Source organism: Nocardioides sp. GY 10127, assembly GCF_004919085.1.
Lineage (GTDB): Bacteria > Actinomycetota > Actinomycetes > Propionibacteriales > Nocardioidaceae > Nocardioides.
The window spans coordinates 399884-456995 of record NZ_STGL01000007.1 but is presented as its reverse complement, the minus strand read 5'-3'; the positions used below and the strand labels follow the sequence as shown (position 1 = coordinate 456995).

At 72.7% G+C, this 57112-nt stretch carries 52 protein-coding genes and 1 tRNA gene (2 of these 53 cut by a window edge); 12 read left to right on the top strand and 41 right to left on the bottom strand.

Annotation, left to right across the window (positions count from 1 at the left end):
- Window positions 1-610, bottom strand: the 5' portion of a protein-coding gene (locus tag E8D37_RS14515) for a hypothetical protein (RefSeq protein ID WP_136570462.1). 38 nt of this gene lie to the left of the window's left edge; the window shows 610 of its 648 coding nt (coding positions 1-610); it begins with the start codon at window positions 608-610; the stop codon falls past the left edge of the window.
- Window positions 611-855: 245 nt separating this feature from the next.
- On the opposite strand from E8D37_RS14515, the gene E8D37_RS14510 reads away from it, so the two are divergent.
- Window positions 856-2184 (top strand): polysaccharide biosynthesis protein, encoded by a 1329-nt coding sequence (locus E8D37_RS14510; RefSeq protein WP_136570461.1) that lies wholly within the window; start codon window positions 856-858, stop codon window positions 2182-2184.
- Between the two features lie 21 nt (window positions 2185-2205).
- Here the strand turns inward: E8D37_RS14510 and polA are convergent, their stop codons facing one another.
- On the bottom strand, window positions 2206-4908 hold the full coding sequence (polA, locus tag E8D37_RS14505) for a DNA polymerase I (protein ID WP_136570460.1): 2703 nt from the start codon (window positions 4906-4908) through the stop codon (window positions 2206-2208).
- Between the two features lie 51 nt (window positions 4909-4959).
- Between polA and E8D37_RS14500 the strand changes: the two genes are divergently transcribed.
- Window positions 4960-5433 (top strand): hotdog fold thioesterase, encoded by a 474-nt coding sequence (locus E8D37_RS14500; protein ID WP_136570459.1) that lies wholly within the window; start codon window positions 4960-4962, stop codon window positions 5431-5433.
- A 15-nt stretch (window positions 5434-5448) separates the two neighbouring features.
- Here the strand turns inward: E8D37_RS14500 and E8D37_RS14495 are convergent, their stop codons facing one another.
- A complete protein-coding gene (locus E8D37_RS14495) occupies window positions 5449-6021 on the bottom strand; it encodes a GNAT family N-acetyltransferase (RefSeq protein ID WP_136570458.1) in 573 nt (190 codons plus the stop codon).
- A gap of 84 nt (window positions 6022-6105) precedes the next feature.
- On the opposite strand from E8D37_RS14495, the gene E8D37_RS14490 reads away from it, so the two are divergent.
- Window positions 6106-6873 carry a DUF554 domain-containing protein gene (locus E8D37_RS14490; protein ID WP_240770447.1) on the top strand — a complete coding sequence of 256 codons (768 nt, stop codon included), beginning with the start codon at window positions 6106-6108 and terminating at the stop codon, window positions 6871-6873.
- A 132-nt stretch (window positions 6874-7005) separates the two neighbouring features.
- Complete coding sequence (locus E8D37_RS14485; protein ID WP_206055754.1) at window positions 7006-8364, top strand: ABC transporter substrate-binding protein; 1359 nt, start codon at window positions 7006-7008, stop codon at window positions 8362-8364.
- 565 nt (window positions 8365-8929) lie between these two features.
- Here the strand turns inward: E8D37_RS14485 and E8D37_RS14480 are convergent.
- The 5 genes from E8D37_RS14480 to E8D37_RS14460 all read right to left on the bottom strand — a co-directional run bounded on the left by E8D37_RS14480 (window position 8930) and on the right by E8D37_RS14460 (window position 14146).
- Window positions 8930-9691 carry an ABC transporter ATP-binding protein gene (locus tag E8D37_RS14480; RefSeq protein WP_136570457.1) on the bottom strand — a complete coding sequence of 254 codons (762 nt, stop codon included), beginning with the start codon at window positions 9689-9691 and terminating at the stop codon, window positions 8930-8932.
- Window positions 9688-10653: an ABC transporter ATP-binding protein gene (locus E8D37_RS14475; RefSeq protein ID WP_136570456.1), complete on the bottom strand. Its 966-nt coding sequence runs from the start codon at window positions 10651-10653 to the stop codon at window positions 9688-9690. Before E8D37_RS14475 ends, E8D37_RS14480 begins: the two co-directional genes overlap by 4 nt.
- Window positions 10646-11845 (bottom strand): branched-chain amino acid ABC transporter permease, encoded by a 1200-nt coding sequence (locus E8D37_RS14470; RefSeq protein WP_136570455.1) that lies wholly within the window; start codon window positions 11843-11845, stop codon window positions 10646-10648. Before E8D37_RS14470 ends, E8D37_RS14475 begins: the two co-directional genes overlap by 8 nt.
- 11 nt (window positions 11846-11856) lie before the next feature.
- Window positions 11857-13221, bottom strand: a complete 1365-nt coding sequence (locus E8D37_RS14465) for a branched-chain amino acid ABC transporter permease (RefSeq protein ID WP_206055753.1) — start codon at window positions 13219-13221, stop codon at window positions 11857-11859.
- Window positions 13222-13543: 322 nt separating this feature from the next.
- Complete coding sequence (locus tag E8D37_RS14460; RefSeq protein ID WP_206055752.1) at window positions 13544-14146, bottom strand: response regulator; 603 nt, start codon at window positions 14144-14146, stop codon at window positions 13544-13546.
- 89 nt (window positions 14147-14235) lie between these two features.
- On the opposite strand from E8D37_RS14460, the gene E8D37_RS14455 reads away from it, so the two are divergent.
- Window positions 14236-14311, top strand: a tRNA-Leu gene (locus E8D37_RS14455).
- 55 nt (window positions 14312-14366) lie between these two features.
- Here the strand turns inward: E8D37_RS14455 and pyk are convergent.
- The 7 genes from pyk to trpC all read right to left on the bottom strand — a co-directional run bounded on the left by pyk (window position 14367) and on the right by trpC (window position 26348).
- On the bottom strand, window positions 14367-15830 hold the full coding sequence (gene pyk, locus E8D37_RS14450) for a pyruvate kinase (RefSeq protein WP_136570453.1): 1464 nt from the start codon (window positions 15828-15830) through the stop codon (window positions 14367-14369).
- 237 nt (window positions 15831-16067) lie between these two features.
- Complete coding sequence (locus tag E8D37_RS14445) at window positions 16068-17534, bottom strand: glutamate synthase subunit beta (RefSeq protein ID WP_136570452.1); 1467 nt, start codon at window positions 17532-17534, stop codon at window positions 16068-16070.
- Window positions 17535-17600: 66 nt separating this feature from the next.
- Window positions 17601-22157, bottom strand: coding sequence for a glutamate synthase large subunit (gene gltB, locus E8D37_RS14440; RefSeq protein WP_240770446.1), 4557 nt, complete (start codon window positions 22155-22157; stop codon window positions 17601-17603).
- 274 nt (window positions 22158-22431) lie between these two features.
- A complete protein-coding gene (gene lgt / locus E8D37_RS14435) occupies window positions 22432-23415 on the bottom strand; it encodes a prolipoprotein diacylglyceryl transferase (protein WP_240770445.1) in 984 nt (327 codons plus the stop codon).
- Window positions 23416-23485: 70 nt separating this feature from the next.
- A complete protein-coding gene (gene trpA, locus E8D37_RS14430; RefSeq protein ID WP_136570450.1) occupies window positions 23486-24292 on the bottom strand; it encodes a tryptophan synthase subunit alpha in 807 nt (268 codons plus the stop codon).
- Window positions 24289-25569, bottom strand: coding sequence for a tryptophan synthase subunit beta (gene trpB, locus E8D37_RS14425; RefSeq protein ID WP_136570449.1), 1281 nt, complete (start codon window positions 25567-25569; stop codon window positions 24289-24291). The genes trpA and trpB overlap by 4 nt, the downstream gene beginning before the upstream one ends.
- Entirely contained in the window at window positions 25566-26348 is a 783-nt protein-coding gene (trpC, locus tag E8D37_RS14420) for an indole-3-glycerol phosphate synthase TrpC (protein ID WP_136570448.1), read from the bottom strand. Before trpC ends, trpB begins: the two co-directional genes overlap by 4 nt.
- A 252-nt stretch (window positions 26349-26600) precedes the next feature.
- Here trpC and E8D37_RS14415 point away from each other — a divergent pair, with 252 nt between their 5' ends.
- Entirely contained in the window at window positions 26601-26936 is a 336-nt protein-coding gene (locus E8D37_RS14415; protein ID WP_136570447.1) for a DUF4190 domain-containing protein, read from the top strand.
- 201 nt (window positions 26937-27137) lie between these two features.
- Here the strand turns inward: E8D37_RS14415 and E8D37_RS14410 are convergent, their stop codons facing one another.
- The 7 genes from E8D37_RS14410 to E8D37_RS14380 all read right to left on the bottom strand — a co-directional run bounded on the left by E8D37_RS14410 (window position 27138) and on the right by E8D37_RS14380 (window position 33829).
- Window positions 27138-27608 (bottom strand): DUF2752 domain-containing protein, encoded by a 471-nt coding sequence (locus E8D37_RS14410; protein WP_136570446.1) that lies wholly within the window; start codon window positions 27606-27608, stop codon window positions 27138-27140.
- Between the two features lie 19 nt (window positions 27609-27627).
- Window positions 27628-27819 carry an HGxxPAAW family protein gene (locus tag E8D37_RS14405; RefSeq protein WP_136570445.1) on the bottom strand — a complete coding sequence of 64 codons (192 nt, stop codon included), beginning with the start codon at window positions 27817-27819 and terminating at the stop codon, window positions 27628-27630.
- Between the two features lie 70 nt (window positions 27820-27889).
- Entirely contained in the window at window positions 27890-28606 is a 717-nt protein-coding gene (locus tag E8D37_RS14400; protein WP_136570444.1) for a Trp biosynthesis-associated membrane protein, read from the bottom strand.
- Window positions 28599-28958, bottom strand: coding sequence for a phosphoribosyl-AMP cyclohydrolase (hisI, locus tag E8D37_RS14395; protein WP_240770444.1), 360 nt, complete (start codon window positions 28956-28958; stop codon window positions 28599-28601). The genes E8D37_RS14400 and hisI overlap by 8 nt, the downstream gene beginning before the upstream one ends.
- An 8-nt stretch (window positions 28959-28966) precedes the next feature.
- Window positions 28967-30826, bottom strand: coding sequence for an ABC transporter ATP-binding protein (locus E8D37_RS14390; RefSeq protein ID WP_136570442.1), 1860 nt, complete (start codon window positions 30824-30826; stop codon window positions 28967-28969).
- Window positions 30823-32679 carry an ABC transporter ATP-binding protein gene (locus E8D37_RS14385; RefSeq protein ID WP_136570441.1) on the bottom strand — a complete coding sequence of 619 codons (1857 nt, stop codon included), beginning with the start codon at window positions 32677-32679 and terminating at the stop codon, window positions 30823-30825. The genes E8D37_RS14390 and E8D37_RS14385 overlap by 4 nt, the downstream gene beginning before the upstream one ends.
- A gap of 100 nt (window positions 32680-32779) precedes the next feature.
- Window positions 32780-33829 carry a hypothetical protein gene (locus E8D37_RS14380; RefSeq protein WP_136570440.1) on the bottom strand — a complete coding sequence of 350 codons (1050 nt, stop codon included), beginning with the start codon at window positions 33827-33829 and terminating at the stop codon, window positions 32780-32782.
- Window positions 33830-34066: 237 nt separating this feature from the next.
- Here E8D37_RS14380 and E8D37_RS14375 point away from each other — a divergent pair, with 237 nt between their 5' ends.
- From E8D37_RS14375 to E8D37_RS14360, 4 genes are read left to right on the top strand one after another with little or no spacing between them, the layout of a single operon-like run.
- Window positions 34067-35551 carry an HNH endonuclease signature motif containing protein gene (locus E8D37_RS14375; protein WP_136570439.1) on the top strand — a complete coding sequence of 495 codons (1485 nt, stop codon included), beginning with the start codon at window positions 34067-34069 and terminating at the stop codon, window positions 35549-35551.
- A gap of 35 nt (window positions 35552-35586) precedes the next feature.
- Window positions 35587-36240 (top strand): TIGR03085 family metal-binding protein, encoded by a 654-nt coding sequence (locus E8D37_RS14370; protein ID WP_136570438.1) that lies wholly within the window; start codon window positions 35587-35589, stop codon window positions 36238-36240.
- A complete protein-coding gene (locus E8D37_RS14365; protein ID WP_136570437.1) occupies window positions 36240-37127 on the top strand; it encodes an AAA family ATPase in 888 nt (295 codons plus the stop codon). The genes E8D37_RS14370 and E8D37_RS14365 overlap by 1 nt, the downstream gene beginning before the upstream one ends.
- A gap of 11 nt (window positions 37128-37138) precedes the next feature.
- Window positions 37139-38089, top strand: coding sequence for a hypothetical protein (locus E8D37_RS14360; RefSeq protein ID WP_136570436.1), 951 nt, complete (start codon window positions 37139-37141; stop codon window positions 38087-38089).
- Between the two features lie 13 nt (window positions 38090-38102).
- On the opposite strand, the gene hisF is transcribed toward E8D37_RS14360, so the two are convergent.
- The 7 genes from hisF to hisD form a co-directional block, all read right to left on the bottom strand.
- Window positions 38103-38864 (bottom strand): imidazole glycerol phosphate synthase subunit HisF, encoded by a 762-nt coding sequence (gene hisF, locus E8D37_RS14355; protein WP_136570435.1) that lies wholly within the window; start codon window positions 38862-38864, stop codon window positions 38103-38105.
- On the bottom strand, window positions 38861-39610 hold the full coding sequence (gene priA, locus E8D37_RS14350; protein ID WP_136570434.1) for a bifunctional 1-(5-phosphoribosyl)-5-((5-phosphoribosylamino)methylideneamino)imidazole-4-carboxamide isomerase/phosphoribosylanthranilate isomerase PriA: 750 nt from the start codon (window positions 39608-39610) through the stop codon (window positions 38861-38863). The genes hisF and priA overlap by 4 nt, the downstream gene beginning before the upstream one ends.
- A gap of 77 nt (window positions 39611-39687) precedes the next feature.
- Window positions 39688-40044, bottom strand: coding sequence for a hypothetical protein (locus E8D37_RS14345; protein ID WP_136570433.1), 357 nt, complete (start codon window positions 40042-40044; stop codon window positions 39688-39690).
- Between the two features lie 24 nt (window positions 40045-40068).
- Window positions 40069-40707 carry an imidazole glycerol phosphate synthase subunit HisH gene (hisH, locus tag E8D37_RS14340; RefSeq protein ID WP_136570432.1) on the bottom strand — a complete coding sequence of 213 codons (639 nt, stop codon included), beginning with the start codon at window positions 40705-40707 and terminating at the stop codon, window positions 40069-40071.
- A gap of 44 nt (window positions 40708-40751) precedes the next feature.
- Window positions 40752-41360 (bottom strand): imidazoleglycerol-phosphate dehydratase HisB, encoded by a 609-nt coding sequence (hisB, locus tag E8D37_RS14335; protein WP_136570431.1) that lies wholly within the window; start codon window positions 41358-41360, stop codon window positions 40752-40754.
- Complete coding sequence (locus E8D37_RS14330; RefSeq protein WP_136570430.1) at window positions 41357-42499, bottom strand: histidinol-phosphate transaminase; 1143 nt, start codon at window positions 42497-42499, stop codon at window positions 41357-41359. The genes hisB and E8D37_RS14330 overlap by 4 nt, the downstream gene beginning before the upstream one ends.
- A gap of 8 nt (window positions 42500-42507) precedes the next feature.
- The gene (hisD, locus tag E8D37_RS14325; RefSeq protein WP_136570429.1) at window positions 42508-43854 is read right to left on the bottom strand and encodes a histidinol dehydrogenase; all 1347 of its coding nucleotides are present in this window, start codon (window positions 43852-43854) and stop codon (window positions 42508-42510) included.
- 142 nt (window positions 43855-43996) lie between these two features.
- Between hisD and E8D37_RS14320 the strand changes: the two genes are divergently transcribed.
- Window positions 43997-44668 (top strand): LON peptidase substrate-binding domain-containing protein, encoded by a 672-nt coding sequence (locus tag E8D37_RS14320; RefSeq protein ID WP_136570428.1) that lies wholly within the window; start codon window positions 43997-43999, stop codon window positions 44666-44668.
- 90 nt (window positions 44669-44758) lie between these two features.
- Window positions 44759-45250, top strand: coding sequence for a Cys-tRNA(Pro) deacylase (ybaK, locus tag E8D37_RS14315; RefSeq protein WP_136570427.1), 492 nt, complete (start codon window positions 44759-44761; stop codon window positions 45248-45250).
- A 21-nt stretch (window positions 45251-45271) separates the two neighbouring features.
- Here the strand turns inward: ybaK and E8D37_RS14310 are convergent, their stop codons facing one another.
- The 12 genes from E8D37_RS14310 to pgeF form a co-directional block, all read right to left on the bottom strand.
- Entirely contained in the window at window positions 45272-46903 is a 1632-nt protein-coding gene (locus E8D37_RS14310) for a DUF3352 domain-containing protein (RefSeq protein ID WP_136570426.1), read from the bottom strand.
- A gap of 47 nt (window positions 46904-46950) precedes the next feature.
- Complete coding sequence (locus tag E8D37_RS14305) at window positions 46951-47547, bottom strand: hypothetical protein (RefSeq protein WP_136570425.1); 597 nt, start codon at window positions 47545-47547, stop codon at window positions 46951-46953.
- Window positions 47532-51092, bottom strand: a complete 3561-nt coding sequence (gene dnaE, locus E8D37_RS14300) for a DNA polymerase III subunit alpha (RefSeq protein WP_136570424.1) — start codon at window positions 51090-51092, stop codon at window positions 47532-47534. The genes E8D37_RS14305 and dnaE overlap by 16 nt, the downstream gene beginning before the upstream one ends.
- A gap of 160 nt (window positions 51093-51252) precedes the next feature.
- A complete protein-coding gene (locus E8D37_RS14295; RefSeq protein WP_136570423.1) occupies window positions 51253-51846 on the bottom strand; it encodes a GNAT family N-acetyltransferase in 594 nt (197 codons plus the stop codon).
- Between the two features lie 8 nt (window positions 51847-51854).
- Complete coding sequence (locus E8D37_RS14290) at window positions 51855-52793, bottom strand: RluA family pseudouridine synthase (protein ID WP_136570422.1); 939 nt, start codon at window positions 52791-52793, stop codon at window positions 51855-51857.
- Window positions 52790-53392 (bottom strand): signal peptidase II, encoded by a 603-nt coding sequence (lspA, locus tag E8D37_RS14285; protein ID WP_240770443.1) that lies wholly within the window; start codon window positions 53390-53392, stop codon window positions 52790-52792. Before lspA ends, E8D37_RS14290 begins: the two co-directional genes overlap by 4 nt.
- A gap of 53 nt (window positions 53393-53445) precedes the next feature.
- Window positions 53446-53889 carry a TraR/DksA C4-type zinc finger protein gene (locus E8D37_RS14280; RefSeq protein WP_136570420.1) on the bottom strand — a complete coding sequence of 148 codons (444 nt, stop codon included), beginning with the start codon at window positions 53887-53889 and terminating at the stop codon, window positions 53446-53448.
- A gap of 240 nt (window positions 53890-54129) precedes the next feature.
- Entirely contained in the window at window positions 54130-54915 is a 786-nt protein-coding gene (locus E8D37_RS14275; RefSeq protein WP_136570419.1) for a DivIVA domain-containing protein, read from the bottom strand.
- A gap of 277 nt (window positions 54916-55192) precedes the next feature.
- A complete protein-coding gene (locus tag E8D37_RS14270; RefSeq protein ID WP_136570418.1) occupies window positions 55193-55486 on the bottom strand; it encodes a YggT family protein in 294 nt (97 codons plus the stop codon).
- A 184-nt stretch (window positions 55487-55670) separates the two neighbouring features.
- A complete protein-coding gene (locus tag E8D37_RS14265) occupies window positions 55671-56159 on the bottom strand; it encodes a cell division protein SepF (protein WP_136570417.1) in 489 nt (162 codons plus the stop codon).
- Between the two features lie 59 nt (window positions 56160-56218).
- Window positions 56219-56938, bottom strand: a complete 720-nt coding sequence (locus tag E8D37_RS14260; RefSeq protein ID WP_136570416.1) for a YggS family pyridoxal phosphate-dependent enzyme — start codon at window positions 56936-56938, stop codon at window positions 56219-56221.
- A protein-coding gene (gene pgeF, locus E8D37_RS14255) for a peptidoglycan editing factor PgeF (protein ID WP_240770442.1) crosses the window boundary here: on the bottom strand, window positions 56935-57112 show its 3' end. It continues 575 nt past the right edge of the window; 178 of the gene's 753 nt are visible here — the last part of the coding sequence; the start codon falls outside the window, past its right edge; its stop codon occupies window positions 56935-56937. Before pgeF ends, E8D37_RS14260 begins: the two co-directional genes overlap by 4 nt.

Below are 57112 nucleotides of genomic sequence, written 5' to 3'. Positions count from 1 at the left end.
AGTCGGTGGACTGGCCGGTGGTGGACTGGCCGGTGGTGGACTGGCCGGTGGTGGACTGGTCGGTGGTGGCGGTCCCGTCCTCCGACGGGCCCTGCGGGGCGGCGCCGTCGGCGCCACGGCTGCGCGAGCGCTGGCCGGGGTCGGTCAGGGAGACCAGGACCAGACCGGTCACGGCGGAGACGAGCAGCCCGGTGATCGTCGAGGTCGAGGTCGAGAGCACCTGCGGCGGAGCCGCCACGTAGGTCTGCTCGTAGACGGCGGCGAGCACGCCGGCGCCGAGGAGGCCGGCCCACAGGGGCAGGCGCTCGCCGCTGCCGACGGCCACGGCGCCGACGAGCAGGACGGTGAGGACGACGGACAGGGCGTGGCCCGCAGGGGTGTCGGGCAGCAGGGCGGCGCGGACGACGTAGCCCACCCAGCAGGCCACGAGGCCGACGACGACCGCGGAGACCCGCTGGACCGGCGAACGGTCGTTGACCAGCCAGGTCACCGCACCCAGCGCGATGCCCGCCAGGGCGGTCGGGGCCAGGTCGAGACGACCCGAGCCGAGGACGACGAGCAGGCCGGCGCCGAGTGCCACGACGCTGCTCGAGTAGACGGACGTGCGCATGCGACAGCGCTCCCTCCGAGTAGGTGACGACCGCGGGGCCGAATGGCCACGGCGGGCGCTGGACTCCCTCCCCGGAACCAGACGCGAGCGAGAAGGTAACCCAAAAAGTGACCGCCGTCACGTCTTGTTACTCGTGAGTTCGTCCGGCGGTGTCGCGGCCGGTCCGCAGGACCTTCACCACACGGTGCACCGCAGTTCACCTGGTTCGGCCCAGTGGCCGCTCACAGGTTGCCTACGATGAACCGGTGACCTCCCTCTCCACCCCTGCCCCCGAGGAGACCGCCCCGACCCGTCGCGGCCCTCGCGGTCGCGTCGGCACGCTGCTGAGCAGCTCGGCCGGCATCGCCGTGGCGATGGGCGTCATGAACGTCTCGACCTACGGGTTCCAGATGGTGTCCGCGCGGCTGCTGGGCCCGACCCAGTACGGCGCGGTCGCCTCCCTCATGGCGCTGCTGATGGTGGTCGGCGTCGGACAGCTCGGCCTCCAGGCCGTCGCGGCCCGGCGCGTCGCGGCCCAGCCCGACGCCGTCGGCGCCATCGAGCGGGCGGTCCTGCGGGTCACGTGGCGCGCCTCCCTGCTCATGGGCGTGGGCATGGTCGTGCTCAGCCCGCTGGTCGTGCGGCTCCTGCACCTGGACTCGATCTGGCCCGCGCTCCTCGTCGCCGCCGCCTCGGTGCCCCTCACCGTCTCGGGCGGGCAGGCCGGCGTCCTCCAGGGCGAACGCCGCTGGCTCGCGCTGTCGCTGCTCTACCTCGGCCTGGGTGTCCCCCGGCTCGTGCTCGGCGCCCTCGCCCTCGTGGTGTGGCCCAGCGAGACCGGCGCCATGGTCGGCGTGACCGTGGCGATGGTGGTCCCGGCGCTGGTCGGCTGGGTCGCCCTGCGACCCCGCGGACAGGAGACGGGCGGCCCGGAGTCGCACGCCCCCGCGGCCGCCAGGCCGGTGGCCCGCGAGGCCGTGGGCGCCTCGCTCGCCCTGCTCGCCTTCTTCCTGCTCTCCAACCTCGACATCGTGCTCGCCCGCAACCTGCTCGACGAGCACGACGCGGGCCTCTACGCCGCGGGCCTGATCCTCACCAAGGCCGTCCTGTTCCTGCCGCAGTTCGTGGTCGTCGTGGCGTTCCCGTCGCTGTCCACCGCCTCGCAGCGGCGACGGTCCCTGCTGCGCAGCCTCCTGGCCGTGCTCGGCATCGGTGTCGTGTGCACCGTCGGCGCGTGGGTGCTCTCGGCGGTCGCGCTGGTCTTCGTCGGCGGGGCGGAGTACGCGGACGTCCAGGGCCTGCTCTGGCTGTTCGCCGTGCTGGGCACGATGCTGTCGATGCTCCAGCTGCTCGTCTACTCGGTGCTCGCCCGGCAGGGTCGCCGCTCGCAGTGGCTGGTGTGGCTCGGCGTCGTCGCGCTCGCCGGCCTGGGCTCCACGGCGTCCACGCTCGACGGCCTCGTCGCCGTCGTCATCGCCGTGGACGCCGTCCTGCTGCTCGTCCTGCTGGGCCTGAGCCTGCACCGCCTGGGTCAGGACCTCGAGCCGGAGACCGACCAGGACACCGGGCAGCACTCCGGGCAGCCCGCCGCCTGACGCGGCGGGCGCTCCCGCGCCTCAGTGCGCGGCGTCGTGCCAGGACGACCCGGTGCCCACCGACACGTCCAGCGGGACGGTGAGCGACGCCGCGGCACCCATCCGGTCGCGGACGAGCTCCTCGAGCGCCGCGCCCTCGCCGGGGGCGACCTCGAGCACGAGCTCGTCGTGGACCTGGAGGAGCAGCCGGGAGCGCAGCCCCTCGGCCTCGAGGGCCGCCTGGACGTCCAGCATGGCCACCTTGATCAGGTCCGCGGCGGAGCCCTGGATGGGGGCGTTCAGCGCCATCCGCTCGGCCATCTCGCGCCGCTGGCGGTTGTCGCTGGTGAGGTCGGGCAGGTAGCGGCGCCGGCCGCGGATGGTCTCGGTGAAGCCCGTGCGCCGGGCCTCCTCCACCACCCCGCCGAGGTAGTCCCGCACGCCGCCGAAGGTCTCGAAGTACTCGTCCATGAGGCCGCGCGCCTCACCGGCGTCGATGCCGAGCTGCTGGGAGAGCCCGAAGGCCGAGAGCCCGTAGGCCAGGCCGTAGTTCATCGCCTTGATCTTCGCGCGCTGCTCGACGCCGACCTCGGCCGCGTCCACGCCGAAGACCCGGGCCGCCGTGATCGAGTGGAAGTCCTGCCCCGAGCGGAAGGCCTCGATGAGCAGGGCGTCCTCGGAGAGGTGCGCCATGATCCGCATCTCGATCTGGCTGTAGTCCGCCGTCATGAGCGACTCGTACCCCTCGCCCACCACGAAGGCCTCGCGGATGCGGCGGCCCTCCTCCGTCCGGATCGGGATGTTCTGCAGGTTCGGCTCGGTGCTGGACAGGCGGCCGGTGGCGGCGATCGTCTGGTTGAACGTCGTGTGGATCCGCCCGTCGGGCTGGACCGTCTTGAGCAGCCCCTCGATCGTCTGTCGCAGGCGGATCACGTCACGGTGACGCAGCAGGTGCAGCAGGAACGGGTGCTCCGTCTTCACGTAGAGGCTCTGCAGCGCGTCCGCGTCCGTCGTGTACCCGGTCTTGGTGCGCTTGGTCTTGGGCATGTCGAGCTCGTCGAAGAGGACGACCTGGAGCTGCTTGGGCGAGCCCAGGTTGATCTCCTTGCCGATCACCGCGTACGCCTCGTCGGCGGCGGCCCGCACCTCGGCACCGAAGTGCGCCTCGAGGGACTCCAGGTGCTCGGTGTCGACGCTGATGCCCGTGGCCTCCATGCGGCCCAGCAGGTGGACCAGCGGGAGCTCCACGTCGCGCAGGAGCTCCTCGCCGCCGTGCGAGGCCACCTCGCCGTCCAGGGCCTCCGCGAGGTCCAGCACGGCACGCGCGTGGAGCATCGCCGTCGTGGCCGCCCGGTCCTCCGCGTCGTCCTCGGCCAGGGCGTCCAGCGCGAGCTGGCCGTCGTCGGCCGCCCCGGCGACGAGCTCGCGCTTGAGGTAGCGCAGCACCAGGTCGGCGAGGTCGTACGAGCGCTGGTCGGGGCGGACCAGGTAGGCGGCCAGCGCGGTGTCGCTCTGCAGCCCGGCCAGCGGCCAGCCCCGGGCGGCGAGCGCGTGCATCTGCCCCTTCGCGTCGTGCAGGACCTTCGGGCGGGCGGGGTCGGCCAGCCAGGTCGCGACCGCCGCGTCGTCCTCGGGCGTCACCGTCGCGGCGTCCAGCCAGGCGGCCTCCCCGGAGGCCGAGGCCAGCGCGAGGGAGTGGACCTCGCCGGTGCCGGCGCGCCAGGTGCCCTGGACGGTCAGGCCGACCGTCCCGACGGCGTGCTCGGCCAGCCACGGCGCCACCTCGCCCTCGCCCAGGCGGGAGCCCTCGACCTCGAAGCCCGACCCGTCCACCTCCTCCTCGGAGGAGAGGGTCTCGAAGAGCCGGTCGCGCAGGACGCGGAACTCCAGGCCGTCGAAGAGCGTGTGGACGGCCTGGCGGTCCCACGGTCGCACCGCCAGGTCATCGGGGCCGAGCTCGAGCGGGAGGTCCCGGACCAGGGCGTTGAGCCGCCGGTTGCGGATGACGTCGCCCAGGTGCTCCCGGAACGCCTCGCCCTTCTTGCCGGCGATCTCGTCGGCCCGGGCGATGACGTTGTCCAGGCCGTCGTAGGTGTTGATCCACTTGGCCGCGAAGCCCTGTCCGACCCCGGGGACGCCGGGGAGGTTGTCGGAGGTCTCCCCCACGATCGCCGCGAGCTCGGGGTAGCGCGCGGGCGGCACCTTGTACTTCTCCTCCACGGCGGCCGGCGTCATCCGTGCCAGGTCGGAAACCCCGCGCATCGGGTAGAGCACGGTCGAGCGGTCGGTGACGAGCTGGAGGGAGTCACGGTCGCCCGTGAGGATCAGGACCTCCATGTCGGTCTCGGCCAGCGCGCGTGTCGTGAGCGTCGCGATGATGTCGTCGGCCTCGAACCCGTCCTTCTTCAGGAAGGGGATGTGCAGCGCCTCGAGGACCTCCTCGATGAGCGGGAGCTGGGAGGAGAACTCGGGCCGGGTCTTCTGCCGGGTGGCCTTGTACTCGCTGTACTCGGCCATGCGGAAGGTCTGGCGGGAGACGTCGAAGGCCACGCCGACGTGGGTGGGCTGCTCGTCGCGCAGCACGTTGATGAGCATCGAGGTGAAGCCGTAGACGGCGTTCGTGTGCTGGCCGGTGCTCGTGGAGAAGTTCTCCACCGGCAGCGCGAAGAACGCGCGGTAGGCCAGCGAGTGGCCGTCCAGCAGGAGCAGCCGCGGGCGGTCGGAGGCAGGCGTCGTCTCGGGCACGCAGAGACTCTAGTCAGCGGCACCGACAGCGCCCGCGGCTAGGTTGTGCCCATGAGCGCCACCGAGCCCCCAGCGACGTCCACCGGCACCGACTCGGACCGGGCGGAGCAGGTGCGCGCCTTCCTGGCGGCGCTGCCGGACGGCGACGGCGCGCTGAACCGGCGGATGGGCATCGAGCTCGTCGAGGTGACGAGTGACCGGGTGGTCGCCACCATGCCGGTCGAGGGCAACACCCAGCCCTTCGGCCTGCTCCACGGTGGCGCGTCGGCCGTCCTGGCCGAGACGGTCGCGTCCGTGGCCGCGGGGCTGGCCGCCTGGCCCGACGGCGTCGCGGTCGGGGTCGACCTCAACGCGACCCACCACCGCTCCGCACGCTCAGGGGTCGTCACGGGCACCGCCACGCCGGCGCACGTCGGCCGGTCCTCCAGCGCCTGGGAGGTCGTGATCACGGACGACCGGGGCCGGCGCGTGTGCACGGCACGGCTGACCTGCAGCGTCCTGCCGAAGGAGCGCCTGGGCGGCTGAGGCGGCTCCCTGGCCTCAGGCCTCGGGGCGGGCCGTCCGGCGGCGCACGCTGCGGCGGGACACCACCGCCTGCGCCCGCACCTGGGCGAGCGAGCGGCGGTCCGGCCGCTGGGCCTCGATCCGCGCCCGCAGCTGCAGGACGCTCCCGCTGCGCACGACGGCCAGGGGTCGCAGCCCGAGCCGGGCCATGAAGCGGTTGGCCTCCCGCGAGGAGGCGGCCGCCGCGGTCACCACGTGCGAGACGCCGTGGTGCTCGGCGAACTCGGTGGCCGCCTCGAGCAGCCGTCGGCCGACGCCGTGGCGGCGGTGGCTGTCGACGACCTGCGGGCCGAAGGACTGGACGACCAGCTGGGGGTCGAGGGGGCTGAGCGCCCCCACCCGGAGCAGGACGGCGCCCGCGGGCGAGCCCCCGACCTCGGCGACGAGCAGCAGCTCCTGGGGGCTGGCGGCAGCGGTCTTCACGACGACCTCGAGGTGGGCCACCTGCTCGGCCACGTCACCGCGGAACAGCGCGCCCGCCCAGACCTCGGCCAGGAACAGCGCGTCCTCGACGCGGGCCTCCCGCAGGGTCACGTCGCTGCGCGCCATCGGCCACCTACCTCCCCCGCCCGGACGCACGCCCGAGCCGGACAAGAATACTGTCTGCCCCGCAGGCACCGCCGTCCTGCACCCGTGCGCTCCAGGAGGCCACCCCTGATCCCCGGAACCGGCACCCTCGTCAACGCCGCCACCGTGCTCGTGGGCTCCGCCCTCGGCGTCGCGCTCGGCCACCGCCTGCCGGAGCGCACCCGGGACCTCGTCACCGACGGCCTCGGCCTGGTCACGCTCCTCATCGCCGGCACGTCCGCGATGGAGGTGCTCTCCCCCGACCTCGCCGAGCTCGTGGGGCCGTCCGCGCCCATGCTCGTGGTGCTCGGCTCGGTGCTGCTCGGCGGCATCGTGGGCTCCCTGCTGCGCCTGGAGCAGCGGGTCGAGCAGCTCGGCGGCTGGGTGCAGGCCCGGCTGACCCGGGGCGAGGCCGGCCCCGCGAGGCAGCGGTTCGTCGAGGGCTTCGTCGTCTCCTCGCTGGTGTTCTGCACCGGGCCGCTCACCATCCTCGGCTCGCTCTCGGACGGTCTGGGCAACGGGGCCGAGCAGCTGTACCTCAAGGCGGCACTGGACGGCTTCGCCGCCATCGCGTTCGCGGCGTCCTTCGGCTGGGGGGTCGCGGCCAGCGTCCTGACCGTCCTGGTGCTGCAGGGCTCGCTCACGCTCGTCGGCGTCGCCGTCGGCGACGTCCTGCCTGCCGGCCACCTCGCGGCGGTCACCGCGACCGGCGGCGTGCTCCTCGTCGGCGTGGCCCTGCGCCTGCTGCGGCTGCGCGAGATCGCCGTGGCCGACCTGCTGCCCGCCGTCCTCGTGGCACCGGTGCTGGCGCAGGTCGTGGCCTGTTTGCGGTGACGTCACGATTGCGCAACGACACGGCTCACGGAGGTTTGAGGGGCCGCTGGCTTTGTACGGTGAGCACGCTGTGGGCGCGTCCGGACCGGACGACGTCCTGAGCACCTCACCACGGACAAGAAAGGTTTCCGCGTGAAGCGAACCACCACCTCCGGCTGGCTGAAGGTCATGGCCGGAACCGCTGCGCTGGGCCTCGCGCTCACCGCGTGCGGCTCCGAGAGTGACACCTCGGCGAGCGACAGCGACAGCTCCGCCTCCGCCAGCGACAGCTCCTCCGCTGCTGCTGACGAGTCGTTCACCAACGACGAGTGCGCCAGCGGCACGTCGGTCGACGACACCTTCAAGGCCGGCGGCATCCTGCCGCTGACCGGTAACCTCGCGTTCCTCGGCCCGCCGGAGATCGCCGGTGTCGGCCTCGCTGTGTCCGACATCAACGCCGCCGGCGGCGTGAACGGCTCCTCCGCCTGCACGCAGATCCTGGACTCCGGCGACTCGACCGACATGTCGGTCTCCACCGCCTCGGCCCGCCAGCTGATCCGCTCGGGTGCCTCCGTCGTCATCGGCGCTGCCTCCTCCAGCGTCTCGCTGAACTTCGTGGACGCGCTGACCGACGCCAAGATCACCCAGGTCTCCCCCGCGAACACCGCGGTCGACCTGTCCGGCTACTCGGACTTCTACTTCCGCACCGCCCCGCCGGACGGCATCCAGGGCAACGCGCTGGGCAACCTGATCGCCTCCGACGGCTACTCGAAGGTCGCCTTCCTGGTGTTCTCGGACACCTACGGCACCGGCCGGCGTGACGTCGTCCAGTCGACCATCGAGTCCGCCGGCGGCTCCTGCACCTACGGCTGCAAGGGCGACGGCGACGAGTTCCCGGCCGGTCAGACCACGTTCTCCTCCGAGGTCTCCGCCGCGATCAACTCGAACCCCGACGCGATCGTCGTCCTCGCCTTCGACGAGACCAAGGCCATCGTGCCCGAGCTCGTCTCCCAGGGCTGGGACATGCCGGCGACGTACTTCACCGACGGCAACACGGCCGACTACTCGGCCGACTTCGAGGCCGGCACGCTCGAGGGCGCTCAGGGCACCATCCCCGGCGCCGACGCGTCGCAGGACTTCAAGGACCGCCTGAGCGGCTGGTACGAGTCCGCCAACGGTGAGGGCCTGGACGACTACTCCTACGGCGCCGAGTCCTACGACGCCACCATCCTCGCGGCCCTCGCGGCCTACAAGGGTGGCTCGACCAAGTCGACCGCGGTCCAGGCGAACTTCGCCGCCGTGTCCGGCGCGACCGACGGCGAGGAGTGCACCTCCTACGCCGACTGCATCGCGCTGCTCGACGAGGGCAAGGAGATCCACTACGAGGGCCCGTCGGGCATCGGCCCGATCGACGACGAGAACGACCCGTCGTCGGCCTACGTCGGCATCTACCAGTTCGACGCCGACAACAAGCCGGTCCTCACCACCACCGTCCAGGGTTCCAAGTCCTGATCGACTCCCCCTGACGCTGGTGTGACCAGCCAGCTCCACCGACGAGCCCCCCGGACCTCAGGGTCCGGGGGGCTCTTCGCGTCCCCGGGGCCGGTGGGCGGTGTGCCAGCAACCGTTTGGCGCTCCCGGACGTTGCTCACGCACCGCCCCACCACAGCCACGCCCACCAGCGGTGCCGCAGCAACCGTCTGACGCCCTTGGGCTCACACACCGCCCGGCACGGCCACGCCCACCAGCCCCCACCAGCGGTGCCTCAGCAACCCTCTGACGCCGCCGCACGGTTGCCCACCCACCGCCCCACCACAGCCACGCCCACCAGCGGTGCCGCAGCAACCCTCTGACGCCGCCGCACGGTTACCCACCCACCGCCCCACCACAGCCACGCCCACCAGCGGTGCCCCACCAACCCTCTGACGCCGCCGGAAGGTTGCTCACACACCGCCCACCCACCAGCCCGGCGGCCAGCGGCGGCCCCGCGGGCAGCGGGAAAAGCAGGAGGGCCGCTCCCGGACGATGTCCGGGAGCGGCCCTCGAGGGTGCCGGGCGGCCGGGTGGCCGCGCAGGCTCAGTGAGCCAGGTCGTCGCGCTCGGCGTCGACGTCCTTGGCCAGGGTGCCGAGGTACAGCTCGATGACCCGGGGGTCGTCGGCCAGCTCGCGGCCGGCGCCCGAGTAGGCGTCCTTGCCCTGGTCCAGCACGTAGCCGCGGTCGCAGATCTGCAGGCAGCGGCGGGCGTTCTGCTCGACCATCACGACCGAGACACCGGTCTTGTTGATCTTGCGGGTGCGGATGAAGGTCTCGTCCTGACGCACCGGCGACAGACCCGCGGAGGGCTCGTCGAGCAGCAGGACGGAGGGCTCCATCATGAGGGCGCGGGCCATGGCCAGCGACTGGCGCTCACCACCGGAGAGCGCACCGGCGGACCGGTCCTTGCGCTCGTGCAGGTTGGGGAACAGGTCGTACATGGCGTCCAGGCGCTCCCGCAGCTTCTTGGGCCGCAGGAACAGGCCCATGCGCAGGTTCTCCTCCACCGACAGGGACGGGAAGACGTTGTTCGTCTGCGGGACGAACCCGACACCCATCTCCACCAGCTTGTTGGTGCGCATGTTGGTGATGTCCTTGCCACCGAGGGTCACGGTGCCCTCGTGGATCTTCACCAGACCGAACATCGCCTTGAGCAGCGTGGACTTGCCCGCGCCGTTGGGGCCGATGATGCCGATGATCTCGCCGGCGTGAGCCGTGAGGCTGCAGCCGTTGAGGATGTTGACGCCGGGCAGGTAGCCCGCCACCACGTTGCTGATCTCGATCAGCGGCTTGGTGTCGCTCACGACTGACCCTCCTCGGCCTGCTCCTCGGCCGCGACCTCGGCCTCGATCTGCTTCTCCATCGGGTCGCCGTCCTCGAGCAGCGAGTCGTCGCCGAGGTCGGTGTCGTGGTGGGCGCCCAGGTAGGCGTCGACCACGGCCGGGTCGGACATGACGGTGTCGGCGGGGCCCTCGGCCACGACGCGGCCCTCCGCCATCACCACGACCCAGTCGGAGATGTGGCGGACGACGTGCATGTCGTGCTCGACGAAGAGGACGGTCATCCCGTCGTCACGCAGGGCCTGGATGTGGCCCAGCAGCGACTGCGTCAGCGCCGGGTTCACACCGGCCATCGGCTCGTCGAGCATGATCATCTTCGGGTCCGTCATGAGCGCGCGCGCCATCTCGAGGAGCTTGCGCTGGCCGCCGGAGAGGCCGCCTGCGTAGTCGTCCTTCTTGGCGAGGAGCTTGAAGCGGTCGAGGAGCGCCTCGGCCTTCTCCGCGATCTCCTTCTCCTGCTTGGCCCAGGTCGGCTTCAGCCAGGACAGGCCCAGCTTCTCGCCGGTCTGGTTCTGCGCGCCCAGCATCATGTTGTCCATCACCGTCATGCGGTTGAGGGACTTGGTGAGCTGGAACGTGCGGACCATGCCGGACTTCGCCACCGACGACGCGGACGTCTTGTCCAGCGTGCGGCCGTCGAACGCCCAGTGGGCGCCCTTGCCGGCCGAGGACGGGGTGTCGAAGCCGGTGATGAGGTTGAAGAAGGTCGTCTTGCCGGCACCGTTGGGGCCGATCAGCGCGGTGATGACGCCGCGCTGGACCTCGAGGTGGTCGACGTTGACGGCCGTGACGCCGCCGAACTGGCGGACGATCGTGTCGACCTTGAGGATCGGGTCGGGCTTGGCGGCACCGGGCGTGCGCTCGACGCCCGCCATGAGCGCCTGGCGGGCGGCCGGGTCCGCGAGGTTCAGGGTGGTCTCAGACATTGAACCGGAGCTCCCTCTTGTTGCCGAGGATTCCCTGCGGTCGGAAGATGACCAGCAGCATCAGGCCGACGCCGACCACGATGTAGCTGAACTGCTCCGTCTGCTGGTCACCCATGATCGAGTTCGGGATGTAGGCAGCGGCCAGACCGCGGATGAGGATGCGGGCACCGAAGAACAGCGTGGTGCCGAGGACCGGGCCGAAGATCGCCGCCGCGCCACCGAGCAGGAGCGCGGTGTAGGCGAAGAAGGTCAGCTGCCGACCCATGGCGTCCGCCTGCACCGACTGGCTGATCACGTAGACCATGCCGCCGAAGGCACCGAACATGCCGCCGATGATGAGCGCCTGCATCTTGATGACGTAGACGTTCTTGCCGAGCGAGCGCATGGCCTCCTCGTCCTCACGCACGCCCTTGAGGGCACGGCCCCAGGGGCTGCGGACCAGCAGCCAGGTGATGAGCAGCGAGACGCCCACGAAGAACCAGGCGACGGCGCGGACCCACCAGCCGTTGGTGCCGGTGCGGCCGTAGCTGACCGGGAAGACGAAGAACATCAGGACGAAGGTCAGGACGCCGAGCACGGTCATGACGACGCGCGCCACGGTGCGGTTGGCGGCCAGCCCGGCGAGGGTGCCCTCGCCGGTCCGCATCGCCTTGGCGAGCATGACCAGCGCGACGATGACGGCGATGAGCAGGAGGAGACCGATGGTCTGCCCGGCGGTGCCGAGACCGAGGCTCTTGTAGTTGACGGGCAGCAGGGTGAAGGACCCGTCACCGAAGAACGACAGCTTCACGAAGGCCGGCTGGTAGCTCTTGCCGAAGATGCCCTGGGAGCCACCGGTCCACGGCTCGAGCGCCGCGAGGCGTCCTACGTACCGGATGATCTCCGCTGCGGAGATCGTGACGATCGCGAGGTAGTCCCCTCGTAGCTTCAGTGTCGGTGCGCCCAGGATGAAGGCGAAGACGACGGCGACGAGCAGGCCGACCACGACGGCCAGGAACATGCCCAGGCCCTGGGTGATGGAGATGGCCATGCCGTAGGCACCGAGCAGCATGAAGCCGGCCTGGCCGATGTTCATGAGGCCGGTGAAGCCGAAGTGGATGTTCAGGCCGATGACGGCGATGACGAGACCCGCGGTGGTCGGCGCGATGGCCTCCTCCACGGAGTTCGACAGGATGTTCAGGATCGTGTCCACAGTGGTCCTCCTCAGCCGACCCGCGAAGCACGCCCGAGCAGGCCCTGGGGCCGCACGAGGAGCAGAAGGATCAGGATGATCAGGGCGACGGCGTACTTGAGGTCACCGGGCGCCCCGAGGGGGCCGGCGAGCTCGACGACGAGGCCGATGATGATCGCGCCGATGAAGGCGCCGAACGCCGTGCCGAGGCCACCCAGGGTGACGGCGGCGAACAGCAGCAGCAGGATCTGCATGCCCGTGTCCCAGCGGATGCCGTTGGAGACGACGAGCGCGTAGAGGATGCCGCCGAGGCCGGCGAGGCCGGCCGCGGCCGTCCACACGCCCCGGATGATCCTGTCGACGTCGATGCCGGACGCCGCGGCGAGGGCCGGGTTGTCCGAGACCGCGCGCGTGGCCTGGCCGACGCGCGTGAAGAGGAGGACGTAGCCCACGAGGCCGATCACGACCAGGGAGATGCCCATGGCGATGAGCGACATCCAGGTGAGGGTGACCGGGCCGACCGTGAAGCTGGAGAACGACTCCACGACGACCTTCTGGGTGTCGGCGCCCACGAAGAACTGGAAGGTGTACTGCGCGGCCATCGAGAGGCCGATCGTGACGATCATCAGCTGGGTCAGGCCCAGGCCGCGGCGGCGCAGCGGCTGCCAGAGGATGCGGTCCTGGGCGTAGCCGGTGGCCGCACAGATGAGGGTCACGATGACCACGCCGAGCCAGAGGTTCAGGCCGAGCACGTTGCAGAAGGCGTAGCCGAGCATGCCGCCCAGCGTCACCTGCTCCGCGTGTGCGAAGTTCGACAGGCCCGTCGTGCCGTAGATCAGCGAGAGGCCGATCGACGCCAGCGCCAGGAGCAGGCCGAGGCGCAGGCCCTGGACGACGCTCTGGATGAGCTGGGTGCCGAGACCGGCACCGCCCGCCTTGTAGTCCACGGAGCGGACCTCGAGCGCGGGGACGGTGGTCTGCCCGAGCGTCACGGTCACGATGAGGCTGCCGTCAGGACCCTGGAACTTGTCCGCGGGAGGAATGATCTCCTGGTCGTCCGGCAGCGAGTCCGGGTCCACGGACACGTAGTACGTGCCGGCCTTGTCGACCTGGAAGCTGAACTTGCCGTCGGCACCGGTGGTCACGGTGTCGACCTCGGCCTCGTTCTCGTCCAGCAGCGTGACGTCCGCGCCCTCGATGGGGTCGGTACGGTTGCCGACGGTGCCGCTGACACAGGCGGAGACGTCGGCCTGCGGGACGCAGAACGTGGAGGTGGTCGTCGCAGAGGCCCCGGGGGCCGCCAGGAGGAGCAGCCCGCCGGCCAGCGCGGCGACAAGAGCGATCAGCCCCGTCGCGCCCCTGGCCCGGGGGCGCCCCCAGGTCGGTGTGGTGGACACCAAGATGGTTCTCCTTCTTCGAGCGTGCTCGAGCATGCGCTCGTACGCGTGCGCGCGGGCCTAGGTGTGGCCCGGAACCCGCCAACCCAACCACATGTCAGGGCTTTCGTCAGCGGGGGAAGCGGCTGCTTTACCCCGTCGTTTCCGAGGTGAGACCGAACGGTCCCGGACCGTGACCGGCCCCGTGACCTGCGCCGCCCGGCTACTGACCGGGAACTTCTGCGCGAGGTGACGGGGCCGGGACGGGGTGGCTCGCGGGCAGGGTTGTTGCTCCGCGACGCCGCTGCGTGAAGGAGAAGGGCCCAGGGCCCTCAGCGGTGGCTCAGCTGCCGGCCGCGAGGTCCGGGCCGTGGGTCAGGACGCCGTCGGCCACCTGACGCATCGACAGGCGCAGGTCCATGGCCGTCTTCTGGATCCACCGGAACGCGTCGGCCTCGGAGAGCCCGAGCTGGGCCTGGAGGACACCCTTGGCCCGGTCGACGACCTTGCGGGTCTCGAGCCGCTCGGTGAGGTCGGCGACCTCGGACTCCAGGGCGGCCACCTCGGCGAAGCGGCTCACCGCCATCTCGATGGCGGGCACGAGGTCGCTCTTGGAGAACGGCTTGACGAGGTAGGCCATGGCCCCGGCGTCGCGCGCCCGCTCCACGAGGTCGCGCTGGCTGAAGGCGGTGAGCACGATGACCGGCGCGATGCGCTGACCGGCGATCGACTCCGCGGCCGCGATGCCGTCGAGGACCGGCATCTTGACGTCGACGATGACGAGGTCGGGCCGCAGCGACTCGGCGAGCTCGATCGCCTGCTGGCCGTCGCCGGCCTGGCCCACGACGTCGTAGCCCTCCTCGCCCAGCATCTCGGCCAGGTCCATGCGGATGAGGACCTCGTCCTCGGCGATGACGACGGTGCGGGGGGAAGCTGCGGTGCTCACGCGAGAAGATTAGGCCACCCGCCCGCTGTCCGGCTCGGCGGGCGAGGGACATCACGTGTCGCGGAGCCTTGTACCCTTCCCCTGGCCCCGCCCCGGTAGTCCAACGGCAGAGACACGGTGCTCAAACCACCGCCAGTGTGGGTTCGAGTCCCACCCGGGGCACCAGGAATGCGACGAGGGCCGCCCCACCTTCCGGTGGGGCGGCCCTCGTCGCGTCTGCTCAGGACTCGCGCGGCTCGTAGGCCGGGGTGACGTGGTTGATCGCGTCGCCCATGCGGTGGACCCGGAGCGCGTTGGTCGAACCGGGGATGCCCGGGGGCGCACCGGCCACGATCACGACCAGGTCGCCCTCCTCGACGCGGCCGATCTTCAGCAGCGCCTCGTCGACCTGGCGCACCATCTGGTCGGTGTGCTCGGCGTCCTCGGTCAGGAACGTCTCCACGCCCCACGTGAGGGCGAGGCGCGACCGGACCTGGCGCTCGGGGCTGAAGGCCAGGATGGGCGCACGCCCGCGCAGGCGGGACATGCGGCGCGCGGTGTCGCCGGTGGTCGTGAAAGCCACCAGGTAGGACGCGTCCACGCCCTCGGCCACGTCGCCGGCCGCCTTGGCGATGACGCCGGACTTGGTCCGCGGGCGCCACTGGATGTCGGCGAAGCCGAGGCGGTCGTCGGCCAGCGCTCGACGCTCGGTCGCCTCGACGATGCGGGCCATCGTCTCCACGGTGTGGATCGGGTAGTCACCCACGCTGGTCTCGCCCGAGAGCATGACCGCGTCGGCACCGTCGAGGACGGCGTTGGCGACGTCCGAGGCCTCGGCGCGGGTCGGCGACGGGCTGGAGATCATCGACTCGAGCATCTGGGTCGCGACGATGACCGGCTTGGCGTTGAGGCGCGCCTTCTCGACGATCTGCTTCTGCAGGAAGGGCACGTCCTCCAGCGGGCACTCCACGGCAAGGTCGCCGCGGGCCACCATGAAGCCGTCGAACGCGCGGATGACCTCGTCGAGGTTGTCGATCGCCTGGGGCTTCTCGATCTTGGCGATGATCGGGCGGAAGATGCCCTCCTCCTCCATGATCTCGCGCACGTCGGCCGCGTCCTTGGCGTCGCGGACGAAGGACAGCGCGATGAAGTCGACGCCGAGGTGCAGCGCGAAGCGCAGGTCCTCGATGTCCTTCTCGCTCATGGCGGGGACGGAGACGGCGACGCCGGGCAGGTTGATGCCCTTGTGGTCGGACACCTTGCCGCCGACCAGGACCTCGCAGCGCACGTCGGTCTCGTCGACCTCGATGGCGCGGAGGCGGACCTTGCCGTCGTCGATGAGGATCGGGTCGCCGACCTTCACGTCGCCGGGCAGGCCCTTGTAGGTGGTGCCGCAGCTCTCGGCGTCGCCCGGGACGTCCCGGGTCGTGATGGTCCACTCCATGCCTCGACGGAGGTGGACGGGTCCGTCGGCGAACTTCTCCAGACGGATCTTGGGGCCCTGGAGGTCGGCGAGGACGGCAACGGCCTTGCCGCTGTCGTCGCTCGCGGAGCGCACGTGGTGGTAACGCTCCGCGTGCTCCTCCTGGCTTCCGTGGCTCATGTTGAGACGCGCGACATCCATGCCGGCGTACACGAGTTCACGGATGCGGCGGGGGGACTCCGTGGCGGGTCCCAGGGTGCAGACGATCTTGGCTCTACGCACCCGACCAGACTAGCCGCAGATTGGATCGATCCAGACACCGGCTACCCACTGGACCACCACTCTTCACCCCTCACCTGCCAGAACTTGTCTGATAAGTTCCGCGCCCCGTCGGCGTGTCGCGCGCCACTCCCTCGTCCCGGGGTCCGATGGAGGCCGGGGGTGTGCCCGGGAACGCCGACGCCGGGCCGACCACGAGGGTCGGCCCGGCGTCGGGCGTGGAGCTACGGGGTGCGGCGCTCAGGCCATCAGCGGGCGGTCCGTCGGCTTGACCGGCGCGGGCAGCGCCGTGGAACCGGTGAGGTACGCGTCCACCTTGGAGGCCGCCGCGCGGCCCTCGGCGATCGCCCACACGATGAGCGACTGGCCGCGACCGGCGTCGCCGGCCACGAAGACGCCGGGGCGGGACGAGGCGTAGTCGCCGTCGCGCTTGATGTTGCCGCGCTCGTCCAGCTCGAGGCCGAGCTGCTCCACGAGGCCGGTGCGCTGCGGGCCGGTGAAGCCCATCGCGAACAGCACCAGGTCGGCGGGGATCTCCCGCTCGGTGCCCTCGACCTCCGTCAGCTTGCCGCCCTCGAAGACGACCTCGACGAGGCGCAGCGCCTTGACGTGACCGGTCTCGTCGCCAACGAACTCCTTCGTGGAGGCCGAGTAGACGCGCTCGCCACCCTCCTCGTGGGCCGAGGAGACGCGGTAGATCATCGGGTAGGTCGGCCAGGGCTGGCCCGCGGGCCGGTCCTCACCGGGCTGCGGCATGATCTCCAGCTGGGTGATCGACTTCGCGCCCTGGCGGATGGACGTGCCGAGGCAGTCCGCGCCGGTGTCGCCGCCGCCGATGATGACGACGTGCTTGTCGGTCGCGGTGATCTGCCCCTCGACGCTCTGGCCCACCGCGACGCGGTTGGCCTGCGGCAGGAACTCCATCGCCTGGTGGATGCCACCGAGCTGGCGGCCCGGGGCGTTGAGGTCGCGAGCGACCGTCGAGCCCATGGCCAGGACGACCGCGTCGTAGCGCTCGACCAGCTTCTCGCCGGTCAGCTCCGCACCGACGTCCACGCCCGCCCGGAAGACGGTGCCCTCGCGGCGCATCTGGTCCAGACGCCGGTCGAGGTGCTTCTTCTCCATCTTGAACTCGGGGATGCCGTAGCGCAGGAGGCCACCGATGGCGTCGGCCCGCTCGTAGACGGCCACGGTGTGGCCGGCACGGGTGAGCTGCTGCGCGGCGGCGAGGCCCGCGGGGCCCGACCCGACGACCGCGACGGTGCGGCCCGAGAGCCACTCCGGCGGCTGCGGGGTCACGTGACCCGACTCCCACGCGCGGTCGATGATCGAGACCTCGACGTTCTTGATGGTCACCGGGTCCTGGTTGATGCCCAGCACGCAGGCGGTCTCGCAGGGCGCCGGGCAGAGGCGACCGGTGAACTCCGGGAAGTTGTTGGTCGCGTGCAGACGCTCGATGGCGTCCTTCCAGTCACCGCGCCACACCAGGTCGTTCCACTCCGGGATGATGTTGCCCAGCGGGCAGCCCTGGTGGCAGAACGGGATGCCGCAGTCCATGCAGCGGCTCGCCTGCGGCGTGATGATCGGCAGCAGCGCGCGACCGATGCCGTCCGGGTAGACCTCGTCCCAGTCGTTGACGCGCTCCTCGACGGGACGACGGCCGGCGACCTGACGTCCCTCCTTGAGGAAGCCCTTCGGGTCAGCCATCTTGCTCAGCCCTCCATCGTCGTGCTGGCCGTGCGCACCGCGCACGGGAAGGTGGGAACCAGGCGATCAGCCATGGAGAGCCTCCATCATCGCGTTCGCGGTCTCGTTCTCGTCGAGGCCGGCGGCCTCGGCCTTCGCCTTCGCCTCGAGGACCGTGCGGTAGTCGCGCGGCATGACCTCGGTGAAGCGGGCGAGCGCGGCGTCCCAGTCGGCGAGCAGCTGCTCGGCGACCTCGGAGCCGGTCTCCTCGAAGTGGGTGCGCACCATCTGCTCGAGCTCGACGGCGGCCTGGCCCTCGACCGGGCCCAGGTCCACCAGCTCGGTGTTCACCCGGAACGGCTTGAGGTCCAGGACCCACGCGATGCCGCCCGACATGCCGGCCGCGAAGTTGCGGCCGGTCTTGCCGAGGACGGCCAGGCGACCGCCGGTCATGTACTCGGCGGCGTGGTCGCCCACGCCCTCCGTCACGACCCAGGCGCCCGAGTTGCGCACGCAGCAGCGCTCGCCGACGCCACCGCGGACCAGGACCTGGCCGGTGGTCGCGCCGTAGGCCAGCGTGTTGCCCGCGATGATGTGCTCGTTGGCCTTGAACGTCGCCGCCCGGTCGGGGCGGATCACGATCCGGCCGCCGGAGAGGCCCTTGCCCACGTAGTCGTTGCCGTCGCCCTCGAGGCGCAGCGTGACGCCCTTGGGGATGAAGGCACCGAACGACTGGCCGGCGGAGCCGGTGAAGGTGACGTCGATCGTGCCGTCCGGCAGACCCTCGCCGCGGTACCGCTTGGTCACCTCGTGGCCGAGGATCGTGCCCACGGTCCGGTTGACGTTGCGGATCGGCAGCTGGGCGCGCACCGGCTCGCCGTTCTCGAGCGCCGGCTGGGCCAGCGGCACGAGCTCCAGGACGTCGAGGCTCTTCTCGAGCCCGTGATCCTGGGTCTTGGTGCACTTGAGGTCCTGCTCGGGGAACGCCGACGTGTCGGGCTCGTGCAGGATGGGCGTCAGGTCGAGGCCGTGCGCCTTCCAGTGGTCGACCGCCTTGCGGGTGTCCAGCGCCGCGACCTGGCCGATGGCCTCGTCGATGGAGCGGAACCCGAGCTCGGCCAGGTACTCCCGGACCTCCTCGGCGATGTACTCGAAGAAGTTCACGACGAACTCCGGCTTGCCCGAGAAGCGCTCGCGCAGGACGGGGTTCTGGGTGGCCACGCCCACCGGGCAGGTGTCGAGGTGGCACACGCGCATCATGATGCAGCCCGAGACCACCAGCGGAGCCGTGGCGAAGCCGAACTCCTCGGCGCCCAGCAGCGCGGCCACGACGACGTCGCGACCGGTCTTGAGCTGGCCGTCGGTCTGCACGACGATCCGGTCGCGCAGCCCGTTGAGCAGCAGGGTCTGCTGGGTCTCGGCCAGGCCGAGCTCCCAGGGGCCGCCCGCGTGCTTGAGCGAGGTGAGCGGGGACGCGCCGGTGCCGCCGTCGTGACCCGAGATGAGCACGACGTCCGCGTGCGCCTTGGAGACGCCCGTGGCCACGGTGCCCACGCCGACCTCGGAGACCAGCTTCACGTGGATGCGGGCCAGCGGGTTGGCGTTCTTGAGGTCGTGGATCAGCTGAGCCAGGTCCTCGATCGAGTAGATGTCGTGGTGCGGCGGCGGGCTGATGAGGCCCACGCCCGGCGTCGAGTGCCGGGTCTTCGCCACCCACGGGTAGACCTTGTGGCCGGGCAGCTGGCCGCCCTCGCCGGGCTTGGCACCCTGCGCCATCTTGATCTGGATGTCGTCGGCGTTGGTCAGGTACTCCGAGGTCACGCCGAAGCGGCCCGAGGCCACCTGCTTGATCGCGGAGCGGCGCTCGGGGTCGTAGAGACGCTCCGGGTCCTCGCCGCCCTCACCGGTGTTCGACTTCGCGCCGAGGCGGTTCATCGCGATCGCGAGGGTCTCGTGCGCCTCCATGGAGATGGAGCCGTACGACATCGCGCCGGTGGAGAAGCGCTTGACGATCTCGCTGACCGGCTCGACCTCGTCCAGCGGGACGGGGGTGCGACCCAGGTCGGCGGCGCTCTTGAACTGGAAGAGGCCGCGCAGCGTCATGAGGCGCTCGGACTGCTCGTCCACCCGCGCCGTGTACTGCTTGAAGACGTCGTAGCGGCCCGACCGGGTCGAGTGCTGGAGGCGGAAGACCGTCTCCGGGTCGAACAGGTGCGGCTCGCCGTCGCGACGCCACTGGTACTCGCCGCCGGTGGCCAGCTCGCGGTGGGCGGGCTGGATGCCGCCGCGCGGGTAGGCGGTGCGGTGCCGGCGGGCGACCTCCTCGGCGATGACGTCGAGGCCGACGCCGCCGAGCTTGGTGGTCGTGCCGGTGAAGTAGGTGTCGACGAGCTCCTGGGAGAGGCCGATGCACTCGAAGATCTGGGCACCGGTGTACGACGCGACGGTCGAGACACCCATCTTGCTCATGACCTTGAGGACGCCCTTGCCCAGCGCCTTGACCAGGTTCTTCACCGCGGTCTCGGGCTCGGCCTTGACGTAGTAGCCCTCGCGGGCCAGGTCCTCGACCGACTCCATGGCCAGGTACGGGTTGACCGCCGCGGCGCCGAAGCCCACGAGCAGGGCCACGTGGTGGACCTCGCGGACGTCGCCGGCCTCGACCAGCAGGCCGACCTGGGTGCGGGTCTTCTGCTTGACCAGGTGGTGGTGGACGGCCGCGGTGAGCAGCAGCGACGGGATCGGCGCCTGCTCGGCGGTCGAGTGCCGGTCGCTGAGCAGGATCACCCGGGCGCCGCGCTCGATGGCGCGGTCGCACTCGCCGAAGATCTCCTCGATGCGGCGGGCCAGGGCCTCGCCGCCGCCCTCCACGTCGTAGAGGCCGCGCGAGACGTGGGTGATGAAGCCCGGCATGTCGCCGTCGTGGTTGATGTGCCGGATCTTCGCCAGGTCGTCGTTGGAGATGACCGGGAAGGGCAGCACGATCTGCCGGCAGGAGGCGGGGCTGGGGTCCAGCAGGTTCGACTCCGGGCCGATGGCGCCGTTGAGCGAGGTGACGAGCTCCTCGCGGATGGCGTCCAGCGGCGGGTTCGTGACCTGCGCGAACAGCTGGCTGAAGTAGTCGAAGATCAGCCGCGGCTTCTCCGAGAGCGCCGCGATCGGCGTGTCGGTGCCCATGGAGCCGATCGGCTCCGCGCCGGTGTTGGCCATCGGCGTGAGCAGGACGCGGAGGTCCTCCTCGGTGTAGCCGAAGACCTGCTGGCGGCGGGTGACCGAGGCGTGGGTGTGGATCACGTGCTCGCGGTCCGGCACGTCGTCCAGGTGGACGAGACCGGCGTGCAGCCACTCCGAGTACGGGTGCTCGGCGGCGAGGCCGGCCTTGACCTCCTCGTCCTCGATGATCCGGTGCTCCTCGGTGTCGATGAGGAACATGCGGCCCGGCTGGAGGCGGCCCTTGCGGACGATGCTGGCCGGGTCGAGGTCGAGCACGCCGACCTCGGAGGCCATGACGACGAGGCCCTCGTCGGTGACCCAGTAGCGGGAGGGGCGCAGGCCGTTGCGGTCGAGGACCGCGCCGATCTGGTGGCCGTCGGTGAAGACGACGGACGCCGGGCCGTCCCAGGGCTCCATCACGGTGGCGTGGAACTGGTAGAAGGCGCGGCGCGCCTCGTCCATCTCGCCGTGGTTCTCCCACGCCTCGGGGATCATCATGAGCACCGCGTGGGGCAGCGAGCGGCCGCCCAGGTGCAGCAGCTCGAGCACCTCGTCGAACGACGCCGAGTCCGAGGCCTCGGGCGTGCAGATCGGGTACAGGCGCGACAGGTCGCCGGGGATGAGGTCGGACTCCAGGAGCGCCTCGCGGGCCCGCATCCAGTTGCGGTTGCCCTTGACGGTGTTGATCTCACCGTTGTGGGCGATGAACCGGAACGGGTGGCTCAGCGGCCAGCTCGGGAAGGTGTTCGTGGAGAACCGCGAGTGCACGACCGCCATCGCCGAGGCGACGCGCTCGTCGACCAGGTCGGGGAAGAAGTGGTCGAGCTGGTCGGTCGTCAGCATGCCCTTGTAGGCGATGGTGCGGCTCGACAGCGAGGGGAAGTAGACGTCCGTCTCCCGCTCCGCGCGCTTGCGCAGGCAGAAGGCCAGGCGCTCCAGCGGCATGCCGGTGAGGGCCTCCGCGCCGGAGACGAAGACCTGGCGGAACGTCGGCATGACGCCCAGGGCGGTCGCGCCGAGGATCGAGGGGTCCGTGGGGACGTCGCGCCAGCCGAGGACCTGGAGGCCCTCCTCCGCGGCGATCTGCTCGATGCGGGCCACCTGGGAGGCCACCGCGGCCTCGTCGCCGGGCAGGAACGCGGTACCCACCGCGTAGCTGCCGGCGGCGGGCAGGTCGATGTCGCTCTCGGGGGCCACGGCACGGAAGAACGCGTCCGGCACCTGCATGAGGATGCCGGCACCGTCGCCCGAGTTGGGCTCGGCGCCCGCGGCCCCGCGGTGCTCGAGGTTGCGCAGGGCGGTGAGCGCCTGCGCCACGATGCTGTGACTGGCCACGCCGGTCAGGGTCGCCACGAAGGCCACGCCGCACGCATCGTGCTCGTGACTCGGGTCGTAGAGGCCCTGCTTCGGCGGGAATGCGTGCTGGTAGGGCACCGGGGTGTCTCCCGTCGTCGTCGGCGCCAGGCAGGCCACGGCTCGTGCGACGAGCGGGCCCACCGGGCAGCTGGCGGGTGGTGCGGAACTGGCAACAGCGCCAGCATGTACTGCAGGGGACGACATTGGCCCACTCGCGGTGGGAAGATTACCACCGGGTTTCGTGATGTCCTGAACTGCGGACCCCGTGACCAAGGAGTGAGAAGCCGCAGCGGGCCCTGTGAGGCCCGTCGCGGCCGGCGCGCTACCTGCGTCGCCGCAGGTCAGCAGGGCGTCAGGACGCTCCGGGCGGGTCCTCGTCGTCGCCGGGCTCCTCCGCGGGCTCCTCCGCCGTGGCCTCCGCGGTGTCCTCCGCGGGCTCCTCCCCCGGCTCCTCGTCCCGCAGGGCGTGCCCGCGGGCGGTCAGGACGTCGGTCTCCCGGCCGGGACGCAGCCGCGAGGAGATCGCGAAGTACACGGCGGCCACCAGGAAGCAGACCAGCGCGACCCACACGTTCCACCGCAGGCCGCCCACGTCGGAGAGCTCGACGGAGTCGATCCGGAGGTACTCGATCCAGGCGCGGCCGGCGGTGTAGGCCATCACGTAGGCGGCCAGCACCCGACCGTGGCCCAGCTTGAACCGGCGGTCGAGCCAGATCACCAGGAAGAACGCGCCGAGGTCCCACAGCGACTCGTAGAGGAACGTCGGCTGGAAGAGGGTGTCGGCGGGGTACTGCGCCCGCACGGAGTCGCGGTCCGGGTCGATCTCCAGGCCCCAGGGCAGCGTCGTGGGCTTCCCGTACAGCTCCTGGTTGAAGTAGTTGCCCCACCGGCCCATCGCCTGCGCGACGAGGACGCCGGGCGCCAGCGCGTCGAGCACCGGGGCGAGCCGCAGGCCCTTGCGCCGCGCGCCGATGGCGATGCCCACCGCGCCCAGGGCGACGCCGCCCCAGATGCCGAGGCCGCCGCGCCACACGTAGAGCGCCCCCCACGGGTCCCCGCCGGGCCCGAAGTACCGCTCCCACTCGGTGAGCACGTGGTAGAGCCGCGCCCCGACGAGCCCGAAGGGCACCGCCCACAGGGCGAGGTCCTGGACGTCGCCGTAGCGACCGCCGCGCGCCATCCAGCGGCGCTCGCCGATCCAGACGGCAGCCACGATGCCGGCGATGATGCACAGCGCGTAGGCGCGGATCGGGATCGGCCCGAGGTACCAGACGCCCTCGGAGGGGCTCGGGATGGCGAGCACCGCGAGGGGCGCCGTCAAGGGGGTCAGCGGCACGGGTGGCCTCTCGTGTCAGGGGACGGACGGGATCGGCGGCCGCGGGTGGTGGGCGGCCGCTGAGGGGCGCTCAGCCCCCGCGGACCCCGCGGGCCAGGTCCTCGGTCAGCGTCCGCAGCGCCGCGAGGCCGGCCGCCCGGTCGTCACGGTGGTCCAGCAGCGTCCGCACGAAGGCGGAGCCCACGATGACGCCGTCCGCGAACTGCGCGACGTCGGCGGCCTGCGCCCCGTTGCTCACGCCGAGCCCGACGCCCACCGGGAGCGCGGGCTGGGCCGTGAGCCGCTTGGTCCGCTCCACCAGGGGGCCGGCGAGGCCGCTGGTGGTGGTGCGGGCGCCGGTGACGCCCATGACCGCGGTGGCGTAGACGAAGCCGCGGCACTCGGCCGTGGTCATCGTGATCCGCTCGTCGGTGGAGGACGGGGAGACGAGGAAGACCTTGTCCAGGTCGTGCTCGTCGGCCGCGGCGATCCACTCGGGGGCGAAGTCCGGGGTGAGGTCCGGCGTGATGAGACCGGCGCCGCCGGCGTCGGCCAGGGAGGCCGCGAACTTCTCCACCCCGTAGCGCTCGACGGGGTTCCAGTACGTCATCACGAGGGTCGGGACGCCCGTCGCGGCGACGGCCTCGACCGTGCGCAGGACGTCCGTGGTCCGGGTGCCGCCCTCGAGCGCCGCCTGGGCGGCGGCCTGGATGACCGGGCCGTCCATCACCGGGTCGGTGTAGGGCAGGCCGATCTCGATGACGTCGCACCCGGCGTCCACCATGACCTTGAGCGCGTCGACCGCGCCGTCGTGGTCGGGGTAGCCGGCCGGGAGGTAGCCGACGAGCGCCGCGCGCCCCTCGGACCGGGCGCGCTCGTAGGCGCTCGCCGTGCTCACTTCTCGTGCCCCTTCGCGGTGGTGGTCTCGTCGTCGCCGAGGCCGAAGTACTCCATGACCGTGCCCATGTCCTTGTCGCCGCGGCCCGAGAGGTTGACCAGGATCGTGGCCTCGGGGCCCTTCTCCGCGGCCAGCTCCTCGGCGACGCGCAGCGCGCCGGCCACGGCGTGGGCGGACTCGATGGCCGGGATGATGCCCTCGGTGCGGGCGAGCAGGGAGAGCGCGTCCATCGCCTCGGTGTCGGTGACGGGTCGGTAGGTGCCGCGGCCGCTGGCCGCCAGCCAGGCGTGCTGCGGGCCGACGCCCGGGTAGTCGAGGCCGGCCGAGATCGAGTGCGACTCGATCGTCTGCCCGTCCTCGTCCTGCATGAGGTAGGTCCGCGCCCCGTGCAGGACGCCGGAGTCGCCGGCGTGGATGGGCGCGGCGTGCCGCGGGGTGTCCACGCCGTCCCCGCCGGCCTCGAAGCCGTACAGGGCGACGTCGGTGTCCTCCAGGAAGGCCGCGAACATGCCGATGGCGTTCGAGCCGCCGCCGACGCAGGCCGCGACGGCGTCCGGCAGGCCGCCGTACTGGGCCAGGCACTGGGCCCGCGCCTCGTCGCCGATCCCCCGCGCGAAGTCGCGCACCATGCTGGGGAACGGGTGGGGCCCGGCCGCGGTGCCGAAGAGGTAGGCGGTGTGGTCGACGTTCGCGACCCAGTCGCGCAGCGCCTCGTTGATGGCGTCCTTGAGCGTGGCGCTGCCGGTCTCGACGGGCACCACCTGGGAGCCGAGGAGCTTCATCCGGGCCACGTTGAGGGCCTGGCGCCGGGTGTCGACGGCGCCCATGTACACGGTGCAGTCGAGGCCGAAGTAGGCCGCGGCCGTCGCCGAGGCGACGCCGTGCTGGCCGGCGCCGGTCTCCGCGATGACCCGCTTCTTGCCCATCCGCTTGGTGAGCAGCGCCTGGCCGAGGACGTTGCGGATCTTGTGGGCGCCGGTGTGCGCGAGGTCCTCCCGCTTGAGCAGGACACGGCAGCCGACCCGCTCCGAGAGCCGGGTGGCGTGGTACAGCGGGCTGGGCAGCCCGGCGTAGTCGCGCAGCGCGGCCGCGAACTCGTCGGTGAAGGCCTTGTCCGCCATCGCCTCGGTCCAGGCGGCGGTGAGCTCGTCGAGGGCCGCCACGAGCGCCTCGGGCATGAAGCGGCCGCCCCACGCGCCCTCGCCGCCGAACCAGCCGTGGGCGTCGGCGTCCCAGCGGCCCGCCGTCTGCTGCGAGGTGTCGGTGTCCAGGCTCATGCGCCCACTCCTGTCATCGCGCGGACGGCGGCGGTCGGCTCGCCGTCCTTGACCAGTGCCTCCCCGACGAGCACCGCGCGGGCGCCCTCGAGGACGTGTCGCTTCACGTCGTCCGGCGTGAACACCCCGGACTCCGCCACCTTGACGACGTCGTCCGGGATGAGCGGTGCGAGGCGACCGAAGGTGTCCGTGTCGACCGCGAGGGTCTTGAGATTGCGGGCGTTGACGCCCACCAGAGGCGCGCCGAGCGCCACCGCGCGCTCGGTCTCCGCCTCGTCGTGCACCTCCACGAGCACGGTGAGACCGAGCTCGGAGGAGAGGTCGTGCAGGCGTCGCAGCTCGTCGTCGGGCAGGGCGGCGACGATGAGGAGGATCAGGTCGGCGCCCGCGGCGCGGGCCTCGACGACCTGGTACTCGGTGACCACGAAGTCCTTGCGCAGGATCGGGGTGTCGACCGCCGCGCGCACGGCGCGCAGGTCCGCCAGGCTCCCGCCGAAGCGGCGCTGCTCGGTGAGGACGCTGATGGCGGCCGCGCCGCCGGCCTCGTAGGCGCGGGCGAGCACGGTCGGGTCCGGGATGTCGGCCAGGTGCCCCTTGCTGGGGCTCTTCCGCTTCACCTCGGCGATGACGCTGGAGCCGGCCGCGCGCAGGTGCGGCATGGGGTCGCGGGCAGGGTCGACGTCGGCCAGCGCGGCACGCAGGTCGGCGAGCGGCGTGGCGGCCTCACGGACAGCCAGGTCCTCGCGGACGCCGGCGACGATCTCGTCCAGGACGGACACGGCGGTGCACCTCGGGATTCTTCGGGATTCTTCGCGGGGACGGTCGCCCCCGAGTCTGTCACGCGGGCGCGACCCGACCGACACGGGTTCCCCGGGCTGGACGCCCACCGGGCACACGGATCACGGGGTCGTCACAGGGCCGTGTCGGCCGTTCCGGGGCGGCGCCGGAGCCGCTAGCGTGCGGCACACCACACGCGGGCCGCCGGCGCGTGCGGTCGGGGACCACACCGGCACACCCACGGAGCACCGTCCATGAGCTACGACGCACCGCCGCCCTACCCGCCCTACGGCCAGCAGCCGGGGCAGCCCTACGGGGCACCGCCCAACCACCCGCAGGGCACCACGATCCTCGTCCTCGGCATCCTCAGCCTCGTCTTCTGCTGCTTTGGCCTCCTGCCCGGCATCCCCGCCTGGGTGATGGGGCAGAAGGCGCGCAAGGAGGTCGCCGGCGGCGCGGTCTACGCCAACGCGGGCCTGATCACCGCGGGCTGGATCTGCGGGATCATCGGCACCTGCCTCTCCGCGCTCTTCGTCTGCTACCTGCTGTTCGTCCTCATCGTCAGCGTTGCCTCCGGCTCCGGCTACTGAGCCTCGCTCTGAACCGTCAGGCGCGCCGGGGCTTCGTCCTCGGCATCGTCGGCGTGGCCCTCTGGGTCATCGTCGCCATCGCCAACGTGTCGGGCGCCCTGAACTACTGACGAGCAACCCACGCAGCACCGCCCCCGTCCCTGCTCGAGGGACGGGGGCGGTGTCACGTGCGACGTCGATGGGGAAGGACGGGCGGACCCGTCAGGGGGCCAGCCACTCCCCCGGCCCGAACGGCAGGTTCCGCAGGACGGTGAAGGCCGCCAGCACCGCGACCGTGACGACGACCAGCGGGCGCTGGAGGCGGGCGGGCACCCGCTCGAGCGGGCTCGGCCGGCCCAGCCAGCGGTCCCGGGTCCACATCAGCAGCAGCACGACGGCCACCGGCAGCAGGACCACGACCAGCACGTTGCTCGACAGGGCGGCGCCGACGTCCCCGCGGGTGAGGTCGTTGACGGCGCGCAGGCCCCCGCACCCGGGGCACCACACGCCCAGCGCGGCGCTGGGGCACAGGCCCCAGGAGCCCTGGTCGTGCGGGTCGCGGACGTGCAGCGCCACGGTGGTGGCGGAGAGGGCCGCGATGGTGGCCAGCGGCGTGACCAGCCGGCCGGCGGGCGAGCGCAGGGTCCAGGACGCCGGCGGGGCCGGCGTCCTGAGGACCTCAGGAGTCGTCACGCGCCCTCCCGCGGGGGTGTCAGCTGTTGTAGCCCATCTTGGCCATCACGCCGTAGACGGCGATCGACGCGAGGGTGATGACGACACCGACCCAGAAGATCGGCATGTTGATCGGCTCGAACAGGAGGCCGATCGCGCCCACGAGGACGCCGACGAGGCCGACGACCACGGCGCTCCAGGCTGCGGGGGTGTTGCCGTGGTGGCTCGACATGGGCGGTGCTCCTCGCGTGGGTGGTGACACGTGCAGTGCGGCCTCGGGGTGGTCCCGGGCGCGGCGGCGCTCAGTCTAGGTGGTCGGCGGCCTCGGGGTCGCGCTCGGGGTGGTCCGCCGTGTCGTCCGCCGTGTCGCGATCCGGCTCGTCGGCCTCGCCCGTCGGGTCGAGGCCGGCGTCCATCGCCTTCCACAGGTCCGTGCTCGTGACGCCGTCCGCGCCGACCCGCGCCGCGGCGGCCGAGGCCGCCGCTGCCGACGCCGCGCCGGCGGGCGCGTCGTACCGGCTGCCCATCTCGGGCCACCGGGGCACGAGGACGACGGTGGCGGCCATCGCGACGACGAGGACCAGCGCGCCCAGGACGGCCGCGAAGTACCAGGCCGTGGGCGAGGTGCTGCCGTCCGCGCCGACCGAGGCCAGGGTGTCGGCGATGGTCGAGCGCACGCCCCACCACCCCTGGACGGCGGCGGCGACCGAGGCGAGGGAGGCGAGCAGCCCCAGCACGGCCACGCCGCGCCGGACCCGGCCCCGGGTCACCAGGACGACCCCGATGGCCGCGAGCGCGACGAGGGCGGTGGAGGTGACGGCGGGCAGCGTGAGCGCGTCCCCGGTCGTGAGGGTCATCTCGGCGACAGTGCCCCCGGTGCCGTCCGCCGACGCCGAGGCAGCGGGCTTGCCGCCGGCCACGGCCGCCAGGGCGCCCGAGGCGAGCGCGAGGACGAGCACGGCGCCCATCCGGGAGCCGCGGCGCCGTTCCTTGCCGTCCACGGGCGCGGCCTCAGGCACGGGCGGGCGCCGTCGACGGGAGGAGGTCGGCGTCGAAGCAGGTGCGGTCGCCGGTGTGGCAGGCCGCGCCCTCCTGGTCGACCTTCACCAGCAGCGTGTCGCCGTCGCAGTCGAGGCGCACCTCGCGCACCCACTGCCGGTGGCCGGAGGTCTCGCCCTTGACCCAGTACTCCTGGCGGGAGCGGGACCAGTAGGTGGCGCGGCCGGTGCTGAGCGTGAGGGCCAGCGCCTCGTCGTCCATCCAGCCCAGCATGAGCACCTCGCCGGTGTCGTGCTGCTGGACGACCGCGGGCACCAGGCCGTCCTCGGTGCGCTTGAGTCGGGAGGCCACGGCGGGGTCGAGCTCGGTCACGCGACCCATCATCCCTGTCCGGCCGCTCCGGCCCGCATCGGGCCGTCCCCCGCGGAGGGCGCGCGCCCCTGCTGGGCGACCCAGGACGCGTGCAGCCCCGCGTAGACCGAGCCCACCTGGGCCACCAGCTCGGCGTGCGGGCCGCGCTGGACGACGCGGCCGGCGTCGACCACCAGCACCTCGTCGGCGGCCTCGGCGGTGGAGAGCCGGTGGGCGATCGTCACCGACGTCCGCTCGCGCATGAGCCGCTCCAGCGCCCGACCGATCCGCATCTCCAGGGCGGGGTCGACGGCGCTGGTCGCCTCGTCGAGGACGAGCAGGTCGGGGTCGGCGAGGTGGGCGCGCAGGAGGGCGACGAGCTGCCGCTCCCCCGCGGAGAGCGACTCGCCCCGCTGCCCCACCCGGGTCTCCAGTCCGCGGGGCAGGCCGGCGAGCCAGTCCCCCAGGCCGAGCGCGTCGGCGCTCGCGCGGATGGCGGCCTCGTCCGCGTCGATGCGTCCGTACCGGACGTTCGCGGCGAGGGTGTCGTCGAACAGGAAGCCCTCCTGGGGCACCAGCACGACGCTGCGCCGCAGGTCGGCCTGCGCCACGGCGCGGAGGTCCACCCCGTCCAGCAGGACGCGGCCCTCGCTCGGGTCCATGAGCCGGGTGAGCAGCTTCGCGATCGTGGACTTGCCCGAGCCGGTCTCCCCCACCACCGCCACGCGGCTGCCGGGGGTGAGCGTGAGGTCGACGTCGTGCAGCACCGGCGCACCGCCGGGGTAGGCGAAGCCGACGTGGTCGAAGGTGACCTCGATCGGTCCTGACGGCAGGGGCACGCCGTCCGCGCCGGGATCGGAGAGGTCGGCGGGCGTCTCGAGGATGCCGATGACCCGGCGCCACCCGGCCAGCGCGTTCTGGGCGTCGGTGAGGATCTGGGTGCCCATCTGGACGGGGCCCACGAACAGCGTCACGAGGAACGCGAACGCCAGCACGGTGCCCAGGGTCATGGAGTCGGTGCCGAGCCAGCCGCCCGGCATGAGCCAGATGCCGACCACGACGACCCCCGCGTTCGCCAGGCCCGCGGACACGCCGCCCAGCGAGAACGAGAACGCCGTGTAGCCCTGCGCGCGGAACGAGGCGGCCTTGTGCCGGTCGATGGCCTCGTCGATGCGCGCCTGCGTGCGGTCGGCCACCGCGTAGGAGCGGACGACCGCCGCGCCCACCACCGGCTCGGAGACCGCCGAGAGCATGGCGCCGACCTGCCGCCGGACCACGCCGTAGGCCTCCGTGAGCCGGCGCTGGAAGAACCGCAGGCTGAGGAAGAGCGGCAGGAAGGCCAGCCACACCACGAGCGTGAGCTGCCAGGAGTAGACGGCCATCACGACGGTGGCGAGCAGGATCTGGCCCACGCTCACCACGAAGAGCAGTCCGCCGAAGACGAGGAACTGGCTCACCTGGTCGACGTCGCTGGTCACCCGCGCCACCAGCGCGCCGCGCCGCTCGGTGTTCTGGGTGAGCAGGGGCAGGTCGTGGACGTGCCGGAACGCCTTCGTGCGCAGCGTCGCCAGGCCCTGCTCGGCCGCGGTGAACAACCGGGCGGTCATCAGGTAGGAGGCCACGGCGGTGAGGACGACGGCAGCAGCCGCCAGCAGGCCCATGAGCGCGGTGAAGGCGAGGTCGGGCCCGCCGTCCGCGGCCAGGCCGCGGTCAAGGGTCTGCTGGACGGCGATGGGGACCACGACCTCGCCGCCCGAGGCGAGGACGGCGAGCAGGGTGGTCACGCCCAGGCCGCGCCGCAGCTCCGGGGAGTGGCGCATGCCCAGACGGATGGTCTCCAGGCCGCCGAGGCGGTCGCCGGTGTCGAGCGCGGTGCCGCTGGTGCTCATCGGGTCTGCTCCTCGTCGGTCTCGTAGGCGTTGACGAGGCGTGCGTAGTCGGGGCTGGTCGCCAGCAGGTCGGCGTGCGTGCCGCGGGCGACGATGCGGCCGGCGTCCAGGTGCACGACCTCGTCGGCGAGGCCGATCGTGGCCTTGCGGTAGGCGACGACGAGCAGGGAGGGCTGCTCGTCCCCCGCGGGGCCGCGGCGCAGCGCGGCGAGGATGCGCCCCTCCACCTCGGGGTCGACGGCCGAGGTGGCGTCGTCGAGCACGAGCAGGCGGGGCCGTCGCACGAGGGCGCGGGCCAGGGAGATGCGTTGGCGCTGGCCGCCGGAGAGGGACGTCCCGCGCTCGCCGAGCCGGGTGTCGAGACCCTGGGGCAGCGCGGCGACGAAGCCGTCGGCCTGGGCCGCGCGCAGCGCCGCCCAGACGTCCTCGTCGCTGACCTCGGCGCCCAGGGTGACGTTGCCGCGCACCGTGTCGTCGAAGAGGAACGGGGTCTGCGGCACGACCGCCACGGAGCGCGCGAGCTCGCCCTCGGCCAGGTCGCGCAGGTCGACGCCGTCGAGGCGGATGCTGCCGCCCTGGGGGTCGACGAGGCGCGTGACGAGGCTGGTGAGCGTGGACTTGCCCGAGGCGGTGGCACCGACCAGGGCGATCGTGCGGCCCGGCGGGACGGTGAAGGACACCTCGCGCAGGAGCGCCGTCCCGGACTCGTCGTAGGAGTAGGCGAGCGCGTCCACCTCGAGGTGGGCGCCGCCCGCGGCCTCCAGCCGGGTCTCGCCGTGGGCCATCGAGCCCTGGGCGTCCAACACCCGGGAGACCCGCTCCCAGCCCACGACCGAGGCGGGGAAGTTGCCCAGCAGCCAGCCGATGGAGCGGATCGGGAACGCGACCACCGTGAGCAGGTAGGCCACGGTGACGACGGCGCCCGCCTCGATCGCGCCGGACTCCACCCGACCGACGCCCACCGCCAGGACGACGAGCACGGCGATGTTCGGCAGTGCCGCCAGGGCGGGGTCGAAGGCGGCGCGGATACGGCCCGCGCGGACGTTGGTGCGACGCAGCTCGTGGGCCACCGCCCCGAACCGGGCCGTCTCCTCCTGCTCGCGGCCCAGCGTCTTGACGACCATCGCGCCGTCGAAGGACTCGTGGGCGATCTCGGAGAGCTCCGCGCGCAGCTGCTGGGCGCGCGTCATGAGCGGAGAGGAGAGCCGCTGGAAGACCAGGTTGGAGCCCACCACCGCGGGGAACACCGCGAGACCGACGACCGCCAGCACGACGTCCGAGGCGAACATCTGGGCGACCGCGATCACCATCATCGCGATCGTGCCGACCGCCATCGGGAGCGGCGCGATGGGACTCCAGGCCGCCTCGACGTCGGAGTTCACGTTGCTCAGCAGCTCGCCCGTCGGGTGCCGCTGGTGCCAGGCCATGGGCAGGCGCAGGTACTGCCGGCTCACCGCGCGGCGCGTGTGCGCCTGCATCCGGTACTGCATGAGGCCCGCGCCCACGCGGCGCGCCACGATGCCAACGGCCCGCAGCAGCGCGATGCCGAGGAAGATCGCCAGCACCGCCCAGAGCATCGAGGCGTCCGTCTCCCCCGTGGTGAAGGCGGGGGTGAGGACGTGGTCCGTGGCCCAACCGAGGGCCCACGCGTCCGCCACCGTCAGGGCCCCGAACAGGACGCTGCCCACGGTGCTGATCGTGAACACCCACGGCTCGCGGCGGATCGCGACCCCGAGGACCTTGAACCCGTCCCAGGTCGTCGCGGCCCGGCTTCGGCTGCCGACCAGCGCGTCGTCCGCCTCGTTCCCGGCGTCCTCTGCGTCGGCGACCGGTGAGGTCGTGGTGCTGCTCATGTGCTCCCGTTCGTCCCTGCGTGCTGCCGACCAGCAAGAACCCGCGCGGCGTCCCCGCGTATTCCGTCACGGTCAGCCGGGGCTCAGGTGTGGGCCGGCCTCACGCCGGATCGCCGAACAGCTTTCGCTCGATCTCCTCGTCCAGGGCCCCGGAACCACGAAGCCAGACGTCCAGCAAGGTCTTCTTCGCGTCGTCCCACGCGTCGGTCATGTCCCACCCGAGATAGGTGCCGAGTCGCGGTATCAACTGGTCGACAACGACCAGCGCCGGCAGGCAGTTGCGCGCCAGGTCGCGGGCGCGCCACTGCTCGTTGCCCCCTCGGGGGTTGAGTGCGTCAACGACGACCAGCATCAATGCCTCGCGGCTGTGCGCAACCGCGGACATGCTTCGCCAGACCGAGGACCCGAGATCTCGTTCGAGGATCTCCTGGATCACGGTCTGTGTCGTGTCCTTCGGATGGATCGAAGGAAGACCGCGACTACGGCGGTCTGTGTTCTTCACCGCCAGGCCGAGGCCGGCCACGCCCGTCGAGATCGCGTCGATCTCCCTCTCGAACCAATCGGCCTCATCGAGGCCGCCGGAATGCTCGTACCGCGCCTCGCCCAGCTCGGCTAACCGCAGGTTCAGCGCTCGTCGGAGCCTGTCCTCACGAGGGACCGTGGAGTCCGCCAGGTGAGCGGCGGTCGCGGCCGCCTCCATGGCTGAACGGGCGAGGGAGACGGGAGCCCTCATCAGAGTGGTGGCCGCAGTGAGCTGCGCAAGCCCTTCCAGGTGCTCGACGGTCGCCGCCACCAGCCTTTGGATCAGGTCGAGAGAGATCCTGATCGGATTGTCGGCGAACCCGACCAGCGACTCAGCCCACTGCAGGTCCTGATCGGCCGGCGACCCCGGGGCCGGGTGGAAGTCGTACTCGTCAGCCTCGCTCTTGTCGTCACCGAGGGAGTCGTACGCACTGGTCCGGCGAACGTTCAAGTGGGCGTGCAGGTCCTTCGCATTCTGAAGAAGGATCATCCCCATGATCTCGGCGGTCGGGCGTTCGGCGGCGATCGCCGTCTCTCGGGCGCGGGCTTCCTCCAGCAGAGCGAGGAATGCCTCCACCTCTGCCTCGGAGGACTCGTCATCCTCAGCGTTGCTCGCACCACCTGCCATGACCGGCATCCTCCCAGCGACCTACTTCCCGGGGCGGCAGACGTGCACGCTCGTCCGCAGGAGTCACGAGTTCCGACGTGGCAGGTCCCAGGGGCCCGGGTCGTGTGACACCCCGCGCGACCAATCCTGTCCGGTGAGCACGAGGGAAGCTTACCCTCACCTCGCACCAGCCCAGAGAACACCACTTTACCCAGATAGAGGCACGTCATTCGTACGCACGTTCCCTAGACTTCCCCCATGACCAGCACCGCGGAGCGAGGCCCGGGAGCGGCGGGGGCACAGCACCCCACCGACGTCCTCCTGGCGCGCGCCCGCGGGGCGAGGAGGGCGCGTCACCTCGCCGACGTGGCGCTGGCCCAGGCGACGGTCGGGTGGGTCGAGGCGCACCCGGAGCAGGCCGTGCTGGCCCCGGCGAACGCCGTGGCTTACGCGGCGGACACCCCCGCCTTCCTGCACGGCGACCGCCCGCTCGAGCTCGGCGGGCCTGGCTCGCCCCTGGTGACCGAGGCAGCGGTGGTCGAGTGGGCCGCGGCCCTCGGGATGTCCACCGACGCGGGCCGCGCCTTCGTGGGCCAGGTGGTCGAGCTGCGATACCGGCTGCCCCGCACCTGGGCAGCGATGACGCGCGGCACGGTGCTGGGGTCCGAGGACGAGCTCGTCCTCGCGGACGCGGAGGCCCTCGACCACGCGCTCCCCTGGTTCAAGGCCCGGCTCGTCGCCCGGGCGACCCTGCACCTCCCGGCCGCCGGCGCGGACTTCGTGGACGCCCAGCTCGCGGCGGTCGCCCACCGCGTCGGCCCGGCCGCGCTGGAGCGCCTGGTCACCGAGGCCCTGGTCCGCTTCGACCCCGAGGCCGCGGAGCAGCAGGCGATCGACGCCGCCGACACCCGGCACGTGCGGTTCGCCGAGACGACGCTCGGCCACCGGATGGTCGACCACACCGGCGTCGTCTGCGTCGACGCCACCCTCGACGTGACCGACGCGGCGGACCTCGAGGCCGCGCTGGCACAGGTCGCCACCGAGCTGCGCGAGTCCGGGCACACCGGCTCGCTCGACGCGCGCCGCGCCGCCGCCCTCGGCGAGATCGCCCGGCGCCAGCTCCAGGGTCGCTGCCCCCAGCACCCCGACCACCCCGCTGCGCCGACCACCCGCGACCTCACGCTCTACCTCCACGTCTCGGAGGACGCGGTCCGCGCCGCGGCCGACGGCACCGCCGCGTCCGACCAGCAGCCGCTCGCGCGGGTCGAGGCCGGCCCCGGCAGCCTCGGGCGGCTGGGCGGCGGGTTCACGACGCTCGAGGTGCTCGCCCGGTGGGTGACCGAGTCCCCCGCAGGCACCCGGATCACGATCAGACCGGTGATCGACCAACGGTTGCCCCGCCACGCCGAGGCCTACGAGTTCCCGGACCGCCTCAAGGAGCAGGTCCGGCTCGCGGAACCCACGTGCGTCTTCCCGTGGTGCCGGCGGCCCTCCCGCCGCGCTGACGTCGACCACGTCCGTCCCCACGGCGACGGCGGGAGCACGTCGACGGCCAACGCCGCGCCGCTGTGTCGCACCCACCACCGGGCCAAGACCCACCTCGGCTGGGCCTACGAGCGCGCCGTCGACCTCGGGGGCTGGCGCTGGTGGACGCGCCGCGGGCGGGCGTACCTCGTCACCCCGCTCGGCACCACGGCGCTGGCCGACACCCGCGCGTCAGCGGGCACCGCCGCCGTCGCCTGACTCCCTCCCCAGGGTGCCGCTCCTAGGCTCGCAGCATGAGCACCCGCAGCACCCCGTTCGTCCGGCGCGAGCGCGAGTCGCTGGGCGACCTCATGCTCGAGGTCGGCCCGGACGTGCCGACGCTCTGCACCGGCTGGACCACGCGCGACCTCCTCGACCACCTCCTCGTGCGCGAGCGGGCACCGTGGGCGGCCGCGGGGATCGTCGTCCCGCCCCTGGCGCCGCTCACGGCCCTCGCGACCCGGCGCGTCCACCGCGTGGCCTGGCCCGACGCCGTCGCCCGCTTCCGGACGCCGCCCGCGCCGCTGCGGCCGGTGGCGGCGCTCGACGCGCTGGTCAACACCGTCGAGCTCGTCGTCCACCACGAGGACGTGCGTCGCGGCGCCGGCCTGGCGGGGGACCGCACCACGGCCCCGCGCCCGCTCCACGCCGACGACCGCGACGAGGTCTGGCGGGCGCTGCTGCGCATGCGCCGCGTCCTGGCGCGCCCCGCCCGCACCGGCCTGGTCGCGCTCCGCACCGACACCGGCGAGCGGCACGTGCTCCGCCCCGGGCCCGAGCCGGTGACCATCACCGGCGACCCCGTGGAGCTGCTGCTGTTCTGCTGCGGCCGCTCGGCCTCGCAGGTGGAGGTGACCGGCTCCCCCGCTGCCCTCGCCTCGCTCGACCGCTCGGCGTTCGGCTTCTGATGCCCCGCGTCCACCTGCTCGCGGGCCTGCCAGGCGCCGGCAAGACCACGCTCGCGCGGCGGCTCGAGCGCGACGTGCCCGCCGTCCGCTTCACCCTGGACGAGTGGGTGCAGCGGCTGCACGGCGTGGCCCAGGGCCACCGCGACTTCCCCGTCGCGGCCGTGCGCTGCCAGGAGCTCGTGTGGGACACGGCCCTCCAGGTGCTGGCCAGCGGCACCGACGTCGTCCTCGACTGGAACTGCTGGAGCCGCGCCCGTCGCGCCACGTGGCGCGACCGCGCCCTGCGCGCCGGCGCCGACCCCGTCCTGCACCACCTCGAGGTCGACCTCGACACCGCCGTCGGGCGGCTGGGCCCACGCGCCGACGCCGTCCACCACCTCGCGGGCCTCTTCGAGCCCCCGACGCCGGACGAGGGCCTGCTCATCGAGCGGGACGAGGCCCCCGACCCCGCCCCGCTGCCCGAGCGCGCCGTCGCGGTGGTCCTCGACCCGCGCCCGGGCGACCCGACCGGGCCGGCCGTCCTCGTGGTCCTGCGCCGCCGGCACGGCACGTCCTACGCCGTGCTGCCCGGCGGCGGGGTGGAGCCCGGCGAGTCCGTGCCGGAGGCCGCCGCCCGCGAGCTGCGGGAGGAGACCGGGGTCGAGGCCGTGGTCCGCGATCGGCTCGCCTGCCTGGAGCACCCCGACCGGCGGGCCCACTACCTGCGACTCGAGCCCCTGGAGTCGGCCCGGACGGCCCCGACCCTGTCCGGGCCGGAGGTCTCCACCGTCACGAACCTCTACCGCCCCGCGTGGGTGCCGGTGGCGGACCTGGACGCCGTCGACCTGCGGCCGGTGGAGGCCCGCGACGTGGTCCGTGCCGCGGCGGCCCTGACACCGGACCGCTAGGGTCTGCTCCCGTGCCGCTGTTCTCCCGCAGGAAGCCCGTCGTCCCCGCCTCCGAGGTCGACACCCACCTGAGCGACGACCTGGCCCTGCTCTCCGGAGCCGCCCAGGGCGACGTCCAGGGCGACGTCCAGGGCGACGCCGGCCCGTGGGCGGCCCGCCTGGACGCCCTGGCCGCGCAGGGCCGCTGGACGCACCACCACCTGCTCGTGGAGCACGCGGCGCGGCTCGAGGCAGAGCGGCCCGGCGCCCTCGCGGCGTGGCAGGGCAGCGGTGCGCCCACCGCCCGGGCGGTCCTGGCCGTCCGCGCGGCGTGGGAGGCGCGCTCGGGTGCCCGCGCCGCCGACGTCAGCGCCGACCAGTTCGCCGCCTTCCACTCGCTGCTGGAGGAGGCGGGCACCGTCATCGGCGCCGCGCTGGACGCCGACCCGCGCGACCCCACCGCCTGGGCCGCCGCGTTCCACCGGGCCCGCGGGCTCGAGCAGGACGCCACGCTCTTCCACCAGCTGCTCGCCGGCGCCGAGCAGGCCTCGCCGCACGGCTACGAGTGGCGGGTCGCCGCCGTCGAGCACGTCTCCCCCTGGTGGTTCGGCACCGCGGAGACCTCGTGGGACCTCGCCCAGCACCTCGCGCGACAGGCGCCGGGCACCCGCTGCGAGCTCCTGCCCGCCGCGGCGGCCAGCCGCGCCTGGTGGCACGAGAAGACCACGGTGACGAAGGCGATGCTCACCGAGGCGCTGCCCCAGGCCTTCGCCCACCTCGACGCTCTCGCGGCCGGGGACGACGACGTGGAGCTGGTGAGCGCCGGCTCCGAGCTCGCCGGACGGCTGGCGGCCGCCGAGCTGGACGCCGAGGCGGTCCGGGCCCTCGCACCCCTCGGCGCCCGCCTGTGCAGCGTGTCGTTCGGGGCCTGGTTCCACGACCCCGTCGCGGTGCACCAGGCCCTCCTCCAGCGCCGCCGCTGAGGAGGGCGGGCGCTCAGCGCACGGGGTAGGACGCCGCGCGCAGCGTGTCCTTCACGTCCCCGATCCGCAGGGTGCCGAAGTGGAAGACGGTGGCCGCCAGCACCGCGTCCGCCCCGGCCTCGACGGCGGGCGGGAAGTGCTCGAGGGCCCCGGCCCCGCCGGAGGCGATGACGGGCACCGACACCTCGGACCGCACGGCCCGCAACAGCTCCAGGTCGAACCCGTCCTGGGTGCCGTCGGCGTCCATCGCGTTGAGGAGAATCTCCCCGGCGCCCAGCTCGCAGGCCCGGTGCGCCCACTCCACGGCGTCCAGCCCGGCGGACTGGCGACCACCGTGCGTGGTGACCTCGAAGCCGGAGTCGGTGCCGGGCGCGCGGCGGGCGTCGACCGAGAGCACGAGGACCTGGTTGCCGAAGCGGTCGGCGATCTCGGCGACCAGCTCGGGCCGGCGGATCGCGGCGGTGTTGACCGCGACCTTGTCGGCCCCGGCGCGCAGCAGGCGGTCGACGTCCTCGACCGACGAGACGCCCCCACCCACGGTGAGCGGGATGAAGACCTCCTCGGCGCAGCGGGAGACCATCTCCATGGTCGTCGCGCGGCCCTCGTGCGAGGCGGAGATGTCGAGGAAGGTCAGCTCGTCGGCGCCCTCGGCGTCGTAGGAGCGGGCCAGCTCGACGGGGTCACCGGCGTCGCGCAGGTCCAGGAAGTTGATCCCCTTGACCACCCGGCCGCCGTTGACGTCCAGGCACGGGATGACGCGGACGGCGAGGCTCATGCCCGGCCCTGACCTTCGGAGGGCAGGGTGAGCGCGAGCGCGTCCTCGAGCGTGAACCGCCCCTCGTAGAGCGCGGTGCCGGCGATGGCGCCCTCGACGCCGACCTCGACGAGCCCCATGAGGGCCCGGATGTCGTCGAGCGTGGTGACGCCCCCGGAGGCCACGACGGGCGCGTCGGTGGCGGAGCAGACGTCCTTGAGCAGCTCGAGGTTCGGGCCGGCGAGCATGCCGTCCTTGTTCACGTCGGTGACGACGTAGCGGGCGCAGCCCTCGGAGTCGAGCCGGTCGAGCACCTCGTAGAGGTCGCCGCCGTCACGCGTCCAGCCGCGGGCGGCGAGCGTGCGGCCGCGGACGTCGAGGCCGATCGCGATCCGGTCGCCGTGCTCGGCGATGATCCGCCGGCACCACTCGGGGTTCTCCAGCGCGGCCGTACCGATGTTGACCCGGGTGCAGCCGGTGGCCAGCGCGGAGGCGAGCGACTCGTCGTCGCGGATGCCGCCGCTCATCTCCACCTTGATGTCGAGCGCGCCGACGATCTGCGCCTGGAGCTCACGGTTGGAGCCCCGGCCGAAGGCCGCGTCGAGGTCGACGAGGTGCAGCCACTCGGCGCCCGCCTCCTGCCAGCGCATCGCGGCGGCGATCGGGTCGCCGTAGGCGCGCTCCGAGCCCGCCACGCCCTGCGCGAGCTGGACGGCCTGGCCCTCGGTGATGTCCACCGCCGGCAGCAGCTCCAGGTAGTCGCTCATCGTTGTCCTCTTCACTCTCGGTCTTCGTCAGTCTGGTCGGGGGGTGGGGTGCGGGTGGCGCCCTCGGCGCGGAGGGATCAGCGCCGGAAGAACAGGGTGTAGGCGACGGGGGCGGCGAGGACGACGACCACGCCGGTGAGCGCGACGGCGGCCCAGTCCCGCGTGATCGCCCCGGCCAGGACGACGACCGCCGACCCGCCCGCGAGCACCGCACCGGTCCGTCGCCGCCGCTTCTCGGCCAGCCGGCCCTGGACCCGCCCGCGTGGCCCGCCGGTGAGCCCGACGGCGTCCGTCACGGCCCGGAACGGCGCCAGGAGCCGGCCGCGCCACTGCGCCCGTCGGGCCGCCCGCTCCTCGCGCAGCCGCCGCTCGGCCGCCCGCGCGGCCGCCTCGGCCTCACGCTCGGCCCGGCGTCGGGCGCGCTCCCTGCTCATCGGTCGTCTGCTCGGCGTGCGCGCTCAGAGGGTCGCGACCCAGTTGCGCAGCAGCGCTGCGCCGGCGTCGCCGGACTTCTCCGGGTGGAACTGGGTGGCCCACAGCGGGCCGTTCTCCACGGCCGCGACGAACCGGTCGCCGCCGTGCTCCGCCCAGGTCACGAGCGGTGCCTTGGTCCGGTCGTTGGTCTCCAGCGTCCAGTCCCGCACGCCGTAGGAGTGGACGAAGTAGAACCGCTCCCCCTCCAGGCCGGCGAACGCCGCCGTGCCCTCGGGGGCCTCCACCGTGTTCCAGCCCATGTGCGGCACCACGGGCGCCTGGAGGCGCTCGACGACACCCGGCCACTCGTCGCAGCCGTCCGTCTCGACCCCGTGCTCGATGCCCCGCGCGAACAGGACCTGCATCCCCACGCAGATGCCGAGCACCGGACGGCCGCCGGCGAGCCGCCGACCGATCAGCCGGTCGCCCTTGATCGCCTTCAGGCCCGCCATGCACGCCGCGTACGCGCCGACGCCCGGGACGAGCAGGCCGTCGGCGGCCAGGCCCCTCTCGAAGTCGCCGGTGAGCTCGACCTGCACGCCCGTCCGCTCCACGGCCCGCACGGCCGAGCGCAGGTTGCCCGAGCCGTAGTCGAGGACGACGACGGTCTTGGTGGCGAGCACGGCCGGGTCGACGTCCTGACCCGCCCCGACGGGGGCCTGCGCGCTCAGAGCGCGCCCTTGGTCGACGGGATGCCGGTCTCGCGCGGGTCGATCGCGACGGCGTCGCGCAGTGCCCGGGCGAAGGCCTTGAACTGGGTCTCGACGATGTGGTGCGGCTCCCGGCCGGCCAGCACGCGCACGTGCAGGCAGAAGTGGCCGTGGAACGCGATCGACTCGAAGACGTGCTGGGTCAGCGACCCGAGGTAGGAGACGCCGGAGCCGCCGAGCTGCACGTACTGCTGGCCCTCCGGCTCGCCGGTGTGCACGCAGTAGGGACGGCCGGAGACGTCCACCGTCGCGTGCACGAGGGCCTCGTCCAGCGGGACCGTGGCGTCGCCGAAGCGGCGGATGCCCTTCTTGTCCCCCAGGGCCTCGCGCAGCGCCTGCCCCAGGCAGATGGCGGTGTCCTCGGTGGTGTGGTGGGCGTCGATCCACGTGTCGCCCTCGCTGATCACGGTGAGGTCGATGAGCGAGTGCCGGGCGAGCGCGGTGAGCATGTGGTCGTAGAAGCCGACACCGGTGGAGATCTCGTGCTTGCCGGTGCCGTCGAGGTTGACCTCGACGACGACCTTCGACTCGCTCGTGGTGCGCTCGACGCGGGCGGTGCGGGTCATGCCTTGTCCTCCGTAGCGGGGTCCATCAGTGCTCCCGCGGGCGTCGCCAGGACGGCGGCGGTCGCCTCGCGGAAGGCGGTCATCTCCTCGGGCGTGCCCACCGACACGCGCAGCCAGCCCGCCGGGCCGACCTCGCGCACGAGCACGCCGTGCTCGAGGAGGGCCTCCCAGTGGGCGTGCCGGTCGGCGAAACGGCCGTAGAGCACGAAGTTGGCGTCGCTGTCGGCCACGGCGAGGCCCTGCTCGCGCAGCCAGGTCACGACGTCGTCGCGCTCGCGGCGCAGGTCGTCGACCTTGCCGAGCAGCTCGGGCGCGTGCCGCAGGGCCGCCAGCGCGGTGGCCTGGGTGACCGCGGAGAGGTGGTAGGGCAGCCGGACGACGCGGATGGCGTCCAGGATCGCCGGGTCGGCCGCCAGGTAGCCCAGGCGTCCGCCGGCCAGCGCGAACGCCTTGCTCATCGTCCGGGAGACGACGAGGTTGCGGTGCGCGGGCAGCAGCTCCAGCGCCGACGGCGTCCCCTCGCGGCGGAACTCGCCGTACGCCTCGTCCACGACCAGCAGGCCGCCGTAGGCGCCGGTGGCCTTGCAGAGCACCTCGATCGCCTCGGGCGGCAGCGCCGTGCCGGTGGGGTTGTTCGGGCTCGGGAGCAGGACGACGGTCGGCTGCTCGGCCTCGATCAGCTCGCGCGCGGCGTCGACGTCCAGCGCGAAGTCCTCCGCGCGGTGGCCGGTGACCCAGCGGGTCATCGTGTCGCGGGCGTACTCGGGGTACATCGAGTACGTGGGAGCGAACGAGCAGGCCGTGCGCCCCGGGCCGCCGAAGGCCTGGAGCAGCTGGAGCATGACCTCGTTGGAGCCGTTCGCGGCCCACACCTGGTCGGCCGTGATCGTGAAGCCCGCGGCCACGGTGTCGCGCGACAGGTAGGCCGCGAGCCCCTCGCGCAGGGCGACGTGCTCGCGGTCGGGGTAGCGGTTCAGGCCCAGCGCGGCCTCGCGCACGGACGCGGCGATGTCGTCCGCGCACGCCTCGCTGGGGCCGTAGGGGTTCTCGTTGGTGTTGAGCTGCACGGGCACGTCGAGCTGGGGCGCCCCGTAGGGCTCCAGCCCGCGCAGCTCCTCGCGGATCGGCGGGAAGTCCACGGCGCGCCTCAGCCCTGGTTCTCGGCGCCGGTGGCGGGGTCAGCGGCGAAGCGCACGCGGACGGCCTGGGCGTGGCCCGGCAGGTCCTCCGCCTCCGCCATCGTCGTCACGTGGTCGGCCACGTCGGCCAGGCCGGTGCGGTCGTAGGAGATGACGTGCACCGACTTGGTGAAGGCGCGCACCGAGAGGCCCGAGGAGTGGCACGCGCAGCCCGCGGTGGGCAGCACGTGGTTCGACCCGGCGCAGTAGTCGCCGAGGCTCACCGGGGCGTGCGGCCCCACGAAGATCGCGCCGGCGTTGCGGACCCGGGCGGCCCACGCGTCCGCGTCGACGGTCTGGATCTCCAGGTGCTCGGCCGCGTAGGCGTCCACGACGGCGAGGCCCTGCTCGAGGTCGTCGACCAGCACGATCGCGGACTGCTTGCCCGCGAGGCTCGTGCGGATGCGCTCGACGTGCTTGGTCGCGCTGACCTGCTTGTCCAGCTCGGCCTCGACCTCGCCGGCCAGGGTCTCGCTCGGGGTCACGAGCACGGACGCCGCCAGCGGGTCGTGCTCGGCCTGGCTGATGAGGTCGGCGGCGACGAACGCCGGGTCGGCCGTCTCGTCGGCCAGGATCGCGATCTCGGTGGGCCCGGCCTCCGAGTCGATGCCGACCGAGCCCTTGACCAGGCGCTTGGCGGTGACGACCCAGATGTTGCCGGGGCCGGTGATGAGGTCGACGGGCGCGCAGGGGCCGGCGCCGTAGGCGAACATGCCGATCGCCTGGGCACCGCCGACCGCGTAGACCTCCTCGACGCCCAGCAGGGCGCAGGCGGCGAGGATGCTCGGGTGCGGCAGGCCGCCGAACTCCTTCTGCGGCGGGCTGGCCAGCGCGATGGAGCCGACGCCGGCCACCTGGGCCGGCACGGTGTTCATCAGCACGCTGGAGATGAGCGGCGCGAGGCCGCCGGGGACGTAGAGGCCGACGCGGCCCATCGGCACCTTGCGGTGGGTGACGACGGCCCCGGGGCCGAGCTCGGTCACGGCGTCGGTCTCGAGCTCGTTCGCACAGGTCGCGCGCAGGCGGCGGATCGACTCCTCCAGGCCGGCGCGGAGCGCCGGGTCCAGCTCGTCGAGGGCGAGCTGCATCGCCGCGGCGGGCACGCGGACGTCGTCCAGCGCCACGCCGTCGAACTTCTCGCTCATCTCGAGGATGGCCTCGATGCCCCGCTCGCGGACGTCCGCGAGGATGCGATGGGTCGCCGGAACCGCGGCCTCGACGTCGAAGTCGGCGCGCGGGAGGGCGGTCCGGTAGTCGAACGGCTCCCCCGGCGCACGACCCGTGGCAGAACTACGCAGGTCGGTCCGGCTGATCATGGCCCCGAGTCTAGGCGGGGGCGGCCGACCCGGCGCAGTCGCGCTCCCCACGTGGACGCCGGGACGGAAGCCGACGTGGACGCCGACGCGCCCGGCACGGGCACCACCCGGACGTGGGGGCCGCGCTCGCTACGGTGTGGACGTGGACGCCACCTTGCCGATGTTCCCGCTGAACTCGGTCTCCTTCCCGGGGCTGACGGTGCCGCTGCGCGTCTTCGAGGAGCGCTACCGCGCCATGGTGGAGCACCTGATGGACCTCGAGGACCCGGCCGAGCGGATGTTCGGCAGCGTCGCGATCCGCGAGGGCTACGAAGTGGGCGAGCACGGCGCGCAGTCGCTCTTCCGGGTCGGCGTCCGGCTGCGGCTGACGCAGTGCCGCGAGCGCCCGGACGGGACCCTGGCCGTCACGGCCGTCGGCGTCGACCGGTTCGAGCTCGACGGCCTGGAGCGGCACCCCGACGGCGGCTTCCCGCTCGGCCGGGTCTCCGCCCGTCCCGACAGCGACGGCGACGTGGACGACGCCCTGCTCCAGGCGGCCCGCAGCACGTTCACCGCCTACCGCGCGGCCCTGGCCGACCTGGCCGGCGACCCGTGGGAAGGCGCGCTGCCGCGCGACCCGTCCTGGCTGTCCTGGGCCATGGCCGCCGGGGCGCCGCTCCCCCTTCCGGACCGGCAGGAGCTGCTGGAGACCGACACCGCGGCCGAGCGTCTGACCCACGTCGTGGGGCTGCTGCGCGAGGAGCTGCGCGCGATCAACGTGATCCCCTCGCTGCCCGCCACCGACGTGGCGCGCACCCGCTGGTCCCCCAACTAGCCGGTCCCCCAACTAGCTGGTCCCCCAACTAGCCGGTCCCCCGACCAGCCGCCCGACCCGGCCTGCACCCCACCCGCGATACTGGCGCCCGTGGCGAAGAAGAAGCAGGCCCCGGGCGGGACCCCCGCCACCGTCGCGCTCACCGCGGCAGGCGTGGAGTTCACCACCCACCCCTACGAGCACGACCCGCGCGCGGCGTCCTTCGGGCTCGAGGCGGCACAGGCGCTGGGCCTCGACCCGGACACCGTCTTCAAGACCCTGTTCGCCGACCTCGACGGCGAGCTCGTCGTCGGCGTCGTGCCCGTCACCGGCCAGCTCGACCTCAAGGCCCTCGCGCGGGCGCTGGGCGGGAGCAAGGCGGTGATGGCGAGGCCGGCCGACGCCGAGCGGGCCACCGGCTACGTCGTCGGCGGCATCTCCCCCGTCGGCCAGAAGAAGGCGCACCGCACCGTCGTGGACGAGACGGCGATCCTGCACGAACGCGTCTACGTCTCCGGCGGCCGCCGGGGGTTCGACCTGGGTCTGGCCCCCGACGACCTCGTGGCGGTCACCGGCGCGGTCCTGGCCGAGATCGGCCGCTGACCCCGCTCGCGGGAGCCCCGCTCAGTCGGTGGTGGTGATCCGCAGCAGCCCGGTGGCGACCCCGTCGGAGTAGGACACCGATCCGCCGACCGCCGAGAGCGCCGCGTAGTCGGACTCCGCCAGCCCGGTCTCGGCCAGCAGCTCGCCGGCGAGGTCGGAGCCGGCGAGACGGACGAACACCGCACCGTTCGCGGAGTCGGCGTCGGGCACCGCGGCGGCGAAGACCGGGTCGGAGCCGAGGTCACCGCCGGCCGCGACCTCGTCGCCGTAGTCGTTCCCCGTCACCACAGCAGAGCCGCCCGAGGGCAGGTCGACGACGCTCAGGGCGTCGTCGGGCTGCTCGGTCGAGTACTGCTGGGAGCCCGTGGAGAAGCCGAGGTAGTAGCCCACGACGGGGTTGAGGACGTCCAGGAGCGGCTGGACGTCGTCCGCCGAGCCGCCCAGCAGCAGGGCGAGCGGGTAGGCGTCCGCCGAGGTCGACGCCAGCGCGTTGTTGAGGTCGAGGCCGGGGCCGAGGGCCAGCCCGAGCTGGTCACCGAGCGCCCCCTGCACGTCGTCGAGCCCGAGGCCGAAGGACGACTGGAGCTCGGTGTCGAGCTCGTCGGCGCTCAGGCCGGTGGCCGCGGACATCGCCGTGGCCAGGGTGGTGACGTAGTCGTCCGGGAGCCCCAGGGCGAACGCCGCGTCGGTGTCGGACGGCAGTCCGGTGAGCACGTCCCCGCCCGTGGACCGGCCGTCGACCGCGTGGACGAGGTCGCCGGAGAGCTGGAGGCCCGCCTGGACCTCCAGCGAGGAGTCGGCGAACCGGACCTGGAGACCCACGCCCTCCAGGCTGGACTCCGACTCGGAGGCGTCCGGGACCGTCTGGCCCTGCTCGGCCAGGAAGTCGGCGATGGCGGACTGGATGCCGGGAGACACGTAGGCGGACAGGATGCCGGGGTCGCCCGCAGGCGCCATCGTGTCCGCGTAGTCGGTCGAGTCGGCCAGCGACCCCTCGTCGAGGGCGGCGAGCGCGTCGTCGAGGTGCTCGCTGGTGTCGGAGACGTAGAGCCAGCCGTCCCGGACCTCGTGGACGGCCGAGGCCTCGCCGTCGCCGCCCGTCTGGGCGTCGGCGCAGCCCTGGAGGGCGGCGAAGCCGTCGTCCGCCGCGTCCTCGTCGGTCACCTCGACAGCGACCACGACGTCCGCGGAGTCGGCGGTGAAGCCGCCCCGCACGGAGACGCCCATCCGGTCGCCCAGCCACGGCTCAAGGTCGTCGGCGTAGCTGACGTCGTCGCAGCCGGACTCCTCCAGCAGGCGCCCCACGAGGGCCGCCTTCACGTCGACGTCGGTGGGGCTGCCGTCGAGGCCGAGGGACTCGGCCAGCGCCGGGAACTTCTGCAGCGTGGAGAGCGCCTCGACCTTCTGCTCGCCGCTGGGGTCCAGCGTGAGGCCGACGAAGACCAGCGAGTCACCGGGCAGGGCGTCGGCGGCGTCGCCGCCGTCGGAGGTCCACCACCACGCTGCGGTGGCACCGCCCCCCACGAGGACGAGGGCGGCCACCGCGCCACCGACGGCGAGCCCGCGACGACGCCGGCTCGACGGCCCCTTCTCCACGGGGCCACCCGCGTTCGGCTCGAGGTACTCGGGCTGGTCGGGGTGCTGCTCAGTCATGCCTACGTCCTCGAGAAGGGGCCTCGCACGGCCCGGAGGGCTGCAGGTTATCCCGGACGCCGCGTCGGGACGTGCAGTCTGGGTAACAGTCCGAACACGACCGTGACGGCGAGGGTCGCGGCCAGCGGTGCGCACACCAGGACCGACCAGGAGCCCACGGACAGGTGGTCGGGCAGCGAGGTGCCCTGGGTGGCCGTGGCCGCCAGGACCTGCGGGTCCTGGGGGCCGAGCCACGTCCCCGTGGCCCACATGCCCAGGCCGAGGGCCGCCGACCCGACGACCACGGCGAGCAGCGTCAGCACCTCGTCGCGGCGGCTGAGCAGGGCGGCGACGGCGCCGAGCACCAGACCCGCCGGCACCGCGAGGACGGTGTAGAGCATCGTCCCCGAGAACTGGTGCCGCAGCCCGTCGAGGTCGTAGGTGAGGTCGGAGTCGACGACGTACCACTGGTGCTGGACGACCAGCCCCTGCGTCGGCGTCCAGATCGTCTCCCAGAGCCAGCCCAGCAGCGGGCCGGCCACCAGGCCGACGAGCACCGTCGCGAGCGCGAGCACCACGGAGCGACGGGCCGGGCGGTGGGCTCCGCCGGGCTTCTGGGCCGGTTCCGGGGTCGGCTCCGGGGCCAGGTTCAGCTGGTCAGGCACCCGGGCCCCAGGAGCTGCTTGAGGTCGGCGAACAGCGCCGGCGACGGCGTCACGCGGTGCAGGTCACCGACGCGCATGACGATCGTCTTGTCGCGCATGAGGACCCGCAGGTGCACCTCGGACATCCCGCGGTGCGTGGAGAGCACGTCCTTGAGGTCCGCCACGACGTGGGAGTTGACCCGGGTCTGCGGCAGCTGGATGACCACCGGCCCGGACGGCCCGTCGGTGATGTCCGGCGCGCTCACCTCCTGGCCGTGGATCTCCGGCTGGTCCTTGCTCTTCGACAGGCGCCCCTTCACGGTGAGCACCGCGTCCTCCATCAGCAGCGGCGCCGCCAGCTGGTAGGAGCTCGGGAACAGCAGGACGTCGATCGCACCGTCCAGGTCCTCCAGCGTCACCATCGCCCAGGCGTCGCCGCGCTTGGTGATCTTGCGCTGCACCTGGGTGACGAGGCCGCAGACCTGGATCGGCGAGCCGTCGGAGCGGGACTCGTCGAGCAGCAGCGACCCGATGGAGACGTCGGAGGCGTTGGCCAGCACGTGCTCGAGCCCGAGGAGCGGGTGGTCGGAGACGTAGAGGCCGAGCATGTCCCGCTCGTGGCCGAGGAGGGTCATCTTCTCCCACTCCTCGATCTCCGGGATGGCCACCGTCGTCCCGAAGTCGCCCGCGGCGTCGTCGTCCAGCCCGCCGAACAGGGAGTCCTGGCCGATCGCCTCGTTGCGCTTGATGTCGACGTACTGCTCGACGGCGTTCTCGTGGACCGCCACGAGCGCGCGGCGCTTGTGCTTCATGTCGTCGAAGGCGCCGGCCTTGATCAGCGAGTCGATGACCCGCTTGTTGCACACGTGGGCGGGGACCTTGGAGAGGAAGTCGTTGAAGTCGGTGTAGCGGCCCTTCTCCGCGCGCGCCGAGACGATGCCGTCCACGACGTTCGTGCCGACGTTGCGGATGGCGCCGAGGCCGAAGCGGATGTCGTTGCCCACCGGGGTGAAGTTGTTCGCGGACTCGTTGACGTCGGGCGGGAGCACCTGGATCTTCATCCGGCGGCACTCGTTGAGGTAGATCGCCGACTTGTCCTTGTCGTCGCCGACGCTGGTGAGCAGGGCCGCCATGTACTCCGGCGCGTAGTGCGCCTTGAGGTAGGCCGTCCAGTACGACACCAGCCCGTAGGCGGCGGTGTGGGCCTTGTTGAACGCGTAGTCGGAGAAGGGGACGAGGACGTCCCAGAGCGACTTGATCGCCGCGTCGGAGTAGCCGTTGGCCTTCATGCCGTCGGAGAACGGCACGAATTCCTTGTCCAGGATCTCCTTCTTCTTCTTGCCCATGGCGCGACGCAGCAGGTCCGCCTGACCCAGCGAGTAGCCCGCGAGCTTCTGGGCCACGGCCATGACCTGCTCCTGGTAGACGATCAGGCCGTAGGTGGTGTCGAGGATGTCCTGGAGCGGCTCCTCGAGCTCCGGGTGGATCGGGGTGATGTCCTGCTTGCCGTTCTTGCGCAGCGCGTAGTTCGTGTGCGAGTCGACGCCCATGGGGCCGGGGCGGTAGAGCGCCAGGACGGCCGAGATGTCCTCGAAGTTGTCGGGGCGCATGAGCCGCAGGAGGCCGCGCATCGGCCCGCCGTCCAGCTGGAAGACGCCCAGCGTGTCGCCGCGGCCCAGCAGGTCGTAGGCGTCGGGGTCGTCGAGCTCGAGGTCCTCCAGGACGAGGTCCTCGCCACGGTTCGCCTTGATGTTCTTGACGGCGTCGTCGAGGATCGTGAGGTTGCGCAGCCCCAGGAAGTCCATCTTGATGAGGCCGAGGTTCTCGCAGGTCGGGTAGTCGAACTGCGTGATCATCGCGCCGTCGGCGGGGCGCTTGAGCAGCGGGATGACGTCGGCCAGCGGCTCGCTGGACATGATGACGCCGGCCGCGTGCACGCCCCACTGGCGCTTGAGTCCCTCGATGCCGATGGCGGTGTCCACGACGCGCTTGACGTCGTGGTCCTGCTCGTAGATGCCGCGGAACTCCCCGCCCTCGGAGTAGCGCTTGTGCTCCGGGTTGAACAGGTCCTGCAGCGGGACGTCCTTGCCCATCACCGCCGGCGGCATCGCCTTGGTGATCCGGTCCCCCATCGCGAAGGGGTAGCCGAGGATGCGGCTGGAGTCCTTGACGGCCTGCTTCGCCTTGATCGTGCCGTAGGTGACGATGTAGGAGACGCGCTCGTCGCCGTACTTCTCGGTGACGTACTTGATCACCTCGGAGCGGCGACGGTCGTCGAAGTCGACGTCGAAGTCGGGCATCGAGACGCGGTCGGGGTTGAGGAACCGCTCGAAGATCAGGCCGTGGCGCAGCGGGTCCAGGTCCGTGATCCGGATGGCGTAGGCGACCATCGAGCCCGCACCCGAGCCACGGCCGGGGCCGACCCGGATGCCGTTGTCCTTCGCCCAGTTGATGAAGTCCGCGACGACGAGGAAGTAGCCGGGGAAGCCCATCTGGTTGATGACGCCGAGCTCGTACTCGGCCTGCTTGCGCACCTCGTCCGGGATGCCGGCCGGGTACCGCTCGTGGAGGCCCTTCTCGACCTCCTTGACCAGCCAGGACTCCTCGTTCTCCCCCGGCGGGCAGGGGAAGCGCGGCATGTACTTGCCGACGGCCTCGGTGAACTTCACGTCGCACCGCTCGGCGATCAGCAGCGTGTTGTCGCAGGCCTCGCGCAGGTCGTACTTGTCGACCCACAGGGCGCGCATCTCCTCGGCCGACTTGATGTAGTAGCCGTCGCCGGAGAACGCGAAGCGCTGGCCCGGGCCGTCACCGGCCGGGATGTCCATCGTCGAGCCCGAGTTGATGCAGAGCAGGTGCTCCTGCGACGCCGCGTCCTCGCGCATGACGTAGTGGGAGTCGTTGGTGGCCAGGAGCGGGATCTTGAGGTCCCGGCCCAGGCGGATGAGGTCGGCACGGACGCGGTTCTCGATGTCGAGGCCGTGGTCCATCAGCTCCAGGAAGTAGTTCTCCTTGCCGAGGATGTCCTGGAAGTCGCCGGCGGCCTGCCGGGCCGCCTCGTAGTTGCCGTAGCGCAGGTGCACCTGGACCTCGCCCGAGGGGCAGCCCGTGGTGCCGATGATCCCCTTGCCGTACTGCGAGAGGAGCTCGCGGTCCATGCGCGGGTGCTTGAAGTAGCCGTCCCGCCAGGCGCCCGTGGACAGGCGGAAGAGGTTGTGCATGCCCTCGGTCGACTCCGAGAGCAGCGTCATGTGCGTGTAGGCGCCGCGGGCCGAGACGTCGTCGGAGCCGCCGTCGTAGAAGTTGACGCCCTTCTTCTCGAACCGGGAGATGTTCGGGGCGAAGTACGCCTCGATGCCGATGATCGGCTTCACGCCGGCCGAGGTGGCCTTCTTGTAGAACTCGTAGGCACCGAAGACGTTGCCGTGGTCCGTCATCGCGATGGCGGGCATCTCGAGCTCGGCGGCGCGGTTGGCCAGCGCGCCCAGACGGGCGGCGCCGTCCAGCATCGAGTACTCGGTGTGGACGTGCAGGTGCACGAAGGAGTCGGAGGAGCCGTTCGCCATCGGAGCGGGGCGCGTCCCTTCTGCGGGTGGAGCGGGCAGGGGCTCGGCGGTGTCGTCGGCCGAGCTCCGGGAAGGACCTCAGCCTACGCGACCGCCGGCGGTCACGATGCCATCCGGCACCGACAGCGGGCGGTCCGCGGTGCGCCCCGGACCGGCCGGGTCAGACGTTCTCGCCACTCACCTGCACCGACGCCGAGAACGGTCGCCCGGAGGCCCGGGACAGGGCCCGGGCGCGTCGCGCCAGGTCGTCGGTGACGACCCGGACGTCGTCGGCCAGCTCGGCGTGGAGCCGGGCCCAGAAGCGGGCCGGGTCCTCGCCCGGCCAGGCCATGCGGACGTCCGGCTCACGCTCCTCGTTGTCCGCGCCGTCGGTGCGCTCGAGCTCGACGAACCCGCGGGCGGCGTAGAACGCGCGGGCCGGGTGGTTGGACTCGAAGACCCACAGGCAGAGCCCCTCCGGGCGGCGCGCGAGCGCCCGGGCCAGGAGCGCGGAGCCCACACCGGCGCCCTGCGCGCCGGGCAGGACGTAGAGGTCGTCGAGCCAGGACGCCGTCAGGCGGGCGTAGCCGAGCGTCCGGCCGGCCTCCTCGGCCAGCCAGACCTCGTCCTGCGCCAGCCGGCCCCCCAGCCAGGCGCGCACCTCGTGCTCGGGGTGCACGCCGTCGGGCATGGGGGCCGCCCGCCGCGCGGCCACGTGGACCGCGGCCAGGACGGCGGCGTCACCGGTGCGGCCGCGCCGCAGGGTGAGCGCCACGACCGGCCTCAGACGGCGTCGCGGACGATCTCCAGGGCCGCGGCGAGGTCGTCGGGGTACTCGGACTCGAACTCGACGTAGTCCCCCGACGAGGGGTGCGTGAAGCCCAGCTTCACCGCGTGCAGCCACTGGCGCTCGAGCCCGACCCGGCGCGCCAGCACGGGGTCGGCGCCATAGGTGAGGTCGCCGACGCACGGGTGCTTGAGCGCACTCATGTGGACGCGGATCTGGTGCGTGCGCCCCGTCTCGAGGTGGATCTGGAGCAGCGAGGCGAAGCGGTGCGCCTCGAGGGTCTCGTAGTGGGTGACCGAGGGCCGCCCGTCCGCGCGCACGGTGAACTTGTAGTCGAACTTCGGGTGCCGGCCCAGGGGGGCGTCGATCGTGCCCTCCAGCGGGTCCGGGTGGCCCTGCACGAGCGCGTGGTAGGTCTTGTCGACCGTGCGGTCCCGGAACGCCTGCTTGAGCACCGAGTAGGCGTGCTCGCCCTTGGCGATCACCATGACGCCGCTGGTGCCGACGTCGAGCCGCTGGACGATGCCCTGACGCTCGGCGGCCCCGGAGGTCGCGATGCGGAAGCCCGCCGCGACGAGGTGCCCGACCACGGTCGGCCCGCTCCAGCCCGGGGACGGGTGGACGGCGACGCCCACCGGCTTGTCGATCACGACGAGCGCGGGGTCGTCGTGGATGATCTTGATCCCCTCGACCATCTCCGGCACGACCTCGAGCGGGTCGACCACGGAGGGGATGGTGATGTCGAGCCGGGTGCCCGGCACCACGCGCTCGCTCTTCGCCACCCGCTGGCCGTCCAGCAGCACGAGGCCCTCGGCCACGAGCTCGGCGGCCCGGGTGCGCGAGAGGCCGAACATCCGGGAGATCGCGGCGTCGACGCGCTCGCCGGCCAGCCCCTCGGGGACCAGCAGGGTCCGCTCCTCGCCCGAGACGCTCACGCCTGCTCCTCCTGGCCCGGCACACCGGGCCGGTCCGGTTCCTGGGGCCCGTCGGGCCCTGTGTCGCCATCCTCCGTCACCGGGCCGGTCCCGGCACCATCCCCGGCACCATCCCCCGCACCATCCCCCGCACCATCCCCAGCGTCGTCCCCGCCGCCGTCGATCGTGGCGCCGCGGAACGTGAGCAGGACGATGAGCGCGGCCGCCGTGGTGATGCACACGTCCGCCACGTTGAAGACCGCGAAGTGCGGCAGGGCCACGAAGTCGACCACGTGGCCGTGCAGGGGGCCGGGCTCGCGGACGAGGCGGTCGGTGAGGTTACCGGAGACACCGGCGAGCAGCAGCCCCAGCGCCACCGCCCAGCCCGTGTGCCGGACGCGCGCGGCGAAGACCACGATCACCACCACCGCCGCCATGGCCAGGCAGCTGAGGACGACGGTGAACTGGGTGCCGGTGCTGAAGGCCGCCCCGGGGTTCATGACCAGGTCGAACCGCACGAGCGTGCCGACCACGTCGACCGGCCCGTCGGCGAGCGCGCGCAGCGCCCACGCCTTGGTCAGCTGGTCGGCGGCCAGGCCGAGGACGGCCACGACCGCCACCAGGAGGCGGAGCCTGAGGCGCGAGGGACGCGCAACGGCGGCCTGCCGGCCGGTCAGCGCCTTTCCTCGCGCTGCTTGCAGGTCATGCAGAGCGTCGCCCGCGGGAAGGCCATGAGGCGCAGCTTGCCGATCGGCTCGCCGCAGTTCTCGCAGCGTCCGTAGGTGCCCTTCGCGATCCGCTCGAGCGCACGGTCGATCTGCACGAGCTTGTCGCGCTCGTTGTTGAGCACGCTCATCTCGTGGTCGCGCTCGAACGTGGTGGCACCGAGGTCGGCCGGGTCCTGCCCCGCACCGTCGCCGGAGTCACGCATCAGGCCGGAGAGCTCGCCCTCGTGCTCGGCGATGATCACGGCGGAGTGCTCGCGCTGCTCGCTGAGCTCGCCGAGGACCTCCTGGAGCTCCTCGGCCGTCCAGGCCTCCTCGTTGTCCTTGACGACGAGGGCGTCGACGGGGGCGCCCTGGACGGACGGGGCCGGGTTCGGGGGGGTGCTGGACATGCGCGTGAGTGCCTTCTCGTGCCGGGGCGGGGAGACGCCGGTCTGGGAGCCGGTGCCGCCGGGGGTTCCGGCGTCCGGGCAGTGGGCCGGAGTGTAGTGAAGGTGCCTGGCGCCGTTCCACCCACCTCCCCCGGCGAGTCGCGGCGGGGACGGGGGCGGGCACGGCGGTGGCCCGGACGCGCGGACCGGCCCCGGGGCAGTCCCCGGGGCCGGTCCGTCGTCGTCAGCAGGTGCGGAGCGTCAGCCCTCGTCCTCGCCGAGGATCGACCGCAGCCGCTTGGGCTGGTGCGTCTCCTCCGCGTAAGGGGTGTCGCCGCCGACCTTGAGCGCCTCCAGCTGCTGGCTGAAGTAGCTCTTCAGGCGGGAGCGGTACTCGCGCTCGAAGGAGCGCAGGTTCTCGACCTCGCCGGAGAGGCGGTCCCGCTCGCGCTCGAGCTCGCCGAACATCTGCTGGCGGCGCTCGGCGGTCTCGGAGTCGAGCATGGAGGCGCGGGTGCGCGCGTCCTGCTCGAGGCGGTCGGCGGTGCTGCGGGCCTCGGACTCGAGGCGCTCGGCGCGGGTGCGGGCGGCACCGACGATCTCGTCCGCCTCGTTCTTCGCACCCTCCACCATCTGCTCCGCGTTGGTGGTGGCGATCTCCAGGAGGCGGGCGGCGGCGTTGGACGCCTGCGGCACGGTCTCGACCCGGATGGTCTCCATCGGGGCGGCGGGCGCGGCGGCGGCCACGGGGGCCGGGGCCACGTACGGCTCCGGGGCCGGCTCGGGCTCCGGGGTCGGCTCCGGCGCCATCACGGGCTCCGGCTCCGGCGCCGGCGGGGTGTAGGCCTGGGTGGCCGGGCCGGCCGCCTGGGCCTCGCTCAGCTGCGTGCGCAGGTCGTCGTTCTCCCGGGTGAGGCGGGCCAGCTCGGCCTCGACCTCGTCCAGGAACTGGTCGACCTCGCCCATGTCGTAGCCCTCGCGGAGCCGGACCGGAGTAAAGCGCTTGTTGCTCACGTCCTCGGGCGTCAGCGGCATGACCTCACCCATTCAATGCTCGTGGTGCTGCACCTACGACCCGGGGTCGAGGCACCTGTCGGGGAGACAATAGCGCCCTCGGTGGGACAGGTGGGACAGCCGGGGCACAGTCCCCCCACTTGTGGTGCGCCCACGGGGCGCCTCCGGACCGCTGCCGGCCGCTCTCCGGGCGTGTACCGCCCGTTCACGGAGTGGTCGCCGCGCGGTGGGGCTCACGTCGATCGCGGCCGGGACCCCGGCGTGTCGTCGCGCCCGAGGACGCAGCTCCTGCTCTCGGCGCCCCGACGGGTCAGGAGAGGAAGATGATCGCGTTCAGCGCCTGGAGCAGGTAGACGATCACCAGCACCAGGATGAAGGAGAGGTCCAGCGCGATCGAGCCGAGGCGCAGCGGCGGGATGAACCGGCGCAGGAAGAGGATCGGCGGGTCGGTGACGGAGTACACGACCTCGAGGACCACGAGGATGACGCCCTTGGGGCTCCAGGAGCGGGCGAACACCTGCACCCAGTCCACGATGAACCGGATCAGCATGAAGAAGAGGAACGCGCTGAGGACCCAGTCGATGATGTGGCCCACGGTGGACATGTGCGGTGACTCCTCCTGGGTCCGGACCACCGCCGGGTGGCGGGGGCGGCCGGACGTGCTCGCGGTGCAGGGGCGGCGGGCGCCGTGCGTGTCGCCAGCCTAGCGGGACGCCCCGCGGCCGCGTGCCGCGACGCGGCAGGACGCCCGACCTCTCATCGGCGGGCGTCCGGGCGGCCTGAGCGGCTCAGCTCTGGTTGAAGAAGCCGCCCTCGGCGATGCGCACCTTGTCCTCGGCCGTCACGGTCACGTTGGCGGGCGAGAGCAGGAAGACCTTGTTGGTGACGCGCTCGATGGTGCCGCGGGTGGCGAAGACCAGGCCGGCGGCGAAGTCGACGAGCCGCTTGGCGTCCGCGTCGTCCATCTCGGTGAGGTTCATGATCACGGGCGTGCCGTCGCGGAAGTTCTCGCCGACGGTGCGGGCCTCGTTGTAGGTGCTGGGGTGCAGCGTGATGATGCGGGACAGCTCGGCCACCACTCCGGTCGGGCCGGCGGCCGGACGGCGCCGCTCGGCGAGGTCGGCCACGGGCGCGGGACGCGGACCGCGGGCGGGCTGGGCGTACGCCTCGGGCTCACGCGTCTCCTGCGTGTCCTCGACGTCGTACTCGTCGTCGTACCGGCCGGTGTCCTCGACGAGCCCGAGGTACTCACCGATCCTGCGCATCGCGCCGCTCATGACTTCGTCCTCCGATGATGTGTGCGCGGCTCTCGCCGTGCACGGGTCCGATGTGAAAACTAGTGGGTGGCCGGCCGCGATCCGAGGATTGCCGAGCCGACACGCACGTGTGTCGCTCCCGCTGCGACGGCCTGCTCCAGGTCGCCGCTCATGCCCGCCGACAACGCCGTGGCGCCGGGGTGGTCGCGCACGAAGGGCTCCCGCAGCGCCGCCAGCCGGGCGAAGGCGGTCGCCGGGTCCTCCCCCAGCGGTGCCACGGCCATGAGGCCGCGCAGCGACAGGTGCTCCGCTGCCTCGACCGCCGCCGCCAGCGCGGGGAGGTCGTCGGGCTCGGCACCCGCCCTGCCCCCGTCGCTGCCGCCCGGACCGGCGCCCGGCCCGTCGAGCGACACCTGGAGCAGGACGTCGAGGGGCCGACCGCGCTCGGCTGCCGCCCGGTCCAGCCGGGCGACCAGCTTGGGCCGGTCGAGGGACTCGACCACGTCGGCGTAGGCCCCGACCTGGCCGGCCTTGTTGGACTGCAGCCCACCGATGTAGTGCCAGACCAGCCCCAGGTCCTCGCACTCGGCCTTCTTGTCCCGCGCCTCGGGGTGACGGTTCTCCCCCACGTCCGTGACGCCCAGCCCGGCGAGCAGGCGCACGTCGGAGGCCGGGAAGTACTTGGTGACCACGACCAGCCGGACGCTGCCGGGCTCGCGCCCCGCCGCGGCCTCCGCCGCGGCCAGGCGCTGCCGCACACGGTCCAGGTCGGCCGCCAGCTCGTCCGCGCGGGCGCTCATGCGGCCCCCCGTGCGCCGGGCCGCAGCCGCACGAGGCCCGCGTGCCGCCCGGAGGCCGCACCGTCGCGCCGGTGGCTGTAGAGGTCGGGGCAGGTCCGCGTGCACGTCGCCGCGTCCGTCACCACGCGCGCGCCCCCGCGCCGCAGCTGGGCGACGACCCCCGCCCCCAGGTCC

Bases quoted from the DNA above. Each gene is read 5' to 3' on its own strand.
- E8D37_RS14500 (WP_136570459.1), top strand. From the start codon at position 4,960: ATGAGCGCCACCGAGCCCCCAGCGACGTCCACCGGCACCGACTCGGAC.
- E8D37_RS14495 (WP_136570458.1), bottom strand. From the start codon at position 6,021: ATGGCGCGCAGCGACGTGACCCTGCGGGAGGCCCGCGTCGAGGACGCG.
- E8D37_RS14475 (WP_136570456.1), bottom strand. From the start codon at position 10,653: ATGTCTGAGACCACCCTGAACCTCGCGGACCCGGCCGCCCGCCAGGCG.
- E8D37_RS14445 (WP_136570452.1), bottom strand. From the start codon at position 17,534: ATGGCTGACCCGAAGGGCTTCCTCAAGGAGGGACGTCAGGTCGCCGGC.
- trpB (WP_136570449.1), bottom strand. From the start codon at position 25,569: ATGAGCCTGGACACCGACACCTCGCAGCAGACGGCGGGCCGCTGGGAC.
- E8D37_RS14415 (WP_136570447.1), top strand. From the start codon at position 26,601: ATGAGCTACGACGCACCGCCGCCCTACCCGCCCTACGGCCAGCAGCCG.
- E8D37_RS14405 (WP_136570445.1), bottom strand. From the start codon at position 27,819: ATGTCGAGCCACCACGGCAACACCCCCGCAGCCTGGAGCGCCGTGGTC.
- E8D37_RS14390 (WP_136570442.1), bottom strand. From the start codon at position 30,826: ATGAGCACCAGCGGCACCGCGCTCGACACCGGCGACCGCCTCGGCGGC.
- E8D37_RS14385 (WP_136570441.1), bottom strand. From the start codon at position 32,679: ATGAGCAGCACCACGACCTCACCGGTCGCCGACGCAGAGGACGCCGGG.
- E8D37_RS14380 (WP_136570440.1), bottom strand. From the start codon at position 33,829: ATGGCAGGTGGTGCGAGCAACGCTGAGGATGACGAGTCCTCCGAGGCA.
- E8D37_RS14375 (WP_136570439.1), top strand. From the start codon at position 34,067: ATGACCAGCACCGCGGAGCGAGGCCCGGGAGCGGCGGGGGCACAGCAC.
- E8D37_RS14370 (WP_136570438.1), top strand. From the start codon at position 35,587: ATGAGCACCCGCAGCACCCCGTTCGTCCGGCGCGAGCGCGAGTCGCTG.
- E8D37_RS14365 (WP_136570437.1), top strand. From the start codon at position 36,240: ATGCCCCGCGTCCACCTGCTCGCGGGCCTGCCAGGCGCCGGCAAGACC.
- hisF (WP_136570435.1), bottom strand. From the start codon at position 38,864: ATGAGCCTCGCCGTCCGCGTCATCCCGTGCCTGGACGTCAACGGCGGC.
- priA (WP_136570434.1), bottom strand. From the start codon at position 39,610: ATGAGCGACTACCTGGAGCTGCTGCCGGCGGTGGACATCACCGAGGGC.
- E8D37_RS14345 (WP_136570433.1), bottom strand. From the start codon at position 40,044: ATGAGCAGGGAGCGCGCCCGACGCCGGGCCGAGCGTGAGGCCGAGGCG.
- hisB (WP_136570431.1), bottom strand. From the start codon at position 41,360: ATGACCCGCACCGCCCGCGTCGAGCGCACCACGAGCGAGTCGAAGGTC.
- hisD (WP_136570429.1), bottom strand. From the start codon at position 43,854: ATGATCAGCCGGACCGACCTGCGTAGTTCTGCCACGGGTCGTGCGCCG.
- E8D37_RS14310 (WP_136570426.1), bottom strand. From the start codon at position 46,903: ATGACTGAGCAGCACCCCGACCAGCCCGAGTACCTCGAGCCGAACGCG.
- dnaE (WP_136570424.1), bottom strand. From the start codon at position 51,092: ATGGCGAACGGCTCCTCCGACTCCTTCGTGCACCTGCACGTCCACACC.
- E8D37_RS14280 (WP_136570420.1), bottom strand. From the start codon at position 53,889: ATGTCCAGCACCCCCCCGAACCCGGCCCCGTCCGTCCAGGGCGCCCCC.
- E8D37_RS14275 (WP_136570419.1), bottom strand. From the start codon at position 54,915: ATGGGTGAGGTCATGCCGCTGACGCCCGAGGACGTGAGCAACAAGCGC.
- E8D37_RS14270 (WP_136570418.1), bottom strand. From the start codon at position 55,486: ATGTCCACCGTGGGCCACATCATCGACTGGGTCCTCAGCGCGTTCCTC.
- E8D37_RS14265 (WP_136570417.1), bottom strand. From the start codon at position 56,159: ATGAGCGGCGCGATGCGCAGGATCGGTGAGTACCTCGGGCTCGTCGAG.
- E8D37_RS14260 (WP_136570416.1), bottom strand. From the start codon at position 56,938: ATGAGCGCCCGCGCGGACGAGCTGGCGGCCGACCTGGACCGTGTGCGG.